The sequence below is a fragment of the Sneathiella sp. D3-11 genome (genome assembly GCF_055809395.1).
This window is the reverse complement of the sequence record NZ_CM147911.1, coordinates 745,281-798,973: the sequence shown is the minus strand read 5'-3', so window position 1 is coordinate 798,973 and position 53,693 is coordinate 745,281. Positions and strand designations below refer to the sequence as shown.

Sequence of the window (53,693 nt, the reverse complement as noted above, 5' to 3'; positions counted from 1 at the left end):
GGCATTTCGACGGCGCGAAAGGCATCCGTGCGGTGCTTTATCCGGGGCTTGAATCTCATCCCGGCCATGACATCGCGGCGAAGCAGATGAGCGGCGGCTTTAGCGGGATGCTCAGTCTTTGTATCAATGGCGGAGAGGAGGCCGCGATGGCGGTCGCGGCTCGGCTCAATATATTCAAGCGGGCAACGTCCCTCGGCGGGATCGAAAGCCTGGTCGAGCATCGCGCCAGCATTGAGGGAGAGGGCACGCCCTGCCCGAAGGATTTATTGCGACTTTCTGTCGGGATTGAGAATGTCGACGATCTGATTGCGGATATCGAACAGGCACTGGAGGGGAGGAACAGCTAATGGAAAAATCAATCATTGTGACCGGCAGCAGCCGGGGAATCGGCCGCGCCATCGCTCTCGGTGCGGCGACGGAAGGCTATCAGGTCTGCGTCAATTATGCCCACAACGCAGAGGCGGCGGAGGAGGTTATTTCCCTGATCGAGGCGGCAGGTGGCACGGCGATTCCGGTGCAGGCCGATATGACGAAAGAAGCTGATATCCTCCGGATGTTCGAAACTGTCGATCAGGAATTGGCGCCGCTCGGCGCGCTGGTGAATAACGCTGGGATTGTCGATAAAGCGGCGAAGGTCTCGGAGATGAGCCTTGAGCGGCTGGAACGCATGTTCACCACTAATATCACCGGTCCATTTCTCTGCGCGGGGGAAGCGGTGAAACGCATGTCAACAGTCCACGGCGGGAAGGGGGGCGGGATCGTCAATATTTCCTCCGTCGCGGCCAAGCTGGGCAGTCCCGGCGAATATGTGGATTACGCCGCATCCAAGGCGGCAATTGATACTATGACGATAGGTCTTGCGAAGGAAGTCGCCGCAGAGGGTATACGCGTAAATGCCGTGCGCCCTGGCGTTGTCTACACCGATATCCATGCAAGCGGCGGGGAGCCGGGTCGGGTCGATCGGGTGAAATCCATGGTGCCGATGCAGCGCGGCGGGACGGCGGAGGAAATTGCCGACGCAACCCTCTGGTTATTGTCTGATAAATCGAGCTATGTCACCGGTTCCCTAATCGACGTGTCCGGCGGGCGATAAGCCTAACCCTGCAGGTTCTTCGCAGCCTCGATCGCGAAATAGGTGAGGATGCCGTCGCAGCCCGCGCGCTTGAAGCAGAGCAGGCTCTCCATCACGACTTTTTCACGGTCCAGCCAGCCGTTCAGCCCCGCGCCTGCGAGCATCGCATACTCGCCTGACACCTGATAGGCATAGGTCGGGACGCCGAATTCGTCCTTCACCCGGCGACAGATATCAAGATAGGGCATGCCCGGCTTGACCATGACCATATCCGCGCCCTCATTGATATCAAGGGCCACTTCGCGGATCGCCTCGTCGCTGTTGGCCGCATTCATCTGATAGGTGCGCTTGTCCCCTGTACCAAGATTACCGGTTGATCCCACCGCATCACGGAAGGGCCCGTAAAAGCCGGAGGCATATTTCGCCGCGTAAGACATAATCAGCGTATCGCGATGGCCTTCCTGTTCCAGCGCATCCCGGATAGCGCCGATGCGTCCGTCCATCATGTCAGACGGTGCGATAATGTCGCAACCGGCTTCCACCTGATTGAGCGCCTGGCCGACCAGCACATCAAGGGTCGGGTCATTGACGACATACCCATCCTGTACAAGCCCGTCTTGCCCATGGGTCGTGAAGGGATCGAGGGCAACGTCGCAAAGCACGCCCATCTCCGGCACCGCGTCCTTGATCGCCTTGATCGCTTTGCAGATAATATTGTCCTTGTTCAGAGCCTCCCGCCCGTCGTCGGTTTTCAGGTCATGTTCAATCGCCGGGAAAAGCGCGATTGCCGGGATGCCAAGGTCATGGGCTTCCTTCGCGGCGACTTTCAGAAGATCAAGGCTGAGCCGCTTTACCCCCGGCATCGACGGGATATCGATGGCAAGATCCTCACCTTCATGCACGAAGACCGGCCAGATCAGATCATTGGGGGTCAGGGCGTTTTCCGCCACTAGACGACGGGACCAATCGGTTCTGCGGACCCGGCGCATGCGGGTGCGGGGAAAATGGGGCGCAAGGGTTTTCATGAAAGGATTCCTGCTTCTGTCGCATAGATGATAGTATTTCGCGGCATAATATCCTTATGCGCGTCGGGTCGCAAACGTTTAGGGCTTCAATCCTAAACCTAACGGTCGTTTGGTAATTTATTGACAGCCATCGCGCAAGATCGTATCAACATGGCAAAGCAGAAAAAGAGGTCGATACCCATGGACTTTAATTTATCTGAAGATCAGGTGGCTTTTCGTGATATGGCGCGAAGTTTTGTTGCCGAGGTTTTTGCGCCCAACGCCGAAAAGTGGGACGAGGAAAGAACATTCCCTGTCATGGAAATGCGTAAAGCCGCCGAACTTGGCTTCGCGGGTATCTATGTGGGGGAGGAGCATGGCGGCTCTGCCTTGACCCGCCTTGATGCAGCGATCATTTTTGAGGAACTGGCATCTGGCTGTGCCTCGACCGCAGCCTTCATCTCCATCCATAATATGGCGAGCTGGATGATCGACCGTTTTGGCTCTGATGTGGTGCGGGCCAAGTATCTTCCGAAACTCACCACCATGGAAGAATTCGCGAGCTATTGCCTGACCGAGCCGGGCTCGGGTTCCGATGCGGCAGCACTTCGCACGAAAGCGGTGCGCGATGGCGATCATTATGTCATCAACGGCGGCAAGGCCTTTATCTCCGGCGGAGGTAAGGCGGATCTCTATGTCACGATGGTTCGCACCGGTGATGATGGCCCGAAAGGGATCAGCTGTATTGCGGTGCCCGCGGATGCGCCGGGTATCAGCTTTGGCGCACAGGAACGCAAGATGGGCTGGAACTCCCAGCCGACGGCGCAGGTCCTGTTCGATGACTGCCGCGTACCGGTTGAAAATTTGATCGGCAACGAAGGAGACGGCTTCAAAATTGCGATGATGGGTCTCGATGGCGGGCGGCTTAATATAGGGGCGTGCTCCATTGGTGCGGCGCGGGCCTGTCTTGAGCTTGCGCAAAGCTACACCGCCGATCGCAAGCAGTTCGGCAAACCCGTCGGCAGTTTTCAAGCTGTGCAGTTCAAGCTTGCGGATATGGCAACAGAGCTGGAGGCGGCGCGCCTTATGATCCGGCAGGCGGCAGCGAAACTTGATGCGAAAGACCCGGAAGCAACGCTCTATTGCGCCATGGCCAAGAGATCTGCGACTGATGTTGGGTTTAATGTCTGTAACGAGGCGCTGCAGCTTCATGGCGGCTACGGCTATTTACGCGATTTCCCGCTGGAACGCTTCGTGCGCGATACCCGCGTGCACCAGATCCTGGAGGGCACGAACGAGATCATGCGCGTTGTCATCTCGCGCAAGCTGAGCGAAGGGCAGGGGAGAAGTTAGGGTATGAGTTCGGAAGAAGAAATCCTGTTTGCACGTGAAGGCGCGCTCGGCCTTGTCACGCTGAACCGGCCAAAGGCGCTGAACGCGCTCACCCACGAAATGTGCCTCGCATTGGATGCGAAGTTGAAGGTGTGGGAAACGGACGACAGCGTGCGTGCCGTGTTGATCGAAGGGGCAGGCGAGAGAGCCTTCTGCGCCGGCGGTGATATCGTCAAGCTTTATAATGAGGGACGCGCTGGCGGTGATTATCCGCTTCATTTCTACCGCGATGAATATCTTCTCAACGCCCGGATCAAGCATTTCACGAAGCCCTATATTGCGCTGATCGACGGGATCGTCATGGGCGGCGGGGTAGGTGTTTCGGTCCATGGCAGCCATCGCATTGCGACAGAGCGGACCCTGTTCGCCATGCCCGAAAGCGGCATCGGCCTCTTCCCCGATGTGGGCGGGACGTATTTCCTGCCGCGTCTGGAGGGGGAGCTGGGCATGTATCTCGGCCTGACCGGCGCGCGGCTTAAAACAGCGGATTCCGTCTTTGCCGGGATCGCCCAGAGTTATATCCCGTCCGAGAAGCTGCCTGCGTTGAAAGACGCCCTCGCGGCGCATGAGTTTGCGGGCGATGCCAGCGCGGAGGTGGGCAAGCTTTTGGCTGGGTTCGCCGCCGATCCCGGCGATGCACCGATTGCGGAGACATTGCCCGCGATCAACCGGCATTTCGCGAAAAGCTCGGTCCCGGCCATTATCGAGAGCCTGCAGCCCGACGGCGATGCGTTCGCGGCGAAGACGGCGGACAGCCTGCTCACCAAGTCACCAACCAGCATGAAGCTCACCTTTGAACAGCTTCGCCGCGGTAAAACGCTCGACTTCGATGACTGCATGCGACAGGAGTTCCGCATGGTCAATCGCGTGATCAAGGGTGTTGATTTCTACGAGGGGACCCGCGCCGCCGTCATCGACAAGGATCAGTCCCCGAAATGGACCCCGGCGACGCTGGACGAGGTGAGCGACGCGGACATCGCGGCCTATTTCGAGCCGTTGCCGGACGGGGAACTGTTCTAGCCGCCTACCAAAGCGGTTTGTCGAGCCCTTCGAGGATGACAAACTGCCCCTTGGCGGCATCCTTTCGGGCGTCGCGCGCTTTCTTGTATTCGGGGCTGTCATAGAAGGCCTTGACGGCCGCCATATCCGGATATTCGACGATCACTACCCGCCGGGTTTCCTCCGGCCCTTCCAGCGTTTCCATCGCCCCGCCGCGCGTTAAATAGCGCCCGCCGTATTTTTTGATGGCGATTGGCGCGAGGGATTTATAGACTTCATACTGCTCCGGGTCGGTGACATCGATCCGGGCGATCATATAAGCGGGCATTTTACGGTCCTTTTCTGCGATCCAATTAATAAAAACAATAAGGGGGAATGGCATGAGCTACAAGTATGTAACAGTCACACGGGAGGGACGCATCGCCACCGTCCGGTTCGATCGCGGCAATGACGTCAACCCGCTCTCCATCGACGCGATGAAGGAACTGACCGATGTCGCTCATTCATTCGAGGGGGATACGGAGACAAGCGCGATCATCCTTACCGGGAACGGGAAAAACTTCACCGTCGGGTTCGATCTGAAAGACCCCGCCGTGAAAGCGCGGATCGACGCCGGCGTGATGGAGCGGCGGGAGATGCTGAAAGTCGGCCCGCGGATGAGCAAGGCGTGGGAGGATCTGGAGCCCATGACCATCGTCGCCGTGGATGGCTATTGCATCGGCGGGGGCGTCGCCCTCTCTGTCGCCTGCGACATGCGCGTTGCGTCAAAGGGCGCGACCTTCTGGGTGCCGGAAATCCGCAACGGCATGAATATGAGCTGGCAGTCCGTGCCGCGCATGGTCAACCTGATGGGCCCGGCCCGCACCAAGCAGCTCTGCATCATTGCCGACAAGATCAGCGCCGATAAAGCCATGCAATGGGGCCTCATTGAGGAAGTGGCGGAAGAGGGCGGCGCCTATGAGCTCGCGCTGGAATTCGCAAAGAAAATCGCCGCCATGCCGCCGCTCCCCGTGCGCATGATCAAGCAGGGCGCCTCTGTCGCTGCCAACGCCCTCAACCACGCCGTGAGCTATATGGACATGGACCAATACACCGTCGCCATCACCTCCGAAGACCACGCCGAGGGGATACAGGCGTTTCTGGACAAACGCGACCCGGTGTTTAAGGGGAGGTAGTTGAAGGGAATTTGTTTTAGTATAGGTTGTGTGTGTTTGTCTTTGTGATAAAGTTATTAGGTAGGGAGCGTTAATTAAAAAGTTTTACATAATACCTAGGAAAATGTGATGTCTTTGAAATTGCTCGGACTAAACAATAATCCGCAACAGCAACTGGAGCTATTTGGAGGTGTCTTTGTTTTACTTCGCAAAAAGAATGCGGTTGACGCTTTTAATCTCGCTTTTTCAAGAGACTATTTGTCGTATGCGTATGAAAATTTTGTTGGAGTGAAACAAAGAGGTCGTGGCAAAGACGGTGTTACGAGTTCTGTTTTTGAAAGTAAAAAAGAAGAAGAATATGCTTTGATTGAGAGGAAGGTTAAAGACGGTACTTATAAATTCACTACTTACCTCGAGGTCTTAAAATCTAAAGGAAGAGGAAAACCTCCGAGAATTCTATCAACCCCCACAATTAGAGATAAACTTACACTGTTTTGCTTAAAGGATTTTCTGCAATATTTATTTGATAGAGAATTGACCAAGGTGCATGCAAGTGAGCATGTCGCTCATTTATATAAGTTTCTGAAAAATAATAGTTCCGTAAAAGAATATTATCGTGGTGACCTAAAAGACTTTTACCCTTCGATTCCTAGGGAAAAATTAATAAAAAAGTTAAAACAAAAATTTGACCACCAACCGTTTTTAAAAATTGTTAATAGTGCTCTTATAACTCCAACAACGCCAATATCCGGAGGAACTAGCGTACAACAAGAAGGTGTTCCTCAAGGGCTATCAATTTCTAATATTCTCGCCGATATTTATTTAATTGAGTTGGACAATAGACTCGAAAAGCCCGATCTTTTTTATGCACGCTTTGTAGACGATGTGATTTTGGCGGGTAAAAAAGTCCAAATATATAAGGCAAGATTTTTTCTAGGATGCTGGCTGTGGAGCCATAGATTAAAACTGAATAGTGGAAAATCGCATGCCGGGCACTTCGATGAAGGCTTGGACTATTTGGGCTATAATATGAAAACTAGTCCGTCAGATGCCGCGATTCAAGTAGGTGTCAGGAAGAGTTCGCAACAAAAATTAATTGAAAGTGTTTGCGGATTAATAACCTCATATAAGTTTTCCCAAAACTTAAAACATCTTGATCGTCTAAACAGAAGAATTTCTGGTGTAATATGGAGGGGGAAACGGTATGGTTGGCTGTTCTACTTTTCTGGTTTAAATGACCATACGATGTTGAAACGATTTGATAGTATAGTTCTCGGACTAATTGAGAAAAATAATATTGAAACAAAAGACATTAAAAAATTTACGAATAGTTATTGGAGAATAAAAAAAGGTAAGTGGGGAGAATATATAACGAATTTTGATAGATACAACGAAGAAGAAAAGAGATCATATCTGATGAGAGCATTAGATATGAATTTGGATGATGTAAATAGGTTGTCAGAATCTGAATTGGAGCGCATTTTCTCTTTAGAGGTGCAGAAAGAAGTTGACAAAATGGAACAAGATATAGGAGACACGTCTTGAGGGCTAGGCTTATGCCTTTGGAATTTATGATTCTAAGGGATTTCTTAATTTTTGTCCGTCAAAGGACCGTTAGCAAAATATTTGCGTTAAATGCTTATCAAAGTTGTGTCTAGCTCTCACCCGCATAATCAAGAGTAGTAATGGCAAAACAAGATATGAAATATGATCAATTTGTCTCAAAAACGTGGCAGACAAAGAGTGTCAGGTTTACAGCCGAGCAGCGTCTGAGGAAAAAACATCAATTGTCGATATTTTCGTTGGCGATGCTCTCGATCTATCTGATTTCAATATCAATTACAGATATGATTGGATTATCACTATTTAACATCTTCGACAGAAATTTTTCATTTGTAATAGTTACCTTATTGTCGGTTTTTGTTCTTGTAATTTCGCTAATTGAAAATTCTAGGAATTATCTTTTAGACGCCGAGAAAATGCATTTGTGTGCGTTAGAAATTCAAACTATATATCATGAATTAACGCGTGTAATTGGCACTGAGAACGACACGGACGAATTAAGAAAATCATTACTCGAAAAATATGACGAAGTGCTGCGAAAATACCCAAACCATGAAGAACGTTCGTATTATATCTTTAAAGCGAGAAAATACGCGGAACCAGAATTTGAGTTTTTTGGTGTCTCCAACTTGTTGCTGAAATTATTAATCACAAGAATTTTACTTATTTGGTACTGGGTCGCGGATTTCTGGCTATATTTGGTATTTTTAATAGCGCCGCCGGTAATTGCGGCAGTTGTATATATCTATGGCTAAACGTCGTAAAATATCCCTCTGGCTTGTTGCCCTTGTCCTGCTCTTTGGTGTGTTCCCCTTTGTGGGGATTTATTTTGTGCAAGGGGCGTTTGTGTTTCCGGTGCCGGAGGGGAGGCGGCGGTTAATCCGGCCAGCGGGTTCGACCCGGTCGTGATCGCAACGCCGGATGGAGAGAAACTCCGTGCCTTCTATCATCCGCCCGGAGAGCGTGCGGCCAGCATCCTCGTCTTTCATGGTAATGCGGAGACGGCCGCCAACCAGATCGGCCGCGGCGCGGCGCTGGCGCAAGCGGGCTTTGGTGTGTTGCTCGTGGAGTACCGCGGCTATGGCGGCAGCACGGGCGAACCCTCAGAGGCGGGGGTGATCACCGATGGCCTTGCGTCCTATGATTTTCTCGAAAGTGAGAAGGATGGCCCCATCGGTATCCTCGCCCATTCGCTCGGCACCGGGGCGGCGATCCCGGTCGCGGCGGCGCGGCCCGTCTTCGCGGTGGTGCTGGAAAGCCCGTTTACGTCGCTGCTCGATATCGCGCGCTACCGCGTGAGCGTGATGCCGCCGTTTCATTTTATGCTGAAATACCCGTTCCGGAATGACGAACGGATTGGCGGGGTAACCGCCCCGATCCTGATCATTCATGGCACAGAGGACAAGGTGATCCCGTTTGAGGAGGGGAAGAAGCTCGCCGCCCTTGCGCCCGCAGGCACCGAGTTTATCAAGATTGAGGGCGCGGGGCATAACAACCTCGGCCGTTATGGCGATATGAAAATGGCGACCAGCTTTTTCGACAAAGCGCTGGCCGCCGATCAATAGCGCGGGGCGCTGTTTTACTTCACATAGGCGTCGCGGAGTTTGCGCATGCCTTTCAGCCAGCGGTCATAGTCAGTGGCCTTGCGCAGCATATATTCACGCACCTGCGCATGGGGGAGGATGAGGAATTCTTCCTTGTCCATCGTCTCGACCACGCAATCGGCGAGTTCCTCGGGTTCCATCGTCCCATCGACGGAGGCAACCCCGTCGAGGCGGTTTTCCGTCATCGCGGTGCGGACCTGCTGCGGGCAGAGAACGGAAACCCGCACGCCCTTGTCACCGTAGCGGATTGACATGGTCTCCGCGAAGGCGATGGCCGCATGTTTCGTGGTGGCGTAGGTCGCGCTGTCGACTTGAGAGAGGAGGCCGGCGGCAGAGGCGGTGTTCACCAGATAGCCGCCGCCATTGGCGATCATCTTATCGACCACCGCGCGGGCCGCATAAACATGGGCCATCACATGGACATCCCAGTTAAGCTGCCAGTTTTCGTCCGACGTTTCTTCCCAGCCATAGCGGGCGAGCCCGGCGTTGGAGACAAAGATATCGATGGGGCCATAAGCCTCCTCCGCCTTCGCCACCAGATTCTGGATATCGGATTCCTTGCCCACATTGCAGGGAACCGCAAGACCGTTGACAGAGGCCGCAACCTCTTTCAGCGGTCCTTCCTGCAGGTCGGCAACGGTGATACCCTTCGCCCCCTCCGCATGGAAGCGTTCCGCAAGCGCCTTTCCGATGCCGCTTGCCCCGCCTGTGATGACAACATTTTTGCCCGCTATTTTCATGTTCTTCCTCCCGCAGCTTTATGCTGTTTTATTGGTTTATAGGGCTGATTGTGGAGTTATTTCACGCGCCGGTAAAGGACTGAATGCCCGTCTGGGCCCGACCCAAAATCAGCGCATGGACGTCATGGGTGCCCTCATATGTATTGACGGCCTCCAGATTCATGACATGGCGGATGACGTGATATTCATCCGAGATGCCGTTACCGCCATGCATGTCGCGGGCCATGCGCGCAATATCGAGTGCCTTGCCGCAGCTGTTGCGCTTGATCAGCGAGATCATTTCCGGTGCGGCGCGGTTTTCATCGCGCAGGCGTCCAACGCGCAGGCAGCTTTGCAGGCCGAGGGAGATTTCTGTCTGCATATCGGCGAGCTTTTTCTGGATCAGCTGATTGGCGGCAAGGGGGCGGCCAAACTGCTTGCGCTCCAACGTGTAATTAAGCGCGGCTTGCCAGCAGAATTCCGCAGCGCCAAGCGCGCCCCAGGCGATGCCGAACCGGGCGCTGTTGAGGCAGCCGAACGGACCGCCGAGGCCCTGGACGCCCGGCAGCAGATTTTCTTCCGGGACGAAAACATTGTCCATGACAATCTCCCCGGTGATGGAAGCGCGAAGGGAGAATTTCCCTTCGATCTTCGGCGCGGAAAGCCCTTCCATGCCTTTTTCAAGAACAAAGCCGCGGATCACGCCATCGTCAGTTTTTGCCCAGACGACAAAGACATCGGCGACCGGGGCGTTGGTGATCCACATCTTCGCGCCGTTCAGGTGGTAACCGCCATCGACGGATTTCGCCCGCGTTACCATGGAGCCGGGGTCGGAGCCATGGTCGGGTTCGGTCAGGCCGAAGCAGCCAATCCATTCACCGGTCGCAAGTTTCGGCAGGTATTTCTGTTTCTGCTCTTCTGTGCCATAGGCGTTGATCGGATGCATGACGAGGCTGGACTGCACGCTCATCATCGAGCGGTAGCCGCTGTCGACCCGCTCAACCTCGCGCGCGACAAGACCGTAGGAGACATAGCCGAGGCCGGCGCAGCCATAACCTTCGATCGTGGAGCCGAGGAGGCCCAGTTCGCCCATCTCGGTGAAGATCGCCCGATCGAATGTTTCGTGGCGGTTCGCTTCCAGCACCCGGCTCATCAGTTTTTCCTGACAGTAATCGCGGGCTGTATCGCGGACCAGCCGTTCTTCTTCGGTCAGCTGATCATCCAGCAAGAAAGGGTCGACAGGATCAAAGACGGGTTTGGAAGAGGCGCTGCTCATAGGGATATCTCCGTTTATATAATTATATTATTTGGCCGGGCAGGCGGCATATAGTCGATTGTTTAGCCGTTTTGCGATGCAACATCAATATGCTTCATAGTCTTTAAAACAATATATGATATGCTTAACGCAGTAGCTTTCAAATATTCAGGCAAATGGGTATGGCACCTGACAATGTAAAAGGCGAGTATATCGTTGAGTTCCAGCAGCATGGCGCTTCCGTCAAGGTTTCTGCGATTGATCCGGTAACGATGACAGAGGTTTCCATCGTTGGGCCGAGTTCCATCGGGCAGGAGGAACTTAAACGCACCGCGCTTCAAAAACTGCACTATGTAATGAACAAGAAGGACGGACGCGTTGTCACGGAAAACAGTTCCGCGCCGGATATACCAAAGAAGCCGGGGATTATTGTTTAACCCGGCGGCTTACTGGTGGTAACTCTCTGGTTTCATGGGCAGGATGCCCGACCCGTTGGCGATCTTGTTCTCATCCACAATAATTTCGAACATCTCGAGAAGTAGCTTGCTGAAATCATCATGGGTCATGGGATCATTGAGGCGGGCTTGAAGCTGATTCTTGTCGATATCCGATGTGTCACTGGCCCAGATGACAAAGGGCACATGTGTCTGGGTTTCCGGGGCAACAAAATAGGGCATTCCATGCAGATAAACGCCCATCTCACCCAGAGATTCTCCGTGATCGCTTAAATAGATCAGTGATGTTTCGTATCGACCCTGCTTGCTTTCGAGAAAGTTAATGGCGGCATCCAGGAAGTTGTCGGTATATAAAATAGTATTGTCATAGGCGTTGATGATTTCGGCTTCGGTGCAGGAGCCAAGCTCTTTTGACTGACAATCCGGTTCAAAGACAGCGTAGTCATCGGGATAGCGTTTGAAATAGGCGGGACCATGACTTCCCAACTGATGCAGGACGATCAGGATATCGCCATCCTGCTGCGCGACATAGTCTTCCAACCCATCCAGCATTCCGATGTCGCGGCATTCTTCGGCGTCACACTGACGGTTTATGTCCGGGTCCTGGAAGTATTCGTAGGTGACCCGGCTCGCCACCCCTTGCGAACCTGTGTTGTTATCTCGCCAGAGAACGGACACGCCAGCCTTTACCAGAACATCGAGTGTATTTTCCGTGAAGCTCGCCTGATTGATGGCAAAATCTGATCGGTTATCAAGAGAAAACATGCAGGGCAGGGAAACTGCGGTCGATGTGCCGCAAGATCGCATATCAGTGAAGGAGAGAATATTTTCTCGCTTGGCAAGCTTCGGGGTTGTTTGCCGTGTGTATCCATTCAGCCCGAAATGGTCGGCGCGGGCCGTCTCGCCAACGACAACAATCACTAGTTCATGCTCCGCATCATCAGACGGGATGATCGCTGTTTTGATACGAGGTCGGAACGTTGTATCAACAGTACCGCCGCCGATATCGATGGCCAGCTTGATCGCGGAATAGATTGGATGAACGGGATTCTGTGAAATACCTAAGTGGTTTATGTTCGCGAAAAAGGCTGGCGTAGGAATTACCGAAAGGTGCCATGGAAACCGCCGCGACCAGAACAGAGATGACTGCGGCTCCGGCAAGGCGCCTTTGTCGCGTAAACAAGGAGGCTGGTTTAATGGGGATCAGGAACAGGAGGATGGAGGGAAGAAGACCAAGAAAGCCAACTCGAAGAACCAATCCCCAGTTCAGTAGATCACCGGCTTCATTTATATCCGTCGCGAAAACATTGCGGATCATATCCTGATCGATAGGGATTCCGAGATTGTCACTGAAAAAGCCAACCACCGCGCCAATCATCAGGAAAAGCACGGCAACAATCCGAACGGGCAGAAAGAATGAAAAAACTGTCGCTACCAGCATGATCGCACAGAGGAGAACGACCCCTGGGAGATCAGAAAGGGAAGGTATTGATCAATCCCGTAGACGGCAATGGTTTGTTCGAAATACTGCAGGTTTGCCGTTGCCAGCAGGAACAAGGATATGATCCATAGCAAAATGCCAGGGCTAAGAGCAAAACGTGGTTTCATTAATCTGAGACATCCGCGATATAGATACATTGCCAAAAAGGCCGAGTCAGGTCCGCAGCCGATTGGCTACGAACCCTGAAGTATCTACTAACCGGATATATGGGGGCTATACAAGAACTGCGTTAGCGGCATTATGACGCGTCTGCCAGAAACCATGTAGGTTTTTGGCATTGTCTTTCCGAAAAATGTGGCGGTTATGTCCTCAGCTATGCCGTCTTTTTCTTACGCCCGAGACCGAATTCCTTCGCAAATTGCGAACGCCGTTTTGCATAAGCTGGCGCGACCATGGGATAATCTGGCGGGAGGTTCCATTTGGCGCGGTACTCTTCCGGTGTCATATCATAATTGGACCGTAGATAGCGCTTCAGCATTTTTAACTGTTTGCCATCTTCCAGACAGATTAGATAGTCGTTCTGGATAGAGCGTTTGATGGGAACTGCGGGTTTCAGCTCTGCCTGTTCTGACTCTGTATCCATGTCAAGCGACGACAGTGAGCCATAAATTGACTTGATCACTTCGATCAATTCGGAGTTTTCAATCTGGTTATTGCTGACATATGCTGCGGTGATGTCCGCCGTCATGCGGAGCAATTCTTCACGTTCAGATTGAGTTTGGGGGTTACCCTCTTTCGAAAAAGATTGTGTCATTTGCTTTTATTTCATTCGTTTTAAGGGGACTGTAATATTTCTCTACTTGTTACGAAGTGTCTAAGAATGTCAATACATCGTGAGGCGATTAACAGACAAAGCCGTGACTAAGTACCAGCAAACTATAAATAATGCAAATGCCTGATCTAAAAATTGTGTCAAATCATTGCTTTTTTTTGATTTCTAATTCTACGGCTCTATTCGAATATTCGAAATTACAAAAAATCGCATATAAAAGTAGTTTAATTACGTCAAATTTTGAGTAATGACTTATATATATCATAATGCCGAAATGTCTTGTTAAGCGATCTGGAGCCAGATCTAGAAAATTCGCATTAGTAATCATTATTAAATACTGTAAATGTGAGCATTAGATATCATATACCATCTATATGATTAGATATCTATGAAGATAAGTCCTTTTAATTATTTTCAATACTGAGTTGTTCGTATTAATTTTGTCAGTCTTTTCTTGGGCGGCGCGAAGACTATTTGCATGCGAAAAAAAAGAACGATAACGGCAGAGTTTTTCTAGGAACTCCCTGTCACCTGTGCTATCCATCCGGCGCAGTATTTGCGCGTGCGCGGGATACGCATATTCAACTACCCTTCCGTCGGTCAATTTCGGCCGTTCAGGATAAGCGCTGGGCTCCATTGAATGGGTCCTGCAAGGTCAGGCGGAGAGGTGTTTTATCTGTCTTAAACGGTTCACCCGGGGTAGGCTGGGCCGGTCCGAAAAGGAGTTCAATAGATGACGATTCAAAGTGCTGATCTGGCTAATTTTTTCAAAGCCGATCTTGAGCGGAATGATCCTGATGTTTTTCGCGCGGTTGGATTGGAACTCGGTCGGCAACGGGATCAGATCGAACTGATCGCATCTGAAAATATCGTCAGCCCGGCTGTCATGGCGGCTCAAGGCTCCGTGCTCACTAATAAATATGCGGAAGGTTACCCCGGCCGCCGCTATTACGGCGGTTGTGAGTATGTCGATATTGTTGAGGAACTGGCGATTGACCGCGCAAAGGAACTTTTTGGCTGCGGTTTCGCTAATGTCCAGCCCAACTCCGGATCACAGGCGAACCAGGGCGCTTTCATGGCGCTGATCAAGCCCGGCGACACTATTCTCGGCCTGTCACTGGCCGCTGGTGGTCATCTCACTCATGGTGCCGCGCCGAACCAATCCGGTAAATGGTTTAACGCCGTTCACTATGGCGTGGACAAGGAAACGCACCAGATTGATTTTGATGAAGTCCGCGCCCTTGCGAAGGAACATCAGCCCAAGTTGATTATTGCCGGTGGCTCGGCCTATCCGCGGCATATCGATTTCGCCACCTTCCGCCAGATCGCCGATGAAGTCGGGGCCTTTCTGATGGTCGACATGGCGCATTTCGCCGGCCTTGTCGCGGCGGGCGTGCACCCGAGCCCGTTCCCGCATGCGCATATCGCAACCACCACCACCCACAAGACTCTCCGCGGTCCGCGCGGCGGCATGATCCTGACAAATGACGAGGCGATCGCCAAGAAAGTGAACTCGGCGATCTTCCCGGGGATGCAGGGCGGCCCGCTGATGCATGTAATCGCGGCGAAGGCCGTGGCCTTTGGCGAAGCGCTCACCCCGGCGTTCAAGACTTACGCGGCGCAGGTCGTCAAGAATGCGGAAGTTCTGGCGGCGACGCTTGTCGGGCATGGCTTTGATATCGTCTCCGGTGGCACCGATACCCATGTCATGCTGGTCGATCTCCGGCCGAAAAAGCTGACCGGCAATATTGCCGAGCGGGCGCTCGAGAATGCCAATATCACCTGCAACAAGAACGGTATCCCGTTTGACCCGGAAAAACCGATGGTCACGTCGGGCGTGCGTTTGGGAACTCCGGCAGCGACAACGCGCGGCTTCGGCACGGCAGAATTCACGAAAGTCGGCGACCTGATTGCCGAAGTCCTTGACGGACTGGCTGCAAATCCGGAGGATAACGGTGCTGTAGAGGAAAAGGTCCGCGCAGATGTGAAGAAACTCTGCGACGCTTTCCCTCTTTACCCGGAAATGTAGGCAGAATGACCAACAAAGGGGCAGCGGGAGAAGATATGACAGGAAGGGAACGATCGGATGCGCTGTCCATTTTGTAGCAGTGACGAAACGCAGGTTAAGGATAGTCGGCCGACAGAGGATAATACCGCAATCCGGCGACGGCGGGCCTGTGCTACCTGCGGCGCCCGCTTCACCACCTTTGAGCGAGTGCAGCTGCGCGAATTGACAGTGGTCAAGAAAGACGGACAGCGGACGCCGTTCGAGCGCGAGAAGCTGGAACGGTCCGTCAGCATCGCCACCCGCAAGCGCCCTGTGGATCCGGACCGGATCGATCGCATGATAAATGGCATTGTCCGTCAGCTTGAGAGCAGCGGTGATCAGGAAATTCCGTCCGACAAGATCGGCGAATTGGTGATGGAGGGGCTGGCCGCGCTCGACAGCGTGTCCTATGTGCGCTTCGCCTCCGTCTACAAGGATTTCCGGGAAGCCAAGGATTTTGAAGAATTCATCGGCGAGCTCAGCACCAACGTCACGAGCTGAGTGCTGAAACCCGCCCCCAGATATACCGGTACCCATGACTGCCTCTGATACTCAACGGGACGAATTCCATATGCAGGCCGCCTTGCGCCTTGCCGCGCGCGGTCTCGGCCGGGTGGCGCCCAACCCGGCGGTTGGCTGCGTAATCGTGCAGAATGGGAATGTCATCGGGCGCGGCTGGACGCAGGACGGCGGACGGCCCCATGCGGAGACCATGGCGCTCGAGATGGCAGGCCCGCGGGCAGAGGGCGCGACTGTTTATGTCACACTTGAGCCGTGCGCCCATCACGGTAAGACACCGCCCTGTGCGGAGGCCCTCGTCGCGGCCGGGGTTGCCCGTGTCGTGGTTGCGTTGCGCGATCCGGATGAACGGGTCAATGGCGCCGGTATCGAGATTTTGCAAAAGGCCGGGATCGAGGTTGTCGAGGGTCTGCTTGCCAACGAGGCATCGGAGCTGAACGCGGGCTTTATCACCACCCGGCTGCACGGACGGCCGCTGGTCACCCTTAAAATGGCGACTAGTCTCGACGGACGGATCGCGACGGCGACCGGCGACAGCAAATGGATCACAGGCGTTGCTGCTAGACGTTATGGACATATGCTGCGGGCACAGAATGACGCGATCATGATCGGTGTCGGCACGGCGTTGGTCGATAACCCGGACCTGACCTGCCGCATTGACGGCCTCGAACAGTATTCCCCGATCCGCATCGTTGCGGATCCGCGGTTGCGCCTGCCGCTAACATCGAACCTAGTGGCGAAGGCGCGGGAGGTGCCGCTCTGGATTGTCACCGTGCTTGGCAACGATAAGGACCGGTTGCAGGCTCTGGAAGATCTGGGAGCCCAGGTGATCGAGGTGCCGGCCAATGAATCGGGGCTGCCCGACATGGGGCTCGGTCTCGAGGCTCTCGCGAAACGCGGAATAACGCGAATACTTGTCGAGGGTGGTTCCCATCTTCTGGCAACGCTGATAAAAGATGAGTTGGCGGATCGCCTGATGTGGTTTCGCGCCGGTCGGATTATCGGCGGGGACGGCATTCCGGCCCTTGAGTCCATCGGGCTGGAACGGATAAGCGAGGCGCCAGAACTTCACCTGATCGAGGAACGTCGGTTGGGTGATGATTTATTGGAAAGTTATTTTCTTCGGAATTGAGTGGAATGTTTACAGGCATAATTACTGATGTCGGACGGGTTCGCGCCATTGAGAAAACCGGCGATACCCGATATGAGATTGAAACCTCCTACGACACCGACACGATCGATATCGGCGCCTCCATCGCCTGTTCCGGCCCGTGCCTCACCGTGATCGAGAAAGGGGAGGGGTGGTTTGCTGTCGATGCGTCGGATGAAACCCTTTCCTGCACCAACCTTGGCGACTGGATAGAGGGCACGAAGATTAACCTCGAACGGGCGCTTAAAATCGGTGATGAACTTGGCGGCCATGTTGTCACCGGCCATGTCGATGCGGTGGTCTCGCTGCTGCTTATGGAAACTGTGGGAGATTCAACGAAGCTTGTCTTCTCCCTGCCGGAAAAGTTTGCGGGGCTGGTCGCGGCAAAGGGCTCCATCTGTCTCGACGGCGTATCCTTGACAGTGAATGAGGTCGGTGACGATCATTTCACCGTCAATATTATTCCGCATACGCAGGAACATACCACCTTTGGAACGCTGACCGTCGGGCGGCGTATCAATTTCGAAATCGATGTACTGGCGCGCTATGTTGCCCGCATGACAGAGGTAAATAAGAAAAAATGAGCTATAAAGAGTACCTCGCCTCAACAGAGGAAATCATTGAGGATGCCCGCAATGGCAAGATGTTCGTGCTTGTCGATGCGGAGGACCGGGAAAATGAAGGCGATCTGGTAATCCCGGCGCAGATGGCGACCCCGGATGTGATCAATTTCATGGCGAAATTTGGTCGCGGGCTGATTTGTCTGTCAATGTCGGAGGATAGGATCAACCATCTTGGTTTACCGCTTATGGCGCAGGATAACGCCTCCCGCCTGACAACCAACTTCACCGTCTCGATCGAGGCGCGCGAAGGCGTCACCACAGGCATTTCCGCCGCGGACCGCGCCCGTACGATTGCTGTTGCCATTGATCCGACCAAGAATGCGCAGGATATCGTTTCGCCGGGGCATGTCTTTCCACTGGTCGCGCGCGAAGGCGGGGTCTTGCGCCGCGCGGGCCATACGGAGGCGGCGGTTGATATCTCTCGTCTTGCCGGGTTAATGCCGGCGGGTGTGATCTGCGAGATCATGAATGATGACGGGACTATGGCACGCCTTCCCGATCTGGTGAAATTTGCTCAGTTCCATGGCCTGAAAGTCGGCACCATTGCCGATCTAATCGCCTATCGCCGTCGTCATGACAGCCTGATCACACGGGAGGTCGAGGCCGACATTTCCAGCAAATACGGCGGCGACTGGAAAATGATCGTCTTCTCCAACCGCCCGGAATATGCGGAGCATGTGGCGCTGGTGAAGGGCGAAGTTTCCGGCGACGATCCGGTGATGGTGCGTATGCATGCGCTGAATCTGCTCGGCGATGTCCTTGGCGAATTGGATGAGAATCCTGATACGCTGCACAGTGCGATGGAACAGATTAATGCGGCGGGCAAGGGCGTTGTTGTTCTTATTCGCGAGCCGCGCGCCATGGCGCTCTCCGATCGGGTGCGGCGCAAGCTTGGCGAGCCGCTGAAAGAGCAGCATGAACTGCGCGACTACGGTATCGGTGCGCAAATCCTCATTGATCTCGGAATCAAGAACATGATCCTGCTCTCCAATCATACGCGGACGGTTGTCGGACTCGATGGCTATGGTCTTGCGATCACGGAAACGCGCCTGATCGAGCAAAAGGGGTAAGCCATGACCAATGATATACATGTGCTGATCGTCGAAGCGGATTTTTACCGCGATATTTCCGATGCCTTGCTTGACGGCGCAAAAGAGACGCTGGACGCGGCGGGCGCAACCTATGAAATCGTGCAGGTGCCGGGTTGTCTTGAAATTCCGGCCGCGATCCGCTTTGCCATCAAGTCGATGGAGTTCATGGGCGGCCGCAGGCGTTATGATGCTTATGTTGCGCTCGGCTGCGTGGTCCGCGGCGAAACCTCTCACTATGACACGGTGTCGGAGGAAAGCGCGCGGGCGCTGATGGATATCTCGACAGATTATTGTATTGCTATAGGCAATGGCATTATCACTTGCGAAAATGATGAGCAGGCTTGGGCACGTGCCCGCAAAAACGAAAAGAACAAGGGCGGCGGCGCGGCGGAAGCGGCGCTTCAAATGCTTAAACTCAAGGAAAAATTTGGAATGTTCCCTCGATGAACGCCCGCAGTGAAAAACGGGGCGACAAGCACAGTCGCCGCACCCTTGCGCGGCTGAACGCGGTGCAGGCTCTTTACCAGTTGGCGCATGATGACAACAAGTCTGCGCAAGAGGTGGTGGAAGAATTTCTTCAGCATCGTGTTGGTGCGGAATTGGATGGCGATCAATTCAAGGATAGCGACAAGCCGCTGTTTGAGGATATCGTGCTCAACACAGATGCGCGGCAGGAAGAGATCGACAAGCTGATCGGTGATCGTCTAGAGAAAGACCGGACGACGGACAGGTTGGAAGTCGTGTTGCTTTGCTTGCTTCGCGCTGCGACCTATGAATTTCTTGCCCGCGTCGATATGCCCGCGAAAGTACTGATCAAGGAGTATATCGGCATTGCGCGGACCTTCTTTACGGGGAAGGAGCCAGCGCTGGTCAATGGTGTTCTGGACAAGATCGCAAAAGAGCTGCGCGCTGGCGAATTTGACTGATATGTCAGACGATACGCGAGATACCGAGGAAGGTGAATTCGCACTGATCGAGAGGGTGTTGAAACCTCTCGCTGCCAATACACCCGCGTCGCTCGGTCTGACAGACGATGCAGCGGTTCTTAGTCCGACCAAGGGGAAAGACCTCGTGTTGACCAAAGATGCGATGGTTGCTGGTGTGCATTTTCGCGAGTCCGATCTGCCGGGTGATGTGGCGCGCAAGCTGCTGCGGGTTAACCTTTCTGATCTCGCGGCAATGGGGGCGGCGCCGGTCGGCTATCTTCTCGCAACTTTTTGGCCGGAGGATCTCCCGCATATCTGGATTGAGCGCTTTGCCGAGGGGCTGTCTCTCGATCAGGACGAATTCCAAGTCGGGCTGCTGGGCGGCGATACGGTGCGCACAGCGGGGCCGCTGTCGCTCTCCCTCACGGCAATCGGTGAGGTAGAAGAGGGGAAGGCCCTCCGTCGCAATGGCGCCGCGGCAGGCGATCTGATCGTTGTCTCCGGTACGATTGGGGATGGCGCACTCGGTCTTCTTGCTGCAGGGGACAGGCTCCCCGATCTGGATACTACGCATCAGGAATATCTCATGGATCGCTATCATCTGCCGGATCCGCGATTGGCACTCGGGCAGGCGCTGGTCGAACGGGCGACAAGTTGCATCGATATTTCCGATGGTCTTATCGCCGATATTGGGCATATCACGAAGGAATCCGGCGTGGGCGCCGTCATTGAATGGGCGAAGGTTCCTCTTTCCGACGCCGCAGAGTCGGCGGTGCAATCTGATAAATCCTTGATCGAGAAGGTGCTTACAGGCGGTGACGATTATGAACTTGCCTTTACTTTTCCGGTTGAGCGGCGGAATGATCTGGTAAAAATCGCAAAAAAGGGCGGCGTCCCGCTGACCATCATCGGGGAGACGGTAGAGGGTGAAAAAGGGGTCCGTGTGACTAAGGAAGATGGGACAGAGATGTCGCTTTCCGCCCGTGGATGGCAGCATTTTTGAACTGCTTTAGCGATAATGCATAATAGCTATGCGTTTGTGTGGGTTGTGCTTTTGTCTTAATCTTGACATATTTCACGAGATTTTTATGTACATTCGGGAGACATGTATGCTGGCGATGCAATACACGGTGCGCTTGCCGGAAGATTTTGACGATAAGCAAATACAAGAGCATGTCGCGGCCAGAAGTCAACTGTTCGAGGGATGCCCCGGGCTGCGTCATAAATTTTATCTGTATGATGCCGAAGAGCATGTTTATGCGCCTTTCTATATTTGGGAGAACGCCCAGTTCGCCCAGGACTTCCTTCTCAACAACCTGTTTAATGGCGTGACTGAAACTTTCGGTCGCCCGCGCGTTCGAAGCTGGCAAGTGATTGCATTTGATTATGGTCCGGCCAAGGGCGACCCCAAATATATGTGTAGTGCTGTGGACAAGGTGCCTTCCGGCAGTCCTGTCGGTGCGCTGATGCAGGCAGAGAAGGAGCATCACCAAAGTCTTCTGAAGACACCGGGGCTCTTTGCACATATGGTTCTGCTGGATCCGGATCGCTGGGAGAAGGGGCTCTACAGTCTTTGGCAATCGAGGGAGCAGGCCGTGCCCGTCAAGGCGGATTGCGTCAGTGACTATGCGGTTTTGGAAAGCTATCGGAAAATGCAGGGCGCTGCATAATTAGCGCGCGTATTTTATAAGCAAACGAGAAGGACGGGAAATGATGGACCGCCGGACGAAGTTAAGTATTTTATTGATGTCCGGGTGTCAGGCGCTGATGAACAGCACCACCTCCATCATGATTTCCTCGGCGGCGCTCGCAAGTCTTGTTTTGCTCGGCGATGACAAATCTCTTGCGACCGTGCCGGTAACGGCCGTTGTGACGGGAACGGCGATTGCAACCATTCCGGCCTCTTTCTTTATGCGGAAGGTCGGGCGCAAGCCCGGATTTCTCTTCGGCGTGATGATCGGCATCACAGGCGCGGCGATCTGCAGCTATGCCATTTGGATCAGCAGCTTCTGGCTGTTCGCATTCGGGGCCATATTTGTCGGCATGTCGACGGCATTCGGAAACTACTATCGTTTCGCCGCGATCGACATTGCTGGCAACAAGAACCGTAGCAAGGCCGTCTCTTATGTCTTGGCGGGCGGGGTGATCGCCGGTTTTCTCGGGCCGCAGATCGCAAGCCACAGCAAAGACCTGTTCGCGCCATTTATGTATCTCGGCTCTTATCTCTCAATCATAATTTTGGGGGCTATCTCCCTCATATTACTGAGCTTTGTCAGGATACCGAAAATGGTTATTCCTGATCATGAAACGAGCCAGCGTCCACTTTCGGAGATTGTCAAGCAGCCGACCTTCATCGTTGCGGTCTTAAGCGCCATGATTGGTTATGGTGTAATGAGCCTGATAATGACGGCGACGCCGCTCGCTATGGTCGGTTGCGGTCACGCGCCGAGTGATTCCTTCAATGTCATTAGTTGGCATGTGGTCGCCATGTTCGGCCCCAGCTTTTTCACGGGATCCCTGATTTCGCGCTATGGGGAATACAGGATCATTATTCTGGGCGCCCTGCTGGGTCTGGGAAGCGTAATCGTTTCTTTGATCGGACTGGAACTTGCGAACTTCTATATTGCTCTGGTCCTGCTCGGCCTCTCGTGGAACTTCATGTTTATCGGAGGCACGACACTGGTCGCCACAACATATCGGCCGTCAGAGACTGCGAAAGTCCAGGGGCTGAATGATTTTATGGTGTTTGGTACGGTGGCGACCGCATCCTTGATGAGCGGTCAGCTGCAGGAGCGGTTCGGCTGGGAAGTCGTCAATCTGGGGGCGTTGCCATTGCTCGGCTTCGTAATCCTGCTCGCACTCTGGAGCATGCGCGGACAGCGGCGGCGCGTCGCCGCTAAGTAGTAGTTGGGCAGGCGGGCCTGAGCCCGCCTCATACCTCAGTTGGTTAATTCAGACGAGGGACTTGCGGATCATTTCTCCGGCTTCCTCGGCATCGCCCCAGCGCTTGATCCGGACCCATTTATTTTCTTCCAGATCTTTATAATGCTCAAAGAAGTGGGAGATCTGGTCGAGCAGGATGCCGCGCAGATCGGAATAGTTGGCGATGTTGGAATAATAGGGGTGCAACTCATCGACCGGTACGCTCAGGATTTTCTCGTCCTGACCAGCCTCATCCTCCATGATTAATACGCCAACGGGACGTGCGCGGATGATGGCACCGGGCATGACCGGGATGGGGCCCGCCACCAGAACGTCGACCGGATCGCCATCATCGGCGAGGGTTTGGGGAATGAAGCCGTAGTTGCAGGGATAGAACATCGCCGTATGCAGGAACCGGTCGACAAACATCGCGCCGCTTTCCTTATCCACCTCATATTTGACGGGGACACCGCCAAGAGGGATTTCGATCACGACATTGACGTCCCGCGGTACATCTTTGCCCGCCGGAATTTTTGAAAGATCCATGACTCATTGTCTCCTGGGAAATACTGGCGCTGCGATAGCATGTTCCGGAAGATTTTGCCACCGGCTAATCAAAAAAAATCAAGTAAAAAGCATATGACAAAATGCTTGGAAAGGGCTGGCTAAATTAGGTATTTCCAATCCTTGCGCAAAATAAGGTAATCTGGCATTCTACTATTCGACCGGTACTTGAGAGAGCCCGGTTTCACATTTATGGGGGAATACTTCGCACAATAATCAACAAAAAACGTATGGCCATGTAACGGCCAGCTTGTAACTTTGATGGGGATGAAAGAATGTCAGTAGAATTATGGATTCCGATTGTCTGCGGACTGATAGCCTTGGGCTACGGTGTGTATGCAGGTAAGTCGGTTCTTTCGCGTGATGCCGGAACGGAAAAAATGCAGCAGATTTCGGCGGCAATTCAGGAAGGGGCATCTGCCTATCTGAACCGCCAGTATATGACCATCGGTCTCGTTGGGATCGTCATATTTGTTATTCTGTTCTTTATATTTGGTCTCAAGGTCGCCATTGGCTTCCTCATCGGCGCGGTTCTGTCCGGCGCGGCGGGCTTTATTGGCATGCATGTGTCTGTCCGCGCTAATGTGCGCACAGCCGCCGCAGCCTCCAAGAGCCTGAGCGACGGTCTTGACGTTTCATTCAAGGCGGGCGCGATCACGGGTATGTTGGTTGTCGGCCTCGCCTTGCTGGCGGTTGCCGGCTATTACGCTTATCTGACAAGCGCGGGCGTTGATGGCCGGGATATGGTCAACAGCCTTGTCGCTCTCAGCATGGGCGCGTCCCTTATTTCCATCTTCGCCCGTCTTGGCGGCGGTATCTTCACCAAAGGTGCTGATGTTGGCGCTGACCTCGTCGGTAAGGTCGAAGCCGGTATTCCTGAGGATGATCCTCGGAACCCTGCGGTTATCGCCGATAACGTGGGCGACAATGTCGGTGACTGCGCCGGTATGGCCGCTGACTTGTTCGAAACCTATGCAGTGACAGTTGTTGCGACCATGGTTCTGGGCTCCATCTATTTCGCGAATGATGCCGCCTTGATGAGCTATCCGCTGATGATCGGCGCAGTTTGTATCCTGACCTCCATTGTCGGTACGTTTTTCGTCAAACTTGGCGCCAATAACAGCATCATGGGCGCTCTTTATAAGGGCTTCCTCGTGACAACAGTCCTCTCTGCGATCGCGCTTTGGCCGGTCACTTCCTTTACCATCGGCATGGACACGGTCTATACGATTGGCGATAAGGAATTCACGGGGATGAGCCTGTTCTTCTGTGGTCTTGTTGGTCTCGTGGTGACGGGCCTGCTGATCTGGATCACGGAATATTATACCTCGACTGAATATCGTCCGGTACGCAGCATTGCCGCGGCCTCGGAAACGGGTCACGGCACCAATGTTATTCAGGGCCTTGCGGTCTCGATGGAAGCGACAGCCGTTCCGGCAATTATTATCTGTGCCGGTATTATCGTGTCCTATAATCTGGCGGCATTGTTCGGCATCGCGATTGCGGTGACAACGATGTTGGCGCTGGCCGGTATGATCGTCGCCCTCGATGCCTATGGTCCGGTAACGGATAACGCAGGTGGTATCGCGGAAATGGCAGAGATGGATGAGGATGTGCGTAAAACCACGGATGCGCTCGATGCCGTTGGGAATACAACGAAAGCCGTCACCAAGGGATATGCTATTGGTTCTGCCGGGCTGGGGGCATTGGTGCTGTTTGCCGCCTATACGGAGGATCTCAAGCATTTTATCAGTCTGGCGAGCCCGACCAAATTTCCGTTCTTCCAGGGCGTCACCCTCGATTTCAGCCTGCAAAATCCGTATATCGTTGTTGGCCTGATTTTGGGTGGATTATTGCCTTATTTGTTCGGGGCCATGGGCATGATGGCCGTGGGCCGGGCGGCGGGTTCCGTTGTGCGTGAGGTGCGTCGGCAGTTCAAGGAAATCCCCGGCATCATGGAAGGCACTGGCAAGCCTGATTATGGGCGTGCGGTGGATTTGCTGACCAAAGCGGCGATCAAGGAAATGATCATACCGTCCTTGCTGCCTTTGTTGGCGCCGATTGTCGTCTTCTTCGTGATATTGCTTATTGCGGATAAATCAGCCGCCTTCGCGACCCTTGGTGCCATGCTTCTGGGTGTGATTATCACCGGTCTCTTCGTCGCTGTCTCCATGACGGCGGGCGGCGGTGCCTGGGATAATGCCAAGAAGTATATCGAGGATGGGAACCACGGCGGCAAGGGCACAGATGCTCATGCGGCGGCGGTGACCGGTGATACGGTTGGCGATCCTTACAAGGATACAGCTGGTCCAGCCGTGAACCCGATGATCAAGATCACGAACATCATCGCACTCCTCTTATTGGCGGCGATGGCGCATTAAGCCAAAGCAGTCAAAGCCTAAAAGAAAACCCCCGGTTTTGGCCGGGGGTTTTTTTCTTGCGTGAAAACAATGGGGAGGAATTATTGCCCTTCTCCTGCGCTGTTAAACCGGCCAAGGTTTCCGAACAGCTGCTCCAGCAGGCCAAGCTTGCGTCCGCCGGTCGGGGTTTCCCGCTCGACAACCTCAATCTCCTGACCGTCTTCCTTCTTGAGGTCCCGGATCTCGGCCACTGTGTCATTGATGTCAAACTTGACAATGACAATATCGCGCTCGGTCACTTCCTTTGCGAAGAAGGCCAGATGTTCCGTCTTGCTGCTGATATAGTACCAGGTGTCGCCTTCGGTCTGGAAGGTCGCAATGCTGGAAGGAGAGCCCATGATTGCCTGCACCGAATCCTTATTGGTGACGCCCGCCTCGATCTGGGCAAGCTGCTCAGGGTCCAGGCGATAACCCTGGTTCGTCTTGATCGGATCACACGCGGTGAGCGCGAGGCCAAGAACGGCAATAGAAATCCCGGTCTTCAATCGTTTCATGGTTCCTTGCTCCGGCGTGTCTTTCGGTTGACTAACCGCCGCGAAATGCGTAACTCAAGGGTACTAAATGACTTGCCTATTGGCAATTGTCAAATTTTCTTGGAAACAGGACGCCGATGTTGATGAAAAACCGCATAGATGCCGGATTTACGGGGAAATCGCGTGGGAATAGCTGATTTATTTCGCCGCAACCCGCTGGAACGCCCAGCGGCCGACCTTTATGCGGAAATCGTCCGTCAGTCGCGCATTCCGGCTTTTTACGAGGACGCGGCGGTCCCCGACACAGTCGATGGCCGGTTCGAAATGATTTCGCTGCATGCCTTCCTGATTATGCGGCAGTTGAAAGGCGGCGGGGACAAGGCACAAAAACTTTCACAGGCCCTGTTCGATGAGATGTTCGCTGATATGGACCAATCCTTACGCGAAATTGGTATTGGCGACCTCAGCATTGGCAAGCACATCAAGAAAATGGCCAAGGCCTTTTATGGCCGCGTCGCGGCCTATGATTCTGCCCTTGATGGGGAGGGCGAGGAATCTCTCGCAGAAGCGCTGCGGCGGAACCATTACGGTACGGTCGATGAGGTTCCGGAAGAGGCCGTCGCGTCACTCGCGCGTTATCTGCGGGCGGCGGATCAGCGGCTTGCGGGGCAGGGGGTCGATATGCTGATGAAGGGAAATGCAGATTTCGGCGGGTTTGGCGCATGCTGACAGGCAGCGAAATTGCTAAATTTCACCCTTGTTTGACGGGGTGGGGGATGCCATTTGCGGGAAATGACAAAATCCGTTGACCGCAGGCATCTAAAACAGTATTTTCGCGCCTTCGAATCGCGTGCCCGACGGAATGACGCCGGCAGGTTATGCTTGTGCTGAATTTAGAAGGAACTATCGCCATGAAAGATACCGGGGGTGATGTCGCTCGGTTGATCAATGTCGAGCGTCTTGGGCGAGAGCCCCTGAAGTTCAATATTCAGGCGACGACAGAGGAATGTGAGGCTCTGGCGAAGTCGCTGGATATCCTTGGTCTTTCCGATGTAACGGCGCGCGGATCGTTGGTTCGTCAGGGAGCAAACGGTCAGGTGTTGCTGACGGGGCGCTTGCAGGCTGCGGCGGTTCAGGCCTGTGTCGTGTCGCTGGACCCGGTGGCACAAGCGATTGACGAAGAATTTACGGTGTTATACACCTTTGATCCGGAAGATCTCGTTGTCGAGGATATGGACAAGGTGGTGGGGCTGGAAGAGCCGGATCCGCCGGAGTTGATCGTAAATAACCGGATCGACCTGCTGACCATGGTGATGGAGCAGATCGCGCTGGCGCTGGAGCCTTATCCGCGACGGGCGGACCTGCCGGAGCCGGTGGAAGAAGAAGATTTAGACCTGGATCAGGTCAAGAAGGAGCAGGGGACACACCAACCCTTTGCAAATTTGAAGGACTTGATGAGCAAGAAGTGATATGAAGGCATAACGCTATCTCATATCAATGTAATTTATATTGTCGCCCTGGCGAAGGGCATCTGAAGTGAGAGACTGGAAAAATGGCAGTACCAAAGAGAAAGACCACCAAATCCAAACGCAACATGCGCCGGTCGCATGACGCGCTTGTCGGCACCCAGACGCAGGAATGCCCGAATTGCGGCGAAATGAAGCGCGCCCACCATATTTGCGGTTCATGTGGCCATTATGGCGACCGCGAAATCCTGGAAACGAGCGACATCCTCTAATCGGCGATTGCTGATTAGGATGGCCGGAACCGGACAGAAATATGCCTGAGAATATTGTCATTGCTCTTGATGCGATGGGAGGAGATGATGCTCCTGACATCGTGATTAAGGGCATCGACATTGTCCGTGTGCAATTTCCAAAGGCCCGTTTCCTATTGTTCGGCGATGAGGCGCGATTGGAGCCGCTCTTGAAAGCGTATCCCGGGGTGCGCGATGCTTGTGAGCTGCGCCACACGGATGAGGCCGTTAAATCAGAAGATAAGCCCAGCCAGGCGCTGCGGAAGGGGCGTAAGAGCAGTATGCGTCTTGCGATCGATTCTGTGCGTTCAGGAGAGGCCGGGGCGATTGTGTCTGCCGGTAATACCGGAGCTCTGATGGCGATGGCGAAAGTCTCGCTCCGAATGATGGCGGGGATTGACCGGCCGGCGATTGCCTCAGTCCTACCCTCCCCAAGGGGAGAGACGGTGATGCTTGATCTCGGCGCCAATGTCGAGTGTGATGCCGATAACCTCGTGCAGTTTGCCTTTATGGGCGCCGAATTTGCGCGCGCAGTGTTGGGCCGTGTTCCGCCTCGCGTCGCACTTCTCAATGTCGGGATTGAGGAACTCAAGGGCAACGATACGATCAAGGAGGCGGGAGAGCGCCTTAAATCGATCGAGCACCCGCCCTTTGAATATCAGGGTTTTGTTGAGGGCGATGATATCACCCGCGGCGTTGTTGACGTCATCGTTACCGATGGCTTTACCGGTAATGTCGCGCTGAAAACCGCAGAAGGAGTGGTGCGGCTCTTTACCGATTTCCTCCGCGCCGGTTTCAAAAGCTCGATTTTCGCTAAAATAGGCTATGTCTTCTCTCGGGGGGCTTGAACATCCTGAAAGAGCGGCTCGATCCGCGTATGTATAATGGCGGCGTTCTTCTCGGTCTCAATGGTCTCTGCGTGAAAAGCCATGGCGGGACCGATGAGATGGGTTTCGCCAATGCCATCGGGGTTGCCATCGAGATGGTTTCCGATGACATGATCGATAAAATGCGGAATAATTTCGAGACCTTTGATATGGCCGCGAAAATGAGTAATAATGCTGTCACGCCTGACGAAGACGCGGAAGAACAGCAATCTGCCGCTTCGGCATCCCGGCCCATCAAAAACACAAATAAAGCTTCCAGCACCGTAGAAGATGCCGGATAGAACAGGAAGTACATGCGTCGCTCAGTTATTACCGCCACCGGATCCTACCTTCCCAAACGTATTGTCACGAATGACGAGTTGTCCAAGAGAGTCGATACGACGGACGAATGGATTGTCGCCCGTTCCGGCATCAAGCAGCGACATATCGCAGCGGATGACGAGCTAACCTCCGATCTGGCAACCCATGCGGCGAAAGCGGCGCTGGAGATGGCGGGGCTGACGCCCGATGACATCGACCTGGTAATCCTTGCCACCGCGACGCCTGATGAGACATTCCCCGCGTCTGCAACGGTGGTGCAGAAGAACCTCGGCATGACGCGCGGTTTTGCTTTCGACGTTCAGGCTGTCTGTACAGGTTTTCTCTTCGCGCTGGCGACGGCGGATAATTTCGTCAAATCCGGTCAGGTTAATCGCGCTCTGGTTATAGGGGCGGAGACATTCTCGCGCATTCTCGATTGGGAAGACCGCACGACCTGCGTTCTCTTTGCGGATGGCGCGGGCGCGGTTATTCTGGAGGCGGAGGACGGCGCAGGCACATCGGATGACCGCGGCATTCTCACCAGCCATCTGCATTCAGACGGCGACAAGCATGATCTTCTCTATGTCGATGGCGGCCCGTCCTCGACCCAGACGACCGGTTTCCTCCGGATGGAGGGGCGGGAGGTTTTCCGACATGCAGTGAATAACCTTGCCAGCGTCGTCCATGAGGCGATGGAGGCAACGGGCCTGACCACCGAGGATATCGACTGGCTGGTGCCGCATCAGGCGAACAAGCGGATCATCGACGGGACCGGTCGAAAACTTAAACTTGATCCTAAGAAAGTTGTTTTAACTGTCGATAAACACGGTAATACTTCCGCCGCATCTGTGCCGCTTGCCTTGGATGAGGCGGTGCGGGATGGGCGCATCAAGCGCGGCGATTTGCTGCTGCTGGAGGCTATGGGCGGGGGCTTTACTTGGGGCTCTGCGCTGGTCCGCTGGTAGTCGCGTCTCGCGAATCTCTTTTTCGGCAACTTCTATAGGCCGTCAAATCCGCGATCAATTTCAATCAGTTATCGTGTCTTTTTGCCAAAAACAGGGCTTTTCGGCGGGTAACAGCCGATAATTACACCTTTATGATTGACGAGGCCCGTCGCATTGATAATCCTGTAAAGTCTAATGGGGTGATAACATGACGAAAAATACTTTAACCAGAGCAAATTTGGCAGAGGCTGTTTATCAGCAGGTCGGCCTGTCCCGCAATGAATCCGCGGATCATGTCGAGGCTATTCTGTCAGAAATTTCGGACCGGCTTGTCGCTGGCGAGACTGTAAAGATTTCTTCCTTCGGCAGCCTGCAGGTGCGGCAGAAAACCGGACGGATCGGCCGTAACCCGAAAACGGGGGAGGAAGTGCCGATTAACCCGCGCCGGGTACTCGTCTTTCGCGCGTCGCATGTCCTGAAGGACAAGATCAATAAGGGCAACGGTGGCGCATAAGGTGGCGAGAGAAGCACAGAAACTGCAAAAATCGCCTGATGCCTTCCGCACCATCAGTGAAGTCTCGGCGGAGCTGGAAGTTCCGCAGCATGTCCTGCGTTTTTGGGAAACCAAGTTCAAGGTCGTCAAGCCGCTGAAACGCGGTGGCGGTCGGCGGTACTACCGCCCCTCCGATGTGGAGCTGATCCGCGGCATTCGCGACCTTCTCTATAAACATGGCTTTACGATTCGCGGGGCGCAGAAGCTCCTGAAAGAGCAGGGGGGCGCATCGATAATGTCGATGCCATGGTCTCCGCCGCGCGGGCGGAGGGGAACCCGGCGCTCAGCCAGTCGGCCGGTGACGGCGGCGGTGATCCTCTTTCCGGTGATGCGAAGGCGCAGCTCCGCGGTGTGTTGAGTGATCTGAAAGAGCTGAAAGAGATGCTCGCCTAGGCGCTCTTGCGGGAGATTTTTGCAGGATAAAAAAGTGGGTTTGGTGCCATAACGGGCGTTGCCATCGCGCGCGGGCGTCAGTATAGTGCGCCAGCCTTGGGCCGGTAACACACGGCCCGGTCGCCAGGATCTGGCGGGCAGTAGCGCAGCCTGGTAGCGCACTTCGCTGGGGGCGAAGGGGTCGGAGGTTCGAATCCTCTCTGCCCGACCAAATTGAAAGCCTCGAAACCTCACGGTTTCGGGGCTTTTTTAGTGGGTATTTTATAATCCAACCAACATAAGCAGGAATTTTTCTATTAGTTCCCAAGATTGATTTATCAGTGCCACTACAGCCGCATATTTTTCAATTCTTATACCTGCGAAATAGCTTGCTATGGACTTTAAATAGGCGACAAGCTCTCTAAGAGTGTTGACGATTTCGGGAGGAAAATTTGGAAGTTTTTGGAGGGTTATTGAGACGTTGACTGCTTGCTTTAGTACTTCCAGATCGTCTTGCGAAAGAGGCATTTCTTCCGTATTTGGGATCGATTTGAATTCTTCATTATTCCCATGAAATTTTTCGAGTTCGTCACGGAGCTTTTCGAGTTTTAAAAGGCTTTCGTTCTTGATCGTTTTTGCTCCGCCAGTCGGGGTCTTTCCTACAGGAATGCTTATTCGATCTTCTGGGTTGGCCCTGAGCGATGATGCAGGATTGGTTGTATTATCAGTCGCTTTTTCAAACTTGGATTTTTCAGTGTCTAGGAGCTTGTTTCTTTCTTCGGCTTTTAAATCTTCAGGTGTTTCACTCGATGCGACGTGTGGACGATCTACGCGACGTATAATATCAACAAGAATTTCAAAATTTTCAGGTAAATCTATATTAGTTTGATCATCAACTTCAGCCCAATTTAAGTCACATCCTTCCAAATTGGCATTTCGAAAGTCTGCACCCCGGAGGATAGAAGATCTTAAATCTGCACCCTTTAAAACAGTGTTATGAAGTTTAGAGCCTTGTAGATTGCATTTCTCCATTAATGCGTCATGTAATGTCGCACCGTTCAAGTTGGCGCTTTGCAAGTTAGCAGTTTCTAAGGTAGCTGATCTAATATCAGCGCCCTGTAATGCGGCGCTTTGCAAATTAGCTCGGGTTAATTTTGCTCTCCGCATACCGGCATTCTGCAAATTGGCGCTTTTCAAATTAGCCCCTTGCAAGTTGGTTCCTCGCATTTTGGCGTCTTGGAGATCTGCACTCAGCAAATCGGCGCCTTGGAGATCCATGTTTTGTAAGTCAGCATGAGATAGGTCTGCACCTTGTAATTCTGGGTTTCTCCAAGTTCCATCCCGAATTTTTTTACAAGCTCTTGATTAGCCATCGCCTTTCCCCCTCAATTGATCACAAAGCACGTATTAAGAGAAGTTTAGACTGTTAGTTTCTCCAGTCAATCAATCCCGCAGGCGGCCGGGCCGCCCCCTGCGGCGGGGTGTCGCAATACCCTTTTCGCTATATTGCTTTTGCCGGCGATTGGGCTATGTTGCGGGCCATGACGATGGACGTACATACAGGCGCAGGCGCGCCCGCGGCGGATGGTCGCAAACTGGTGATTGGCTGGCTGGCGCTGGTGGCGGTGCTGGTGTTTGCGATGATCGTGCTGGGCGGGGTGACGCGGCTGACCAATTCGGGCCTGTCGATGACCGACTGGAAGCCGGTGACGGGCTGGCTGCCGCCCTTGAGCCATGAGGCCTGGATGGCGGAGTTCGAACGCTACAAGGCGTTCCCCGAATACCAGAAAATCAACAAGGGCATGAGCCTTTCCGAGTTTCAGGGCATCTACGCTTTCGAGTTTGCGCATCGGGTGTTGGGCCGGGTGATCGGCCTCGCGTTTTTTGTGCCGTTCGTCCTGCTATTGTTGTTCCGAAAAATTCCGAGACAAATGGCGCCCCGGCTCGCGCTGCTCTTTCTGCTCGGCGCGGCGCAGGGCGGCATGGGCTGGTTTATGGTCAAGAGCGGCCTGGTCGATCAACCGGACGTCAGCCATTACCGCCTGACTGCGCATCTCGCGCTCGCCAGCCTGATATTCTCCGTGCTGCTGTGGACGATTTTCGACCTCACCCGGCCCGTGATTGAAAGGGCCGTGCCCGCGAGCGCTATGGTTCGGCAGACCGGGTATTTCCTGCTGTTCCTGATCGCGCTTCAGATATTGATCGGCGGGTTCGTCGCCGGGCTCAGTGCGGGCTTTGTCTATACGGACTGGCCGCTGATGGGCGGCAGCTTCATCCCCGAGGATTTCCTTTATATGCAGCCGCTCTATCACAACTTCCTCGAAAATCCGGGGACGGTCCAGTTTGTCCACCGTATGATTGCCTATATTATCGCGCTCGTCGCCATCTGGCTCTATCTCACGAGCCGGAGCGGAAGCATTAGCGCACGGCTGCGCCTTGGTGTGTCGCTGCTGGTCAGCCTGGTTTTCGCGCAGGTGTTCCTCGGGATCGTGACGCTGCTTCATGTGGTGCCGGTCGCCCTTGGCGCGGCGCATCAGGCGGGCGGGATGCTGGTGCTCGCCGCCGCGCTCTTCGTGGTGCATGAAATCCGGGCGGAGCGGGCACAATAAAACCGGCCAGCGGATGCTGACCGGTCGGAGGACATGGTATAAAGCTTTCCCTTACGGGAAATCGCATAGGGTGCGGAGCCAATATACTGCCGTGTTATTCGCCGTCATCAGAGTTAAGTTGGATTTCCATCTTCATCTAACCCGCCTGGCGTGCCAATAGTATCTTCGCCGCCTACTCCGTCGTCGGGCGTGTCATTGGTAACGTCACCGCCATCTCTCCGGTCATCGTTCTGTGGATCTCCTGACGGTCCATCGAAGCTACAGCCGGCCAGCATAAGGCCGGAAAGAAGCGAAAATACTATTAATAAGTTAAATATATTATTCATAATAAACTCCAGATAGAAAATTAGGATAAAAAAATCGTTGGACGCCGTATTGGCGCAATCAAAAACAGCCCCAGGGACCCCAGGGCTGGCTAGTTATCTCTGTGAGGTCGTTACGTCGCTCTGTAACGAGCTTTGATTAATCATCTACCAGGGATTCGAGCAGGTTTATCAGGCCGTCCTCATATTGCAGCGCTTCAAAACGTACAGCTTTAGATTCATAGTAGGTATTGGCACCGATTGTGGCGCCGCTGACAGTTGTATAGCTAAAGCCGCCTTTGCCGGTATTAATTTTTGACGGGAAAGTCGGGGCCATCAGTTTGGCATTATTGATATTGACCGTTCCAGCGATGCTGCCGGTGTTAGAAGACCCAAAGAAAGCGGCATAGTTCCCGTTATTTACGATGTTTCCAGTCGCGCCAGTGACGCTGATATCCAGAGCGCTGTTGCCATATGTGCCGATTTGCCCGTCACTGCCACTGCTAACGGGCGGAGTTACGCCAGTAATACTCCCTGCGATAGCGGGACTGGCAAAGAGTGAAAGAGTAAAAGCCGCAATAATAAGTTTTTTCATAATAAATTCCTTTCGCGAAAATAAATTAAAAATGACGCTAACCTGTTGGATGAAATATTTTTAAGGTTTCGGTGGTTGTATCCTCGACCCCCTCAACAGAGTCGACGATTTGCTGACAGCTATCCCGTAATTCGGGGCTCCGCTCAGACAGCATCTCATAGAGCCCGAACTGCAGCATGGAGCGAAGAGAGAGCTGCAATGGCTCACGGTTCTGGACATTGACATCAAGATCGACCAGCGTGTCGCCAAAGAAGCGTCCGATCCCGAATCCAGCCTCGTCGGCAAAAATCTGCTTGGATATATTGACCGCCGCCAATACCTTTGATGTGCGCGCATCAGTCAGATGCAAATCCAGCCCGATAATTGCGCGGTTCTGCCGATAGCGCGGGCCGATCCCTGCAATGGTCACCTCCGCTGCGGCACCTGGGATAAAGTCCAGCGTGTTGATCGATCCGGTAATATAATAATCCATCCGGACGAACTGTTTCGTATCCCGGATCCCAAGCTGGATTTCCGAAATGATGGGCCGCGGGTCGCGCCGGTTCACGACAGTTTCCGCCTTCGCCTGCATCAGTGAGGTTTGCATCATGTCGCCTGCGCCCTGGCTGACATACTTACCCGTGCCTGCATATTCGGAGCTGAATTTTCCGGTCGCGTCTATGATTTCGCCGACTGCCCAGACGCCAGGCATTACGTTCTTTTCTGCGATGCAGGCTATCAGACGATCATAAGGTGTGATCAGCGATTGAACCGGCGGCCCTTTTTCCTGACTAATATTTTTGTCACCGAAGCCAATGCAACCGGTCAAGAGAAGAGAGATCAATAATGTGGCACTAATGCTGTGTTGCATTGGAATTTTCAACTTGGCAAGGGGCGCCATCAATTGTGTTGCCGGTTTTTCCGGGAGACTCAACATTGGTCAACCCGCCGACCGCCCCACAATTTCCGGTACTGATCTGCACGTTTTCAAGTGAGCTTTCTGAGAAAACAGTCTGGGCACCGATGGTAACATTCGAAACATAGAGATTGTTTTGCGACCACTGGTCGTAATATCCACCATTTTGTCGTTCAATGGCTTCAGCTGTGGTCAGCTTGACCAGCTTGTCATAAGATGATTGAAAACCGGCACTGTTATTCCAGCCTTCTGCGGCGGAAATGCTGCCGTCTTTGGCCGCGACTATTGTCGGACAAATAGATAGGAATATTGTCGAAATGATGAATAAATATTTCATGGTTATTTTGTTTTATCTATGGATATTTATTTAAATGATAGTAAATAAATATTTTTCAATAATAATATGTAATTAAAATGATTAAAAATATAGATCATATTGTTTTAACTGTTTCGAATGTTGAGAGAACCAAGTATTTTTATTGTGAATTATTGGAAATGACTTATGAAGAGTTCGGGGAAGGGAGGCGCGCGCTGAAGTTTGGGACGTCGAAAATAAACCTGCATTTGGTCGGGCAGGAGTTCGAACCAAAGGCGCATCTGGCGAAACCCGGCACGGCGGATCTCTGCTTTATTATCGAGGGGGAGCTGGAGGAGATGCAGGCCCGGCTGGTTGCGGCCGGGATTGCCATTCTCGAAGGGCCGGTGGCCCGGACAGGGGCGAGGGGGTCGATCACGTCAATTTACGTGCGCGACCCCGATCTCAACCTGATAGAGCTATCCGTCTATGACGGACAGGGTTAGCTGGCGCTGATCGCCTGTTCCAGATCGGCGATGATGTCATCGACATTCTCGATCCCGATGGAAAGACGGACGACATCCGGCCCGGCACCCGCCGCGACCTGCTGTTCCTCGGTCAGCTGGCGATGGGTGGTGGAGCTTGGGTGAATGATCAGGCTCCGGGTATCGCCGATATTGGCAAGATGGGAGAACAGCTCCACCGATTCCACGACCTTCACGCCTGCGTCATAGCCGCCCTTGATCCCGAAGGTGAGGACGGCGCCCGCGCCGCCGTTCAGATATTTCTGGCCAAGCTCAAAATAAGGATCGCCTTTCAGACCGGCATAGGAAACCCAGCTGACCTTGTCATGGTTCTTTAGATACTCGGCAACCTTGAGGGCATTCTCGCTGTGCCGTTCCATGCGAAGGGGCAGGGTCTCGATCCCGGTCAGGATCATGAAGGCGTTGAACGGGGAGAGGGCGGGGCCCAAATCGCGCAGGCCCAGGGCGCGGCAAGCGATGCCGAAACCAAGCTGGCCGAAAGTCTCATGGAATTTGAGGCCGTGATAGGACTCGTTCGGCTGACTCAGGGTCGGGAACTTGTCGGACGCGCTCCAGTCGAACTTGCCGCTATCGACGATTATGCCGCCCATGGAATTGCCGTGGCCGCAGAGGAATTTCGTCGCTGAATGAACGACGATATCGGCACCCCATTCAATCGGGCGGCAATGGTACGGCGTGGCGAGCGTATTATCGACAATAAGTGGGATGCCCGCGTCATGGGCGATCTTGGCAATCGCGTCGATATCGGTCATCACGCCGCCGGGGTTGGCGAGGCTCTCGATAAAGATGGCCTTGCATTTTGGAGTCAGGGCCTTCTTGAAATCTTCCGGGTCTTTCGGGTCTACGAAGATGGCGTTCCAGTCGAATTTCTTGAACGACTGGCCGAACTGGGTGATGGAGCCGCCATATAAACGGGTGGAGGCGAGGAATTCATCGCCCGGCTGCATTAATGTATGAAAGACGATCAGCTGCGCGGCATGACCGGAGGAGACCGCAAGGCCGGTCGCGCCGCCTTCCAGAGTCGCCACCCGTTCCTCCAGCACTGCATTGGTCGGATTGGTCAGGCGGGAATAGATATTGCCGAAGGCCTGAAGGTTGAACAGTTCCGCCGCGTGATCCGCATCGTCAAACACAAAGCCGGAGGTCTGATAGATCGGGGTGACGCGGGCGCCAGTGGTCGGGTCCGGCGTCGCGCCGGCATGGATGGAGAGAGTCTCGAATTTTGGGGTGCTCATGTTATTTTTTCCCTACTAGTTTTGATCTTTTTGATGAAATAACGCCGGATCGACCACCCATAAAGGCAATTTCCCCGGACAGTCGTCCGAATTCGATTTTGGGACAGCGGTTCATGACGACTTTCAGGCCTGCGGCCTCCGCCACCTTCGCCGCTTCGTCATGGCGAACACCAAGTTGCATCCAGATGACCTTCGCGCCGATCTTGATGGCCTCGTCCACGATCGGCGGAATGGCGTCGGAGCTGCGAAAACAATCAACCATATCGATCGGGTCAGGGATATCGGACAGCGACGCATAGGCCATCTCGCCTAAGAGTTCCTGTCCCGCGAGGCCCGGATTGACCGGAATACAGCGATATCCCTTGCGCTTCATATATTTCATGACGTAGTAGCTCGGTCGCGAGGGGTTACTGCTCGCGCCGACCACGGCAACAGTCTTCACCTCGTTGAGGATCCCGCCGATATAATCATCGGCGTATGCGTCGTGATCCATGGAGCCTATTTTCCCCGCCAGACAGGTGCGCGCTTCTCCTTGAAAGCGGTCATGCCTTCCTGCCCATCCTCGGAGGCGATGTTTTCCTGCATAACACCGGACGTGAATTTGTAGGCTTCATCAAGGGGCATATTAAGCTGCTTGTAAAAGGCCGATTTGCCGAGTTTCAGGACCAGCGGCGATTTCGATGCGATATTCTTCGCCATTGCCTGTAGATGATCGTCCAGTTCGCCTTCGGGCAGGGCGGCATTGATCAGGCCAATTTCCATCGCGCGCCCGGCGTCAATAAAGTCACCACTGACCAGCATTTCCATCGCCTGTTTTGGCGCGACATTGCGGCTGAGGGCGACCATGGGGGTGGAGCAGAACAGCCCGAAATTAACGCCCGAGGTGGCGAATTTCGAATTTGCCGACGCGTAAGCCAAATCGCAGGACGCAACAAGCTGCGTTCCCGCCGCCGTCACCGCGCCATCGATGCGGGCGATCACCGGCTGCGGCAGGGTGACGACACCCTGCATCATGGTACAGCATTGTTTTAAGAGATCGCCGTCCGTCCCCTCCTCATGGGAGGCGATGACTTCCTTGAGATTATGCCCGGAACTGAAAACCGGACCCGTCGCCTCGATGATCACGACATGAATGTCTGTTGATGCCGCAATCTCATCGAGCAACTCCTGCATCCGCCCCATCATCTTGCGCGAGAGGGAGTTGCGGCTTGTCGGATCGTTGAGCGTTATTGTGGCGATGTGATCAGCCACGTTGAACCGGATGATGTCCTCGTTGTCCTTGTTCGTTATTTCTCTGCTAGACATTCGGGTATTCCTCGTAAATTCGTCTTTTGACAGATACCATAATCCTTTCTGGCGGCGGATCAATGCTATAGCGGTAATTTTCTGCTCGTTGCGCGAAGGGCTTGCCGCGGCGGGGGAGGGCGATTATCTTGCCCGCATCACAAAGAGGAGAAACCGCCCATGCCCATGATGACCGCCAAGGACCTTGAAGCCTTCAATCGGGAGCACTTCCCCCAAGTCGATCATCTCGGACTGAAGGTGGATCATGTGGACGATCACTCCATTACCGTCACCATGAAAACCGGGGAGCGGCATTTGCGTCCCGGTGGGACGGTTTCGGGGCCGACGATGATGGAACTGGCCGATGCCGCGATGTATCTTCTTCTGCTCGCACAGATAGGCGCTGTCGCGCTTGCGGTGACGACCAGTCTTAATATCAATTTCCTGCGCAAACCGGAGCCGGGGGAGCTAATCGCGAAGGGGCGTCTTCTAAAACTCGGGAAAACCCTCGCCACCGGGGAGTTCAGCCTTTTTGCCGGTGATCCGGATGAACCGGTTGCCCATGTCACTGCGACCTATGCGATCCCGCCGAAAAGGTGATATCTTTTCGGTTCTGCATATATCCGGCTGATTTTGCGGTATTATAATACCACAAACGTAAATTAATGAAAATAAACCGCTATTTCGGTTGACTTGGATTTGAAGTGAGATTATACCCGCCACCAGATCGGGGGGCCAATTGCTCCCTTTATTTTGTTGTGGCACGCTTTACGCGAAGGCTTGAGTTAAATGAAAACCTATTCTGCGAAACCATCCGAGGTGGAGAAGAAATGGCTGCTGATCGATGCTGAAGGGCTCGTTCTCGGTCGTCTTGCCTCGATTATTGCGACCCGCCTGCGCGGCAAGCATAAACCCATGTTCACACCCCATATCGATTGCGGCGACAACGTCATTGTCATCAATGCGGAAAAAGTCGCCCTGACCGGCAAGAAGCTGACAGACAAGGTGTTCTACTGGCACACCGGACATCCGGGCGGTATCAAGAGCCGGACGGCGGAAAAAACGCTCTCCAGCGCGCATCCGGAACGGCTGATCCTGAAGGCAGTTGAGCGGATGATCCCGCGCGGCGCCCTTGGTCGCGAACAGTTCAGCAACCTGCGCGTCTATGCGGGTTCCGAACATCCGCATGCGGCGCAGAACCCCGAAGTGGTCGATGTTGCGTCGATGAATGCTAAGAACGTAAGGAGCGCCTGAGTATGGCCGATGAAGCAAACTCCCTTGAGGATCTGAAAGACCTGACCGAAGGCGCCGCCAAGGATGCCCCGGCTGCTGAAGAAGGCACTGAAGTAATTGAGGCCGCCGAGGTTATCGAAGTTGTCCATGTCGATCCAGTGATTGACAGCCTCGGTCGTTCCTACGCGACCGGCAAGCGGAAAAACGCCATTGCCCGCGTCTGGATCAAGCCCGGTTCGGGCAAGTTCACCGTCAATGGCCGTGATCAGGAAGTCTATTTTGCGCGTCCTGTGCTCCGCATGATCCTGCTGCAGCCGTTCGAAGTGACCGACCGCGTTGACCAGTTCGATGTGATCTGCACAGTAAAGGGCGGGGGACTCTCCGGCCATGGCCGGTGCGGTACGCCACGGTATCTCGAAAGCGTTGACCTATTACGAACCGGCCCTGCGCCCGGCGTTGAAGGCCGAAGGCTTCCTCACCCGCGACAGCCGCGTTGTGGAACGGAAAAAATACGGCCGCGCGAAAGCCCGCCGGAGCTTCCAGTTCTCCAAGCGTTAATCGCGAGAGCTATATACGACAAAGAAAAGGGCTTGCTTCGGCGGGCCCTTTTTTTGTGTTTAATTCTTTGCAGCCAGAGCCGCATCGCCCCGGGCGCGAAGCTCCTCAACATGCGCCAGCACTTTCGTCACAATTTCTTTCCACCGCGGCAGCTCTGACGGCAAAAATCGAATTTCTAATGTATACTTGTCTCGATCTATATTTGCTTCGCACCTTAAGCCGGGATGTCGAGAAACCAAATCTGGCTTTGGGCAATTTAATATGAGAGGCTCCCCAAAAGATTGTGTGGGCACATAGTAAGCGGTGTCATATGTTGGACTCTCATATTTTCGGAGGCTAAGTTCTTCGACATTTACGGGTGCTTGATTTGGGAAAACTTCCGCTACAGTCCGTTGTTTTATATTGTTTACAACTGCATTCCCATTTGACAGTGGGGGACGGATTAAAATCTGAACATAGTTGGGATCTAATGTATTGCGAACAAGTTTGTACTCTTCCCTCCACGTATTGAAGTCCGGAAGAATACCATATGTAAAAATGAATGCGACAGGACCCTTTGCATCGTAAGGCGCATAAGAAACCGACCACGGCGGCAGGAGAAATGGCACGCCATTTATCGTTATAAGATGCTCACGTTCCTGCCTGAAAATCTGATCATATGTGAATAAGCTGCCAAAAATTGCTGCTGCAGCAAGTACACGCCAAAGCGTTTTAAATTCAACGCCGAACCAAGACTTCTTGATCAAAATCAGAAGAAGAACTATTACAAACGCCAGAAAAATACCAACTTTGTAAAAAAATATACTGCCATCGCCGGCATCATCTGATCTTAGCCTTTCAGCGTGGTCTTAAGGTGCAATTTACATACGAACGAGCAAACGAATTTATGGACTCAAATTTTGATAGATCACTGATCAATATCCTGTAAGTGATCATTAAGCCCTCTTCGGCATAAGTTATTATGCGGCAAGCCTTCGATCTGTTATTGCAGTCAATCAGCGAGGAGGTTTTCCGCCTTTTCTTTGTCGCCAGAAAAAAGCCGTTTTCGTCTCCCTGAAAATCATGGCCGATGTAAGCGTCATATTCTCCATCAAGGTTACGAATTCTCACGTTGTCAACGGGGTCGAAATCCCGCCCTGAGAAATAACTCTTTTGATATTGCTCCAAAGTCCTTGGAAACGAGGCGTTAAGGTAAAAGCGCGCAGAAATCAGTGAAGAAATTTCAGGACGATGCTTCTCGTTTTGAAAACCATTTATGTCCGGTAAAATTTGTATATAGCCGAGTCGCTTTTCACCACTATCGGTCGGAAAGCCGCTATTTATAAATTCCTTTATGCTACCCATCGGCGACACAAAGATAAATCTTCTTTCTCTGGTTGCGATGTCATGACCATCCCAAAATTCAGGTTCCCCAACATACCCCATATCGGCAAGGCATTGCTGGATTTGCGGAATGACATTCCTGTATTTAATCGTCGGCCAAATGTTTACGTACAATTTGATAAAACCGTAAGTTCCAGCAAAAGTACACATAAAAATCAACGCACTGATCAACTTTACACGACGGTTTTTTTGAGCCAAATGTAGATCAACACGCAACAAATCGAGACGCATACGATCAAAATCGGGGGAAAGAAAAGCAAAGAAATAATAAAATTATAAATCAATGCAGTTCACCGTCTATCACCGGCCCGATGAAAGTCATCCATAAACAGAACACATTTACACTCCATGCAGCTATCGTCTTGCCGACACTCGGCAGACGGGAAAATAAGTACAAAGTGAACTTGTCAAGCTATAGCATATACCGGAGCGTCGGCAAATAAATGTAGACTATTTGGGTGTGGAGGCAGTTAAGTCTCCGCCAGCACCCAAAATGCCGCATTTCAATGCGGAAAAAACTCCCGTAAACTCCGCTCATGGAAAGTCGTGACTTTATTAAATCCCTGACCCGGGGGCAGCGGGAGATGTTGACGCGCCGCTCGGATGTGAAGGGGCTGCTGCATCTCGCCGGGCATGTGGGGCTGATCCTGCTGATCGGGGCGTTGATCGCGCTGAGAGGGCCGGGCTGGCCTTTGTTGATGCTGCCGCAGGGGATACTCATTGTCTTTCTGTTCCCTGCGCTACATGAAACCTCCCACCGCACGGCGTTCAGAAGCCTCTGGCTCAACAAGCTGGTGAGTTCGGTCTGCGGTGTTATCACGGTTCTGCCGGCGGAGTGGTTCCGCTATTTCCATATAGAGCATCACCGTTTCACGCAGGACCCGACGCGCGACCCGGAGCTGCACGCGCCGAAAATCACGACACTTTCGCAATATCTCTGGCATGTGTCCGGCATCCCGATCTGGATCTCGCATGTGAAAACTATCCTCAAGAACGCGACGGGCCGCATCGATGACGCCTTTGTGCCCGCCCATGGCCGGGCGGCAATACAGCGGGAGGCGCTAGGGATGCTCCTGATTTACGCGGTGTTGTTCGTTGGATCGATCGCCGCAGGGTCCACGCTTCTGCTTTATGTCTGGATAATCCCGGCGGTTCTGGGTCAGCCTTTCCTGCGGCTTTTTCTGCTGGCCGAGCATGGGCTCTGCCCGGAGGCGGGAACAAACATTTTTGAGAATACCCGCACGACGCTCACCAATCCTGTCATCCGCAAACTCGCCTGGAACATGCCCTTTCATGCGGAGCATCATGCCTTTCCGGCGGTGCCGTTTCATTTGCTTGAGAATTTCCACATGTTGACCCGGCCGCATTTGAAGGTGACCGAGACGGGCTATATCGCCTTTCACCGCAAATATATAAAGCGCCTCACACCCTGACGTCGCACGGCGCTGCATTGTGATCCTGTTTCCTGATTTATTGATCTGGATCATTCGCGCCCTTGCCGGTATTGTGGTAATCGAAACCCGGGTGAACGCCAAAACAGATGAATAAAAAGCGGTGGTCATTGTCGGGGAGATATTTCCGCAGAAGACGGACAGGACGACAAGAGCAGGCCTTCATGTCACGCTTGATAAAAAAAGAACGGGAGACGAAAATTGACAAAACTCGACGAATATTATGATTGGGACTCAATCCTCGACGGTCTGAATAAATACCTCCGTATCCGCGCGACGCCGATCGGCATGAAGCTGTTCGAAACGAAAGAGGAGATGGAGGCGGTGGAAAAAATTCGCCGCCCGGATTCAATTCACACGGCGGATCAGATCGTCGGGCAGGCCGCTCGTCTAGGCTGGACTGTTGGCGTGACGGCGGACGACTTTGTCGGCGCGCAATGCGGCGCGGTGATGGGGCTGCATCCGCAGGATGAGGAATGGCAAAAGGGCGAACGCTACGCCGGTGTCTGGTATGAAACGCCAGAGGATGCGCGCAACCATCAGTCGGCCATGACCGTTGTGCCGTCGGGTCAGTTTACGGCGATGGCGGTCTCTCCGCTTAGCTCAAAACGGCTCAACCCGCCGGATATCTGCCTGATTTATGCGACGCCGGCGCAGATGATCATCTTCATCAATGGCTTGCAATGGGCGGGCTATAAGAAGCTTGATTTCTCGGTTGTGGGCGAATCCTCCTGCGCCGATAGTTGGGGCCGGGCTCTCTCTACGGGGGAGCCGAGCCTGTCGCTGCCCTGCTTCGCCGAGCGGCGCTACGGCGGTGTGCTTGAAGATGAACTGCTGATGGCCATTCCACCCGCCTATCTGCCCAAGGTGATAGAAGGGCTGGCCGCTCTGTCAAAGAACGGTTTGCGCTATCCGATCGCGCAATATGGCATCCAGAATGATGTCCGTGCGGGTATGGGAGTAAGCTACAGCAGTAAATCTAAATAATCACGACAAATATAGATGGTTATACTTGTGATTGTTATTAGTGCTTTATAAAGATCGCTGTGCGCGAAAAATGCGTATTGGCATGCACTAAATAAATGAGTATATTTCACGCCGCCGATAATAAAGGTATATACAATAAGATGGTTCGTTCTGTCGGAACCGGGCTCAATCAATAATCGGGGATACGGGAACCAAGAAAGTATGGCCTATGAAAAGTTCGATAATATTGACTGGGTGACACCGGACGTAAAAGAATTTGCATATTACTGGCGAAGCCTAGACAGGGATCGCGTTATTCCGAGGCGGCAAAGTTTTGATCCGAGCCGGATTTCGCCATTACTGCACGGTATTGCGATCTATGAGGTCAAGTCACGGGACGAGATTCTCTACCGTCTGGCCGGAACCACACTGGTCGACCGGATCGGCATGGAAGTGACGGGAAAGAATTTTCTGGATTTCTTCGAAGGTGAGCGGCGCGCAAAGGCGGCGGATGCGATGTATGAATGCGTCTCCAGACCCTGCGGGATGTTTTCCAGACTAACCGGCGTCTCGTATAAGGGGCGGGTGGAAACAAGCGTGGCCGTTGGGTTTCCCCTGCTAGATCAGGACGATACTTGTAATCGCCTGGTGTTTTATTCCTCTGGATTTGATGAAGATAGCTTCCGAGTGCCGGAAGAAGATCGTATTAAGTCCCTCGAGGCTGAGCAAACCATTTTCATTCAGCTCGACAATTAGAACACGTCGATATTTTTCTGTAATTCTTCAAAAAAACGGGCCGCATGCAGGCCGTCCATGATGGCGTGATGCGCCTGTAGATTGACGGAAACGCGCGCGGGGCCCACTTCTTCGACGATTTTCCCCCAGGCGATGCGGGGGATACAGTCATCCTTATCCTGAAGCGGATGGGTCATGGATGTAAAATCGAGCCAGGGGAGACAGCTTAGGTAAATCCACTGATCCTCTCCCTCGGTCTCGCTATCAAGCGTGGCCTGTTTTGATGCCGTCTCAATCGCTGCGCGGCAAGTGGCGTCGAATGTAAGCCAGTCCTCATGATAGCCCGCGTGACAAAAAGCGAAGCGTTCGCCCTCTATCGGCACCGTGAAGGATGGATGGATGATGTCATGCATGACCACTGTCTGGCCGCGAAATCGAGTGCGAAACTCCGGAATCGCGTTGGCGGCCTGCATGACGCAGAACAGCATCGCATTAAAGAGGGAGAGTTTCCTATCCCGTGCGGCACCAAGCAGGCGGGTGACGGTGAGGGAGGCGGTGAGGCTGAAATGTGGTAACTCACTCGCACGGTACATCTCGTAATGCGTCCGCCGATCCCACGACGCGAGGTCGATCTCCGTCTCGCTCATATTTATTCCTCATCCTCGTCATCCGGCCCGGGCAACATTTTAGGCGTAACGAAATGGGCCAACTTGCCGCGTTCGCCAAGATTGCGCCAGTCATCAATATCAAATTTTATCTGCGTGAGCGCGGCAGAGGGGTATTTCCGCTCGATCCGGTCATAGCCATTATCGGGTGTCCGCTCCGCAAGATCGAGGGCCATCTGCTGCATTGTCGGGTTATGGCCAATGATCATGACATGCACCTCCTCAATAGCCGAGCTTTTGAGATAGGCGATCAGACCGGAACCTGTACCGGCAGAATAGATGGACTTCTCAATTTTCACCTCGGTTCCATCGGGCAGGAATGGGTCGATCTGGGCGAGAGTCTCACGGGTGCGCCGGGAAGGGGAGCAGAGGATGAGATCGGGAAAAATTTTGTTCTTTTCGATGTAAGTGCCAATTTTCAGCGCCCCGCGACGGCCGCGAAAAGAGAGGGGGCGGTCAATATCGGCCTTGGTCCGGTCGGACCAACTTGATTTGGCATGGCGAAGCAAGGTCAGTTTACGCATGAATCTGTCTTTCCCATTTCCCTGAAGATCCGCGATGTATCAGTCTCGCATGGACATAGTATGACAAGAAAGTGGGTCTAGGGGCCTTATTTTTCAACACCAAGTCTCCGGTGCCAGTCGGCGATGGATTCGTCCGGATATTCCTCGAAAACCTTGTCATTCGGTCCGGGCTCCAGCGGCACCCATGCCTTCTTCGATCCGACCATGAGATAGGTCCGCTCTGGTGCGGCGGGAAGCTCGCTATCGATGGCGGAGGCAAAGGGGTGAAGCAGTTCGGGCCAGCGTGGATCATAGACCCAAAGCGCGCTCCCGCAGGATTTACAGAAATGTCGCCGGGCAGGGCTTAATCCGTCTTCGCCTTCAAGTTTCGCTTGATAAACGGAAATATTCTCTTCGCCTTCGACTTTCAGGCTGTTGGCGTCCCCCCCAAGATTAATCGCGAAGCCGCCACCGCCCTGCGTCTTGCGACAGATCGAACAGAAGCAGTAATTATAGGGGTAGGGATGGGTGGAGTTGAGTGAGAAAGTCACCGCGCCGCAATGACAGGACCCATCTAGTTTCATATGCTCTTCCTCTGCAAAATTTCTGGTCGGTTACGCTTAACCGTTTTTCAGTTCTTCCGGATAGGTATCATATTGGGGCACGCCGTCGGTAATTTCGTAATAATCCTTCTTGTCGGCGACATAAATATGATGGCTGGTTTTAAGGCCGGTTTCCCCATCGAGGCTGCCGGCGAGAATGCTTTGATGGCTTTCGTCTTTCAGCCGCCAAAAGAGGGTGCTGCCGCATTCCGCGCAGAAGCCTCGCTCGCCCCAGTCAGATGAGCTGTACCATTTAAGGCCGTCATCCTTGACCAGATGGAAATTTTCCTTTGGCGTGGCAGTGGCCGCGAAATAATGGCCGCTGGTCTTTTGGCACTGACCGCAATGGCAGGAAATAATATCGCGCAAAGGCCCGTCGATTTCATACCGAACGGCGCCGCAAAGGCATCCACCCGTTTTAATGGCTTTATTCTCCATATTTGAGCCTTTCCTCGATTCATCTGAATTATGCCGCGAAAGAATAGCCCGGCTTATGTGTTGCGTCAGCCTTTAAAAAGGCTCGTCGGAGTGGTTGGATGAAATACCCGTAAAATTCGCGGCAAACGGCGCTTTGCCTGGATTCTGCCTAGAAAATATGCGCTTTGCCTAACTCTGTTGCATTGTTCCATATGGAGAGTCACAAAAATTTGATTTTACTGAAATCTTTCTTGCAAAAACTCTCATTATCAATTACGCGAGTCGTCGGGAGTCCTTGTTTTTCGGTTAATTTGCTGCTGGCGACATTGCTTCCAAGGTTGATCTGTCGCTGCTATTTGGGCACTTCGACAGCGCTATCGACCTGATATATAGAATGAGTGTCCAGGAGACTAAACATGGCAAAAGGTACAGTAAAGTGGTTTAACCCAACCAAGGGATATGGTTTCATTGCTCCAGAGGATGGCGGGTCAGACGCTTTCGTGCATATTTCGGCTGTTGAACGAGCCGGTTTGACGACCCTTCAGGAAAACGCAAAAGTTCAGTTTGAGCTTGTTGAAGGGCGTAACGGCAAAGCATCCGCTGAAGAACTCGTGCTGCTGGACTGAGATAAAGGTTCCGATACGATAGAGAAAAGGCGGCGTTTGCCGCCTTTTTTTGTGGCTAAAAAACAAAGGTTTCGATGAGAAACCGTTGCAAATAACGGATTTTCATGCAAAAAACGCCGCTGATACGCGCCACTGCTGGCGACAAGGTTTAAGCGAATGAACTATCCGATTAAAAACGCGGACGATATCGATATTGAAACGCTCGGCATCCCTCTCGATGCAGAGGGCGCTTTTGCGATTAAGGTGAAGGACCATGTCCAGCGTCTGACCGGCGAGGAACTCGTGGCGGAAATGCGCGACCAACTCGATGTTCGGAGTTCAGTGCGTGGCGCTCTCCTGAGAAAAGCGAATAAGGATATTCTCGCAGGCCTGAAAAAAGGCCGGCTCCGATTAGGCGAGGAAGCCCAAGAGGCTTTTGATCTGAATATTTTGATCTGGTTTGCGGATAAGGCCCTGAAGGGCGAGCACCAGAGCTATTTGACAAAATAACGCTTTTAGGAGTCCGGCGCGATCCCGCCCGGAATAAGAACATGACGAACACAACACATAAAATCAACGCCGGTATTCTCGGCGCCAGCGGCTATACGGGGGCGGAGGCCATGCGGCTCCTTCTTCGGCATCCGAATGTCGAGATCAAACTCTTGACCGCTGACCGTAAGGCGGGCCAGCCGGTAGAGGACGTCTATCCCCATCTCGGTGGCTATGGTCTGCCCGATATGATCGCAGTGGAGGAGGCTGACTGGAACGATGTCGACGTCGTTTTCTGTGGGCTGCCGCATGGCACAACGCAGGAAATTATCGCCACCCTGCCCGCAAACGTGAAGGTGGTCGATCTTTCCGCCGACTTCCGGATTGAGGACCCCGATACCTACGCCGAATGGTACGGCCATGAGCATCGGGCGCTGGACCTGCAGAAAAAAGCGGCTTACGGCCTGACGGAACTGAACCGGGAAAAGATCAGTTCTTCCCGGCTGGTTGCCTGTCCGGGCTGTTACCCGACGGCGGTGCTTCTCGCGTTGGTCCCACTGGCTGCGGCAGGCTTGGTCGATACAGATGATCTGGTGATCGATGCGAAATCGGGCGTGACCGGTGCGGGCCGGGGGTTGAAGCAGAACACCCTGTTCAGCGAAGCAGGGGAGGGTCTTAGCCCCTACAGTATTTCGAAACATCGGCACGCGCCGGAGATTGAACAGGAAATCGCCAAGGCCATCGGCCGGCCGGCGGCGGATATGCGGGTCAATTTTGTACCGCATCTTGTCCCTATGAGCCGGGGCGAGTTGATCACCGCCCATGTGCGGCTGAGTGAGGGCAAGACGGTCGATGACCTCCGGGACGAATTTGCAAAAGCCTACAAGGATGAGCCTTTTGTCCGGCTGCTGAAAGAGGGCGCAATCCCGCAGACTCAAATGGTCCGGGGCTCTAACAACTGTGTGATCAATGTGTTCGAGGACCGGATTCCCGGCCGGGCCACTGTGATCGCGGCGATCGACAATCTGGTTAAGGGATCGAGCGGGCAGGCGGTTCAGAATATGAACCTGATGTTCGGATTTGAAGAAACCCTCGGTCTGGAGCAGGCGCCCCTGTTCCCTTAAATACAACAAGAAGAAGAGATACAAACCATGCTCAGAAATATTATTCCCTTCAAGGGGACCTCTCCTACCATTGCCAAGGACGCCTTTATCGCGCCCTCCGCCTTTGTCATTGGGGACACGGTGATCGGGGAGGGATCCAGCATTTGGTTTAATTGCGTGGTGCGCGGTGATGTCCATTCAATCCGTATCGGCAAGCGCACCAATATCCAGGACGGCACGGTGATCCATGTTTCGGGCGGCACTCATTCGACGACAATCGGTGATGATGTGCTGGTCGGCCATAACTGCCTGATCCATGGTTGCACGCTGGAAAACGGCAACTTCGTCGGGATGGGCGCGATTGTACTGGATGGCGCCGTGGTGGAGACAGGCGCGATGGTCGCGGCTGGCGCGCTGGTCACACCGGGCAAGCGCGTGCCCAGCGGTGAACTTTGGGGTGGCTCGCCTGCGAAATGCCTGCGGAAGCTGACTGATGAGCAAAAAGCGGACCTCACGAGCGGGGCGCACCATTACGCGGAACTGGCGCAAGTCTATCGCGCGGAGCAGGGTTAGAGACGGGTGGTCGAGGTCATGGGGTTTTCGCGAAAACTTTCCTTATTTCCGACGCTGATTGGCGCTCTGGTTCTTCTCTTTTCCTTACACGGCATGGCACGTGCGGGTACGGACATAGCCTGCCATCCCGCGCTCGAGCCGGACAAGGCGCAGTACGTTCTCGGCTATGGTAGCCTGATGGAGACTGCATCCCGGCTTCGGGCTTGGCCAAATGCGAACACAAGTGTGCCGGTGCGGGTTGAGGGATATGCTCATGGCTGGAAAGCACGCGGCCTCGACATTGGTTTCAGCACGACTTTTCTTGGTGTGACTCCGTCGGCGGGGGCAGAGATGATGGCCGCGCTGTTCAGGGTGGAAGATCTCAATGACTTCAAGACAGGCGATGCGCGTGAATCCATCTATTGTCGGGTGCCTGTTCCCTCGGAACGGATACATCCGCTCGATAATTCCGCTGCGCCTAAGGACGGCACCATATGGATTTATGTGCTCGAGGCGGAGCATATACGGCCGCCAGACGAGAAATTTCCCATAATTCAGTCCTATGTCGATATTTTCCTGAGCGGTTGTATTGAGTTGTCCAATCAATCTGCTGCGGAGGATGACGATTTTCTGACGCAATGTATCGACATGACCAGTGGCTGGTCGAGTTACTGGGTGAATGATCGTATTTATCCACGTCGTCCTTTTTACCAACCGAACGCAGGCCGTATCGACCGGTTATTGAAGAAAATGCTGCCCGAACAGTTTTCGGCGATTCGGATCGAGTAACCCTCGTGCGCCGGGTGGTTCCTCCGCGCAATATTCACTCCATCGTGATGAGAGTTGAGATTATTTCTCGCTGACACCGACATATGCTCCTCCCAAAGCATTCAAAAAACCAGGAGAAAGTATATGTCCGCACTAAATTCGAAACTTCTGTCATCCACCTTCGTGGCAGCCCTGATCGGTGTGGGCGGCGTTGTCGCTGTCGCTACGGTGGCGGTGCCGATCACCGCCATAACCGTCAAGCCAGCGGCTGCAGCCTGTAATCCGTGCGCCGCGAAGAAGCCCGCTAACGCCTGCAACCCGTGCAATCCATGCGCGGCCAAGAAAAACCCCTGCGCTGCGAGCAATCCTTGCGCGGCAAAAAAGGCGTGTAACCCCTGTAATCCTTGCGCGGCGGCCAAGGCAACTGCCTCCGGCTGTGTTGTGCCCTCGGTTCAAAAAGCGGCGGCCTGTAATCCTTGTGCGGCGAAGAAGCCTGCCAATGCCTGCAACCCTTGTAATCCATGCGCTGCGAAAAAGGCCTGTAACCCTTGTAATCCTTGCGCCGCAAAGAAAAATCCATGTGCGGCGAGTAATCCCTGCAATCCCTGTAACCCGTGCAATCCTTGCAGTGCCGGAGGCGTTGCGGAAGTTGAACTGGAGCCCGCCGAAGCCACCGCCGCCTATGAGTGCCTGAACGCAGATATGAAGGCGGCCTATGCCGGATCTGGCGTGCCCGAGGCCGCGCATTATCTTGACTGGAAAGCCTTTTCAAGTGCGCCTTACGCTTCCGCCACCCATGGCGGGCGGCATGTCATGAACTACGCCAATGACGTGGCCAAGGAAGCCTATGGCAAATATGAGGAGGTCGGCAAGATGCCGGTCGGTTCGATCCTAGCGAAAGACAGCTTCGTTGTTCAAACTGACGGGCATGCCGCTGTCGGGCCGCTCTTCCTGATGGAGAAAATGGCGGCTGGCTTTAACGAGGCGAGCGGAGACTGGAAATATTCCATGATCCTGCCGAACGGCGCCGTCGCCGGGGTCACCAACGGCAAGGGCTCAGAGAATATGGTCTTCTGTTACGAATGCCACATGGTCATGGAGGATACGGACAGCCTGTTCTTCCTCCCAGAAGAGCTTCGCGTAAAATAATTTCTCCTGAGGAGCAGCGGCGGTTGGCTATTCGCCGCCGCCGCCGTCTCCCGTGTAAGGCTTGGCCTTGACCTTCACATAGCTTCCGGGCGCATCCTCGATCGGTTTTAGTTTGCCTTTCGCCGGATCGCGCGCCGGGACCTTGGGGCCAGATTTCTTGGATAGCCATTTGTCCCAATAGGGCCACCAGGAGCCGGGATGCTCTTTCGCATCGGCAAACCATTCCTCGGCCGTCTCGTATTTCTTTTTCTTCTTCGTGTTGGTCCAGTACTGATATTTATTTGCGTCCGGATGGTTGATCACCCCGGCGATATGGCCTGAACCCGCCAGCATCAATTCCGTCGGGCCGCTGAACAGCTGGGTATTCTTGAAGACCGACTTGAACGGTGCGATATGGTCTTCCTTACTCGCCTGGATAAAGATTGGCGTTTTCACCTTCGAAAGATCAATGGGCTGCCCACCGAAAGTGAGTGCGCCCGGCTGCCGAAGGAGGTTTTTCTGATACATATTACGCAAATAGAAGCTGTGCATCAGATGCGGCATGTTTGTCGCATCGGTATTCCAGTAGAGCAGGTCGAACGGAAAGGGTGACTTGCCCATCATGTAGTTATTAATCACGAAGGACCAGATCAGGTCGTTGGAACGGAGAAGGTTGAAGGTGTTCGCCATTTCCTTGCCTTCAAGATAACCTCCCTTCATCTTGCTTTCGACCAGCTGTATATGATCCTCGTCGGTGAAGACAAGGAGGTCGCCCGCGTCCTCAAAATCGAGTTGGGCGGCGAAGAAGGTGGTGGCCTTGATCCGGTCTTCCTCTCCAATCGCGGCGAGATAGGCCAGCGTCGTCGCCATCAGGGTGCCGCCGATGCAATAGCCGATGGTAGTGACTTCCCTTTCCCCGGTGGAGGTTTCGATCGCGTCGAGCGCGGCAAGAATACCTTCCGCCATATAGCTTTCGAACGTCTTCTCCACATGCCGCTCGTCGGGGTTGACCCAGGAGATCACAAAAACGGTGTAGCCCTGCTCGGTGCACCATTTGATGAAGGAATTTTCCGATTTCAGGTCGAGAATATAAAACTTGTTGATCCAGGGCGGGGTGATCAGCAGCGGGCGCTTATACACCTCTTTCGTTGCCGGCGCATACTGAATGAGCTGCATCAGGTCATTTTCATAAATCACCTTGCCGGGCGTCACCGCGATATTGCGTCCGACCTCGAACGCATCTTCATCCGTCATCTTCGGGATAAGTTGCCCTTTGGTCCGCTTGAGATCATCGAGCATATTTTCAAGGCCATGAACGAGGTTTTCGCCCTTGCTCTCTATGGTCTTTTTCAGGACGTCCGGGTTGGACCAGAAGAAATTCGACGGCGACATGGCGTCGGTATAGAGCTTGGTGTAGAAATCTGCTTTTGTCTTGGTTTGCTTGTCCAACCCCTCAACTTCGGAGACGGTCTCCTGAATCCAGTTGGCGGTCATCAGGTAGGATTGCTTGATATAGTCGAAGATCTGGTTCTCGCTCCATTCGTCGGACTTGAAGCGCTTGTCGCCCGCTTGCGGCGTCACCAGCGGCGGCGTTTCCTCTCCGCTCGCGCGCATCGCAGCGTTCTGCCAGAGGTTCATGTAATTCTTCCAGAGCGCGGCCTGTGCCTCGACGATTTTGGCCGGGTCCGCCATCATCTTATTCATCAGTTCCATAAAGGTCTTGCTGACGGTCGCCGGG

Annotated in this window: 64 protein-coding genes, 1 tRNA gene and 3 pseudogenes (2 of these 68 cut by a window edge); 43 read left to right on the top strand and 25 right to left on the bottom strand. The window is 53.6% G+C overall.

The annotated features are described in order from the left end of the window. Together AC0L73_RS04265 and AC0L73_RS04260 are read left to right on the top strand one after the other, a co-directional pair. On the top strand, window positions 1–347 hold the final stretch of the coding sequence (locus AC0L73_RS04265; RefSeq protein ID WP_473654966.1) for a trans-sulfuration enzyme family protein. Its footprint begins 565 nt before the window's first position; 347 of the gene's 912 nt are visible here — the last part of the coding sequence; its start codon lies beyond the left edge, outside the window; the stop codon is at window positions 345–347. After that, window positions 347–1,093, top strand: coding sequence for an SDR family oxidoreductase (locus AC0L73_RS04260; RefSeq protein ID WP_227950001.1), 747 nt, complete (start codon window positions 347–349; stop codon window positions 1,091–1,093). Before AC0L73_RS04265 ends, AC0L73_RS04260 begins: the two co-directional genes overlap by 1 nt. 2 nt (window positions 1,094–1,095) lie before the next feature. Here AC0L73_RS04260 and hemB read toward each other — a convergent pair whose 3' ends face one another. After that, on the bottom strand, window positions 1,096–2,097 hold the full coding sequence (gene hemB, locus AC0L73_RS04255) for a porphobilinogen synthase (RefSeq protein ID WP_473654965.1): 1,002 nt from the start codon (window positions 2,095–2,097) through the stop codon (window positions 1,096–1,098). A gap of 180 nt (window positions 2,098–2,277) precedes the next feature. Here hemB and AC0L73_RS04250 point away from each other — a divergent pair, with 180 nt between their 5' ends. Both AC0L73_RS04250 and AC0L73_RS04245 read left to right on the top strand, forming a co-directional pair. Next, on the top strand, window positions 2,278–3,429 hold the full coding sequence (locus AC0L73_RS04250) for an acyl-CoA dehydrogenase family protein (protein ID WP_473654964.1): 1,152 nt from the start codon (window positions 2,278–2,280) through the stop codon (window positions 3,427–3,429). A gap of 3 nt (window positions 3,430–3,432) precedes the next feature. Then, a complete protein-coding gene (locus tag AC0L73_RS04245) occupies window positions 3,433–4,488 on the top strand; it encodes an enoyl-CoA hydratase/isomerase family protein (protein WP_473654963.1) in 1,056 nt (351 codons plus the stop codon). A 4-nt stretch (window positions 4,489–4,492) separates the two neighbouring features. Here AC0L73_RS04245 and AC0L73_RS04240 read toward each other — a convergent pair whose 3' ends face one another. After that, on the bottom strand, window positions 4,493–4,795 hold the full coding sequence (locus AC0L73_RS04240; RefSeq protein WP_473654962.1) for a DUF1330 domain-containing protein: 303 nt from the start codon (window positions 4,793–4,795) through the stop codon (window positions 4,493–4,495). Window positions 4,796–4,847: 52 nt separating this feature from the next. Between AC0L73_RS04240 and AC0L73_RS04235 the strand changes: the two genes are divergently transcribed. The 5 genes from AC0L73_RS04235 to AC0L73_RS04215 all read left to right on the top strand — a co-directional run bounded on the left by AC0L73_RS04235 (window position 4,848) and on the right by AC0L73_RS04215 (window position 8,749). Next, complete coding sequence (locus AC0L73_RS04235) at window positions 4,848–5,642, top strand: enoyl-CoA hydratase/isomerase family protein (RefSeq protein WP_473654961.1); 795 nt, start codon at window positions 4,848–4,850, stop codon at window positions 5,640–5,642. Window positions 5,643–5,750: 108 nt separating this feature from the next. Beyond that, window positions 5,751–7,166 carry a reverse transcriptase domain-containing protein gene (locus AC0L73_RS04230; protein WP_473654960.1) on the top strand — a complete coding sequence of 472 codons (1,416 nt, stop codon included), beginning with the start codon at window positions 5,751–5,753 and terminating at the stop codon, window positions 7,164–7,166. 140 nt (window positions 7,167–7,306) lie between these two features. Continuing rightward, window positions 7,307–7,939: an SLATT domain-containing protein gene (locus AC0L73_RS04225; protein WP_473654959.1), complete on the top strand. Its 633-nt coding sequence runs from the start codon at window positions 7,307–7,309 to the stop codon at window positions 7,937–7,939. Beyond that, on the top strand, window positions 7,932–8,093 hold the full coding sequence (locus AC0L73_RS04220; RefSeq protein ID WP_473654958.1) for a hypothetical protein: 162 nt from the start codon (window positions 7,932–7,934) through the stop codon (window positions 8,091–8,093). Before AC0L73_RS04225 ends, AC0L73_RS04220 begins: the two co-directional genes overlap by 8 nt. Next, the gene (locus AC0L73_RS04215; protein ID WP_473654957.1) at window positions 8,090–8,749 is read left to right on the top strand and encodes an alpha/beta hydrolase; all 660 of its coding nucleotides are present in this window, start codon (window positions 8,090–8,092) and stop codon (window positions 8,747–8,749) included. The genes AC0L73_RS04220 and AC0L73_RS04215 overlap by 4 nt, the downstream gene beginning before the upstream one ends. A 14-nt stretch (window positions 8,750–8,763) precedes the next feature. On the opposite strand, the gene AC0L73_RS04210 is transcribed toward AC0L73_RS04215, so the two are convergent. Together AC0L73_RS04210 and AC0L73_RS04205 are read right to left on the bottom strand one after the other, a co-directional pair. Next, on the bottom strand, window positions 8,764–9,528 hold the full coding sequence (locus AC0L73_RS04210; protein ID WP_473654956.1) for an SDR family oxidoreductase: 765 nt from the start codon (window positions 9,526–9,528) through the stop codon (window positions 8,764–8,766). 61 nt (window positions 9,529–9,589) lie between these two features. Continuing rightward, on the bottom strand, window positions 9,590–10,783 hold the full coding sequence (locus AC0L73_RS04205) for an acyl-CoA dehydrogenase (RefSeq protein WP_473654955.1): 1,194 nt from the start codon (window positions 10,781–10,783) through the stop codon (window positions 9,590–9,592). A gap of 161 nt (window positions 10,784–10,944) precedes the next feature. On the opposite strand from AC0L73_RS04205, the gene AC0L73_RS04200 reads away from it, so the two are divergent. After that, window positions 10,945–11,199: a DUF6898 family protein gene (locus AC0L73_RS04200; RefSeq protein ID WP_227950017.1), complete on the top strand. Its 255-nt coding sequence runs from the start codon at window positions 10,945–10,947 to the stop codon at window positions 11,197–11,199. A gap of 9 nt (window positions 11,200–11,208) precedes the next feature. On the opposite strand, the gene AC0L73_RS04195 is transcribed toward AC0L73_RS04200, so the two are convergent. From AC0L73_RS04195 to AC0L73_RS04185, 3 genes are all read right to left on the bottom strand, one after another. After that, window positions 11,209–12,138: a phosphoethanolamine transferase gene (locus tag AC0L73_RS04195; RefSeq protein ID WP_473654954.1), complete on the bottom strand. Its 930-nt coding sequence runs from the start codon at window positions 12,136–12,138 to the stop codon at window positions 11,209–11,211. Between the two features lie 64 nt (window positions 12,139–12,202). Further along, window positions 12,203–12,661, bottom strand: coding sequence for a phosphoethanolamine transferase domain-containing protein (locus tag AC0L73_RS04190; RefSeq protein ID WP_473655413.1), 459 nt, complete (start codon window positions 12,659–12,661; stop codon window positions 12,203–12,205). Window positions 12,662–13,031: 370 nt separating this feature from the next. Further along, window positions 13,032–13,472 (bottom strand): Ros/MucR family transcriptional regulator, encoded by a 441-nt coding sequence (locus AC0L73_RS04185; protein WP_227950022.1) that lies wholly within the window; start codon window positions 13,470–13,472, stop codon window positions 13,032–13,034. 751 nt (window positions 13,473–14,223) lie between these two features. On the opposite strand from AC0L73_RS04185, the gene glyA reads away from it, so the two are divergent. The 10 genes from glyA (at window position 14,224) to AC0L73_RS04135 (ending at window position 22,750) form a co-directional block, all read left to right on the top strand. Then, complete coding sequence (gene glyA / locus AC0L73_RS04180; protein ID WP_473654953.1) at window positions 14,224–15,519, top strand: serine hydroxymethyltransferase; 1,296 nt, start codon at window positions 14,224–14,226, stop codon at window positions 15,517–15,519. A gap of 57 nt (window positions 15,520–15,576) precedes the next feature. Then, window positions 15,577–16,038 (top strand): transcriptional regulator NrdR, encoded by a 462-nt coding sequence (gene nrdR / locus AC0L73_RS04175; protein ID WP_207046204.1) that lies wholly within the window; start codon window positions 15,577–15,579, stop codon window positions 16,036–16,038. A gap of 34 nt (window positions 16,039–16,072) precedes the next feature. Next, the gene (ribD, locus tag AC0L73_RS04170; protein WP_473654952.1) at window positions 16,073–17,188 is read left to right on the top strand and encodes a bifunctional diaminohydroxyphosphoribosylaminopyrimidine deaminase/5-amino-6-(5-phosphoribosylamino)uracil reductase RibD; all 1,116 of its coding nucleotides are present in this window, start codon (window positions 16,073–16,075) and stop codon (window positions 17,186–17,188) included. A gap of 5 nt (window positions 17,189–17,193) precedes the next feature. Further along, the gene (locus tag AC0L73_RS04165; RefSeq protein ID WP_473654951.1) at window positions 17,194–17,790 is read left to right on the top strand and encodes a riboflavin synthase; all 597 of its coding nucleotides are present in this window, start codon (window positions 17,194–17,196) and stop codon (window positions 17,788–17,790) included. Then, window positions 17,787–18,899 (top strand): 3,4-dihydroxy-2-butanone-4-phosphate synthase, encoded by a 1,113-nt coding sequence (gene ribB / locus AC0L73_RS04160; protein WP_473654950.1) that lies wholly within the window; start codon window positions 17,787–17,789, stop codon window positions 18,897–18,899. Before AC0L73_RS04165 ends, ribB begins: the two co-directional genes overlap by 4 nt. A 3-nt stretch (window positions 18,900–18,902) precedes the next feature. After that, a complete protein-coding gene (locus AC0L73_RS04155; RefSeq protein WP_227950035.1) occupies window positions 18,903–19,367 on the top strand; it encodes a 6,7-dimethyl-8-ribityllumazine synthase in 465 nt (154 codons plus the stop codon). Further along, window positions 19,364–19,846 carry a transcription antitermination factor NusB gene (gene nusB / locus AC0L73_RS04150; RefSeq protein WP_227950037.1) on the top strand — a complete coding sequence of 161 codons (483 nt, stop codon included), beginning with the start codon at window positions 19,364–19,366 and terminating at the stop codon, window positions 19,844–19,846. Before AC0L73_RS04155 ends, nusB begins: the two co-directional genes overlap by 4 nt. Window position 19,847: 1 nt before the next feature. After that, window positions 19,848–20,849: a thiamine-phosphate kinase gene (gene thiL / locus AC0L73_RS04145; RefSeq protein WP_473654949.1), complete on the top strand. Its 1,002-nt coding sequence runs from the start codon at window positions 19,848–19,850 to the stop codon at window positions 20,847–20,849. Window positions 20,850–20,955: 106 nt separating this feature from the next. Continuing rightward, complete coding sequence (locus tag AC0L73_RS04140; RefSeq protein ID WP_227950041.1) at window positions 20,956–21,516, top strand: DUF4865 family protein; 561 nt, start codon at window positions 20,956–20,958, stop codon at window positions 21,514–21,516. A 40-nt stretch (window positions 21,517–21,556) separates the two neighbouring features. Next, on the top strand, window positions 21,557–22,750 hold the full coding sequence (locus AC0L73_RS04135; protein WP_265334818.1) for an MFS transporter: 1,194 nt from the start codon (window positions 21,557–21,559) through the stop codon (window positions 22,748–22,750). A 48-nt stretch (window positions 22,751–22,798) separates the two neighbouring features. Here AC0L73_RS04135 and ppa read toward each other — a convergent pair whose 3' ends face one another. Further along, window positions 22,799–23,314, bottom strand: coding sequence for an inorganic diphosphatase (gene ppa / locus AC0L73_RS04130; protein ID WP_227950043.1), 516 nt, complete (start codon window positions 23,312–23,314; stop codon window positions 22,799–22,801). Between the two features lie 293 nt (window positions 23,315–23,607). Here ppa and AC0L73_RS04125 point away from each other — a divergent pair, with 293 nt between their 5' ends. Then, entirely contained in the window at window positions 23,608–25,713 is a 2,106-nt protein-coding gene (locus AC0L73_RS04125; protein ID WP_473654948.1) for a sodium-translocating pyrophosphatase, read from the top strand. Between the two features lie 80 nt (window positions 25,714–25,793). Here AC0L73_RS04125 and AC0L73_RS04120 read toward each other — a convergent pair whose 3' ends face one another. Further along, entirely contained in the window at window positions 25,794–26,246 is a 453-nt protein-coding gene (locus AC0L73_RS04120) for an outer membrane protein assembly factor BamE (RefSeq protein ID WP_473654947.1), read from the bottom strand. Window positions 26,247–26,408: 162 nt separating this feature from the next. Between AC0L73_RS04120 and AC0L73_RS04115 the strand changes: the two genes are divergently transcribed. From AC0L73_RS04115 to AC0L73_RS04080, 8 genes and pseudogenes are all read left to right on the top strand, one after another. Further along, entirely contained in the window at window positions 26,409–26,954 is a 546-nt protein-coding gene (locus tag AC0L73_RS04115; protein WP_227950049.1) for a ubiquinol-cytochrome C chaperone family protein, read from the top strand. 182 nt (window positions 26,955–27,136) lie between these two features. After that, window positions 27,137–27,694: a YceD family protein gene (locus tag AC0L73_RS04110; RefSeq protein WP_227950051.1), complete on the top strand. Its 558-nt coding sequence runs from the start codon at window positions 27,137–27,139 to the stop codon at window positions 27,692–27,694. Between the two features lie 83 nt (window positions 27,695–27,777). Next, window positions 27,778–27,963 (top strand): 50S ribosomal protein L32, encoded by a 186-nt coding sequence (gene rpmF / locus AC0L73_RS04105; protein WP_227950053.1) that lies wholly within the window; start codon window positions 27,778–27,780, stop codon window positions 27,961–27,963. A gap of 41 nt (window positions 27,964–28,004) precedes the next feature. Next, window positions 28,005–29,149 (top strand): annotated as a pseudogene (gene plsX / locus AC0L73_RS04100) (phosphate acyltransferase PlsX). A gap of 12 nt (window positions 29,150–29,161) precedes the next feature. Then, window positions 29,162–30,133 carry a beta-ketoacyl-ACP synthase III gene (locus tag AC0L73_RS04095; RefSeq protein WP_473654946.1) on the top strand — a complete coding sequence of 324 codons (972 nt, stop codon included), beginning with the start codon at window positions 29,162–29,164 and terminating at the stop codon, window positions 30,131–30,133. Window positions 30,134–30,320: 187 nt separating this feature from the next. Then, window positions 30,321–30,626, top strand: a complete 306-nt coding sequence (locus tag AC0L73_RS04090) for an integration host factor subunit alpha (protein ID WP_227950059.1) — start codon at window positions 30,321–30,323, stop codon at window positions 30,624–30,626. 22 nt (window positions 30,627–30,648) lie between these two features. Further along, a pseudogene (locus AC0L73_RS04085) lies at window positions 30,649–30,909 on the top strand (MerR family transcriptional regulator); the annotation flags it as partial. 283 nt (window positions 30,910–31,192) lie between these two features. Beyond that, window positions 31,193–31,269, top strand: a tRNA-Pro gene (locus tag AC0L73_RS04080). Window positions 31,270–31,319: 50 nt separating this feature from the next. Here the strand turns inward: AC0L73_RS04080 and AC0L73_RS04075 are convergent. Both AC0L73_RS04075 and AC0L73_RS04070 read right to left on the bottom strand, forming a co-directional pair. Next, window positions 31,320–32,315 (bottom strand): pentapeptide repeat-containing protein, encoded by a 996-nt coding sequence (locus tag AC0L73_RS04075; protein WP_473654945.1) that lies wholly within the window; start codon window positions 32,313–32,315, stop codon window positions 31,320–31,322. Then, window positions 32,288–32,410 carry a hypothetical protein gene (locus AC0L73_RS04070; RefSeq protein ID WP_473654944.1) on the bottom strand — a complete coding sequence of 41 codons (123 nt, stop codon included), beginning with the start codon at window positions 32,408–32,410 and terminating at the stop codon, window positions 32,288–32,290. The genes AC0L73_RS04075 and AC0L73_RS04070 overlap by 28 nt, the downstream gene beginning before the upstream one ends. 168 nt (window positions 32,411–32,578) lie before the next feature. Between AC0L73_RS04070 and AC0L73_RS04065 the strand changes: the two genes are divergently transcribed. Next, window positions 32,579–33,646 (top strand): COX15/CtaA family protein, encoded by a 1,068-nt coding sequence (locus AC0L73_RS04065; protein ID WP_473654943.1) that lies wholly within the window; start codon window positions 32,579–32,581, stop codon window positions 33,644–33,646. A gap of 113 nt (window positions 33,647–33,759) precedes the next feature. Here AC0L73_RS04065 and AC0L73_RS04060 read toward each other — a convergent pair whose 3' ends face one another. The 4 genes from AC0L73_RS04060 to AC0L73_RS04045 all read right to left on the bottom strand — a co-directional run bounded on the left by AC0L73_RS04060 (window position 33,760) and on the right by AC0L73_RS04045 (window position 35,775). Next, window positions 33,760–33,972, bottom strand: a complete 213-nt coding sequence (locus AC0L73_RS04060; protein ID WP_473654942.1) for a hypothetical protein — start codon at window positions 33,970–33,972, stop codon at window positions 33,760–33,762. A 136-nt stretch (window positions 33,973–34,108) separates the two neighbouring features. Continuing rightward, window positions 34,109–34,543: a hypothetical protein gene (locus AC0L73_RS04055; protein WP_227950072.1), complete on the bottom strand. Its 435-nt coding sequence runs from the start codon at window positions 34,541–34,543 to the stop codon at window positions 34,109–34,111. A 37-nt stretch (window positions 34,544–34,580) separates the two neighbouring features. Further along, complete coding sequence (locus AC0L73_RS04050) at window positions 34,581–35,393, bottom strand: CsgG/HfaB family protein (RefSeq protein WP_473654941.1); 813 nt, start codon at window positions 35,391–35,393, stop codon at window positions 34,581–34,583. Next, window positions 35,377–35,775, bottom strand: coding sequence for a hypothetical protein (locus AC0L73_RS04045; protein WP_473654940.1), 399 nt, complete (start codon window positions 35,773–35,775; stop codon window positions 35,377–35,379). The genes AC0L73_RS04050 and AC0L73_RS04045 overlap by 17 nt, the downstream gene beginning before the upstream one ends. 77 nt (window positions 35,776–35,852) lie before the next feature. On the opposite strand from AC0L73_RS04045, the gene AC0L73_RS04040 reads away from it, so the two are divergent. Further along, complete coding sequence (locus tag AC0L73_RS04040) at window positions 35,853–36,239, top strand: VOC family protein (protein WP_473654939.1); 387 nt, start codon at window positions 35,853–35,855, stop codon at window positions 36,237–36,239. Here the strand turns inward: AC0L73_RS04040 and AC0L73_RS04035 are convergent. The 3 genes from AC0L73_RS04035 to AC0L73_RS04025 are packed head-to-tail and all read right to left on the bottom strand — an operon-like array spanning window position 36,236 to window position 38,818. Beyond that, on the bottom strand, window positions 36,236–37,513 hold the full coding sequence (locus tag AC0L73_RS04035; RefSeq protein WP_473654938.1) for an O-acetylhomoserine aminocarboxypropyltransferase: 1,278 nt from the start codon (window positions 37,511–37,513) through the stop codon (window positions 36,236–36,238). The genes AC0L73_RS04040 and AC0L73_RS04035 overlap by 4 nt on opposite strands. 1 nt (window position 37,514) lies before the next feature. Then, a complete protein-coding gene (locus AC0L73_RS04030; protein WP_473654937.1) occupies window positions 37,515–38,006 on the bottom strand; it encodes a CoA-binding protein in 492 nt (163 codons plus the stop codon). A gap of 5 nt (window positions 38,007–38,011) precedes the next feature. Then, window positions 38,012–38,818, bottom strand: a complete 807-nt coding sequence (locus AC0L73_RS04025) for an enoyl-CoA hydratase (RefSeq protein ID WP_473654936.1) — start codon at window positions 38,816–38,818, stop codon at window positions 38,012–38,014. Between the two features lie 159 nt (window positions 38,819–38,977). On the opposite strand from AC0L73_RS04025, the gene AC0L73_RS04020 reads away from it, so the two are divergent. The 3 genes and pseudogenes from AC0L73_RS04020 (at window position 38,978) to rpsI (ending at window position 40,588) form a co-directional block, all read left to right on the top strand. Beyond that, a complete protein-coding gene (locus tag AC0L73_RS04020) occupies window positions 38,978–39,397 on the top strand; it encodes a PaaI family thioesterase (RefSeq protein ID WP_473654935.1) in 420 nt (139 codons plus the stop codon). Between the two features lie 189 nt (window positions 39,398–39,586). Then, window positions 39,587–40,051 (top strand): 50S ribosomal protein L13, encoded by a 465-nt coding sequence (gene rplM / locus AC0L73_RS04015; protein WP_227950088.1) that lies wholly within the window; start codon window positions 39,587–39,589, stop codon window positions 40,049–40,051. Window positions 40,052–40,053: 2 nt separating this feature from the next. Further along, window positions 40,054–40,588: pseudogene (gene rpsI, locus AC0L73_RS04010) on the top strand (30S ribosomal protein S9). Window positions 40,589–40,647: 59 nt separating this feature from the next. On the opposite strand, the gene AC0L73_RS04005 reads toward rpsI, so the two are convergent. Both AC0L73_RS04005 and AC0L73_RS04000 read right to left on the bottom strand, forming a co-directional pair. Beyond that, window positions 40,648–41,334, bottom strand: a complete 687-nt coding sequence (locus AC0L73_RS04005; RefSeq protein ID WP_473654934.1) for a hypothetical protein — start codon at window positions 41,332–41,334, stop codon at window positions 40,648–40,650. A gap of 91 nt (window positions 41,335–41,425) precedes the next feature. Further along, entirely contained in the window at window positions 41,426–42,202 is a 777-nt protein-coding gene (locus tag AC0L73_RS04000) for a hypothetical protein (protein WP_473654933.1), read from the bottom strand. A 305-nt stretch (window positions 42,203–42,507) separates the two neighbouring features. On the opposite strand from AC0L73_RS04000, the gene AC0L73_RS03995 reads away from it, so the two are divergent. From AC0L73_RS03995 to AC0L73_RS03985, 3 genes are all read left to right on the top strand, one after another. Beyond that, complete coding sequence (locus AC0L73_RS03995; protein ID WP_473654932.1) at window positions 42,508–43,404, top strand: fatty acid desaturase; 897 nt, start codon at window positions 42,508–42,510, stop codon at window positions 43,402–43,404. Window positions 43,405–43,623: 219 nt separating this feature from the next. After that, on the top strand, window positions 43,624–44,409 hold the full coding sequence (locus AC0L73_RS03990) for a DUF169 domain-containing protein (protein WP_473654931.1): 786 nt from the start codon (window positions 43,624–43,626) through the stop codon (window positions 44,407–44,409). Window positions 44,410–44,610: 201 nt separating this feature from the next. Further along, window positions 44,611–45,144, top strand: coding sequence for a PAS domain-containing protein (locus tag AC0L73_RS03985; protein WP_473654930.1), 534 nt, complete (start codon window positions 44,611–44,613; stop codon window positions 45,142–45,144). On the opposite strand, the gene AC0L73_RS03980 is transcribed toward AC0L73_RS03985, so the two are convergent. The 4 genes from AC0L73_RS03980 to AC0L73_RS03965 form a co-directional block, all read right to left on the bottom strand. Beyond that, complete coding sequence (locus tag AC0L73_RS03980) at window positions 45,141–45,770, bottom strand: CatA-like O-acetyltransferase (protein WP_473654929.1); 630 nt, start codon at window positions 45,768–45,770, stop codon at window positions 45,141–45,143. The genes AC0L73_RS03985 and AC0L73_RS03980 overlap by 4 nt on opposite strands. Window positions 45,771–45,772: 2 nt before the next feature. Continuing rightward, on the bottom strand, window positions 45,773–46,312 hold the full coding sequence (locus tag AC0L73_RS03975; RefSeq protein ID WP_473654928.1) for a SixA phosphatase family protein: 540 nt from the start codon (window positions 46,310–46,312) through the stop codon (window positions 45,773–45,775). A gap of 86 nt (window positions 46,313–46,398) precedes the next feature. After that, complete coding sequence (locus tag AC0L73_RS03970) at window positions 46,399–46,875, bottom strand: GFA family protein (protein WP_473654927.1); 477 nt, start codon at window positions 46,873–46,875, stop codon at window positions 46,399–46,401. 36 nt (window positions 46,876–46,911) lie between these two features. After that, window positions 46,912–47,331 (bottom strand): GFA family protein, encoded by a 420-nt coding sequence (locus AC0L73_RS03965; protein WP_227950106.1) that lies wholly within the window; start codon window positions 47,329–47,331, stop codon window positions 46,912–46,914. Between the two features lie 395 nt (window positions 47,332–47,726). Here AC0L73_RS03965 and AC0L73_RS03960 point away from each other — a divergent pair, with 395 nt between their 5' ends. The 6 genes from AC0L73_RS03960 to AC0L73_RS03935 all read left to right on the top strand — a co-directional run bounded on the left by AC0L73_RS03960 (window position 47,727) and on the right by AC0L73_RS03935 (window position 51,976). Beyond that, window positions 47,727–47,936 (top strand): cold-shock protein, encoded by a 210-nt coding sequence (locus AC0L73_RS03960; protein ID WP_227950108.1) that lies wholly within the window; start codon window positions 47,727–47,729, stop codon window positions 47,934–47,936. A 156-nt stretch (window positions 47,937–48,092) separates the two neighbouring features. Continuing rightward, window positions 48,093–48,425 carry a hypothetical protein gene (locus AC0L73_RS03955; protein ID WP_227950111.1) on the top strand — a complete coding sequence of 111 codons (333 nt, stop codon included), beginning with the start codon at window positions 48,093–48,095 and terminating at the stop codon, window positions 48,423–48,425. A 41-nt stretch (window positions 48,426–48,466) separates the two neighbouring features. Beyond that, window positions 48,467–49,528: an N-acetyl-gamma-glutamyl-phosphate reductase gene (gene argC / locus AC0L73_RS03950; RefSeq protein WP_473654926.1), complete on the top strand. Its 1,062-nt coding sequence runs from the start codon at window positions 48,467–48,469 to the stop codon at window positions 49,526–49,528. A 27-nt stretch (window positions 49,529–49,555) separates the two neighbouring features. Further along, complete coding sequence (locus tag AC0L73_RS03945) at window positions 49,556–50,080, top strand: gamma carbonic anhydrase family protein (RefSeq protein ID WP_473654925.1); 525 nt, start codon at window positions 49,556–49,558, stop codon at window positions 50,078–50,080. An 18-nt stretch (window positions 50,081–50,098) separates the two neighbouring features. Next, window positions 50,099–50,848 carry a gamma-glutamylcyclotransferase family protein gene (locus AC0L73_RS03940; RefSeq protein ID WP_227950117.1) on the top strand — a complete coding sequence of 250 codons (750 nt, stop codon included), beginning with the start codon at window positions 50,099–50,101 and terminating at the stop codon, window positions 50,846–50,848. Between the two features lie 123 nt (window positions 50,849–50,971). Next, window positions 50,972–51,976 carry a cytochrome P460 family protein gene (locus AC0L73_RS03935; RefSeq protein WP_227950119.1) on the top strand — a complete coding sequence of 335 codons (1,005 nt, stop codon included), beginning with the start codon at window positions 50,972–50,974 and terminating at the stop codon, window positions 51,974–51,976. 27 nt (window positions 51,977–52,003) lie between these two features. Here AC0L73_RS03935 and phaC read toward each other — a convergent pair whose 3' ends face one another. Then, window positions 52,004–53,693: the 3' portion of a class I poly(R)-hydroxyalkanoic acid synthase gene (gene phaC / locus AC0L73_RS03930; protein ID WP_227950121.1), read on the bottom strand. Its footprint extends 149 nt past the window's final position; 1,690 of the gene's 1,839 nt are visible here — the last part of the coding sequence; the start codon falls outside the window, past its right edge; it ends in the stop codon at window positions 52,004–52,006.

Excerpts from the sequence above, each read along its gene's own strand:
- AC0L73_RS04200 (WP_227950017.1), top strand. The coding sequence starts at position 10,945 with ATGGCACCTGACAATGTAAAAGGCGAGTATATCGTTGAGTTCCAGCAG.
- AC0L73_RS04235 (WP_473654961.1), top strand. The coding sequence starts at position 4,848 with ATGAGCTACAAGTATGTAACAGTCACACGGGAGGGACGCATCGCCACC.
- AC0L73_RS04135 (WP_265334818.1), top strand. The coding sequence starts at position 21,557 with ATGATGGACCGCCGGACGAAGTTAAGTATTTTATTGATGTCCGGGTGT.
- AC0L73_RS04250 (WP_473654964.1), top strand. The coding sequence starts at position 2,278 with ATGGACTTTAATTTATCTGAAGATCAGGTGGCTTTTCGTGATATGGCG.
- AC0L73_RS04230 (WP_473654960.1), top strand. The coding sequence starts at position 5,751 with ATGTCTTTGAAATTGCTCGGACTAAACAATAATCCGCAACAGCAACTG.
- AC0L73_RS04070 (WP_473654944.1), bottom strand. The coding sequence starts at position 32,410 with ATGGCTAATCAAGAGCTTGTAAAAAAATTCGGGATGGAACTTGGAGAA.
- AC0L73_RS03935 (WP_227950119.1), top strand. The coding sequence starts at position 50,972 with ATGTCCGCACTAAATTCGAAACTTCTGTCATCCACCTTCGTGGCAGCC.
- AC0L73_RS04000 (WP_473654933.1), bottom strand. The coding sequence starts at position 42,202 with ATGCGTCTCGATTTGTTGCGTGTTGATCTACATTTGGCTCAAAAAAAC.
- nrdR (WP_207046204.1), top strand. The coding sequence starts at position 15,577 with ATGCGCTGTCCATTTTGTAGCAGTGACGAAACGCAGGTTAAGGATAGT.
- AC0L73_RS04040 (WP_473654939.1), top strand. The coding sequence starts at position 35,853 with ATGATTAAAAATATAGATCATATTGTTTTAACTGTTTCGAATGTTGAG.
- AC0L73_RS03975 (WP_473654928.1), bottom strand. The coding sequence starts at position 46,312 with ATGCGTAAACTGACCTTGCTTCGCCATGCCAAATCAAGTTGGTCCGAC.
- AC0L73_RS04125 (WP_473654948.1), top strand. The coding sequence starts at position 23,608 with ATGTCAGTAGAATTATGGATTCCGATTGTCTGCGGACTGATAGCCTTG.
- AC0L73_RS04065 (WP_473654943.1), top strand. The coding sequence starts at position 32,579 with ATGACGATGGACGTACATACAGGCGCAGGCGCGCCCGCGGCGGATGGT.
- AC0L73_RS03980 (WP_473654929.1), bottom strand. The coding sequence starts at position 45,770 with ATGAGCGAGACGGAGATCGACCTCGCGTCGTGGGATCGGCGGACGCAT.
- rpmF (WP_227950053.1), top strand. The coding sequence starts at position 27,778 with ATGGCAGTACCAAAGAGAAAGACCACCAAATCCAAACGCAACATGCGC.
- AC0L73_RS04055 (WP_227950072.1), bottom strand. The coding sequence starts at position 34,543 with ATGAAAAAACTTATTATTGCGGCTTTTACTCTTTCACTCTTTGCCAGT.
- AC0L73_RS04035 (WP_473654938.1), bottom strand. The coding sequence starts at position 37,513 with ATGAGCACCCCAAAATTCGAGACTCTCTCCATCCATGCCGGCGCGACG.
- ribB (WP_473654950.1), top strand. The coding sequence starts at position 17,787 with ATGAGCTATAAAGAGTACCTCGCCTCAACAGAGGAAATCATTGAGGAT.
- glyA (WP_473654953.1), top strand. The coding sequence starts at position 14,224 with ATGACGATTCAAAGTGCTGATCTGGCTAATTTTTTCAAAGCCGATCTT.
- AC0L73_RS04050 (WP_473654941.1), bottom strand. The coding sequence starts at position 35,393 with ATGCAACACAGCATTAGTGCCACATTATTGATCTCTCTTCTCTTGACC.
- AC0L73_RS03945 (WP_473654925.1), top strand. The coding sequence starts at position 49,556 with ATGCTCAGAAATATTATTCCCTTCAAGGGGACCTCTCCTACCATTGCC.
- AC0L73_RS03985 (WP_473654930.1), top strand. The coding sequence starts at position 44,611 with ATGGCCTATGAAAAGTTCGATAATATTGACTGGGTGACACCGGACGTA.
- AC0L73_RS04075 (WP_473654945.1), bottom strand. The coding sequence starts at position 32,315 with ATGGATCTCCAAGGCGCCGATTTGCTGAGTGCAGATCTCCAAGACGCC.
- argC (WP_473654926.1), top strand. The coding sequence starts at position 48,467 with ATGACGAACACAACACATAAAATCAACGCCGGTATTCTCGGCGCCAGC.
- thiL (WP_473654949.1), top strand. The coding sequence starts at position 19,848 with ATGTCAGACGATACGCGAGATACCGAGGAAGGTGAATTCGCACTGATC.
- AC0L73_RS04095 (WP_473654946.1), top strand. The coding sequence starts at position 29,162 with ATGCGTCGCTCAGTTATTACCGCCACCGGATCCTACCTTCCCAAACGT.
- AC0L73_RS03940 (WP_227950117.1), top strand. The coding sequence starts at position 50,099 with ATGGGGTTTTCGCGAAAACTTTCCTTATTTCCGACGCTGATTGGCGCT.
- rplM (WP_227950088.1), top strand. The coding sequence starts at position 39,587 with ATGAAAACCTATTCTGCGAAACCATCCGAGGTGGAGAAGAAATGGCTG.
- AC0L73_RS04045 (WP_473654940.1), bottom strand. The coding sequence starts at position 35,775 with ATGAAATATTTATTCATCATTTCGACAATATTCCTATCTATTTGTCCG.
- AC0L73_RS04245 (WP_473654963.1), top strand. The coding sequence starts at position 3,433 with ATGAGTTCGGAAGAAGAAATCCTGTTTGCACGTGAAGGCGCGCTCGGC.
- AC0L73_RS04225 (WP_473654959.1), top strand. The coding sequence starts at position 7,307 with ATGGCAAAACAAGATATGAAATATGATCAATTTGTCTCAAAAACGTGG.
- AC0L73_RS04185 (WP_227950022.1), bottom strand. The coding sequence starts at position 13,472 with ATGACACAATCTTTTTCGAAAGAGGGTAACCCCCAAACTCAATCTGAA.
- AC0L73_RS04030 (WP_473654937.1), bottom strand. The coding sequence starts at position 38,006 with ATGGATCACGACGCATACGCCGATGATTATATCGGCGGGATCCTCAAC.
- AC0L73_RS03995 (WP_473654932.1), top strand. The coding sequence starts at position 42,508 with ATGGAAAGTCGTGACTTTATTAAATCCCTGACCCGGGGGCAGCGGGAG.
- AC0L73_RS04165 (WP_473654951.1), top strand. The coding sequence starts at position 17,194 with ATGTTTACAGGCATAATTACTGATGTCGGACGGGTTCGCGCCATTGAG.
- AC0L73_RS04110 (WP_227950051.1), top strand. The coding sequence starts at position 27,137 with ATGAAAGATACCGGGGGTGATGTCGCTCGGTTGATCAATGTCGAGCGT.
- hemB (WP_473654965.1), bottom strand. The coding sequence starts at position 2,097 with ATGAAAACCCTTGCGCCCCATTTTCCCCGCACCCGCATGCGCCGGGTC.
- ppa (WP_227950043.1), bottom strand. The coding sequence starts at position 23,314 with ATGGATCTTTCAAAAATTCCGGCGGGCAAAGATGTACCGCGGGACGTC.
- AC0L73_RS04060 (WP_473654942.1), bottom strand. The coding sequence starts at position 33,972 with ATGAATAATATATTTAACTTATTAATAGTATTTTCGCTTCTTTCCGGC.
- AC0L73_RS03960 (WP_227950108.1), top strand. The coding sequence starts at position 47,727 with ATGGCAAAAGGTACAGTAAAGTGGTTTAACCCAACCAAGGGATATGGT.
- AC0L73_RS04090 (WP_227950059.1), top strand. The coding sequence starts at position 30,321 with ATGACGAAAAATACTTTAACCAGAGCAAATTTGGCAGAGGCTGTTTAT.
- ribD (WP_473654952.1), top strand. The coding sequence starts at position 16,073 with ATGACTGCCTCTGATACTCAACGGGACGAATTCCATATGCAGGCCGCC.
- AC0L73_RS04205 (WP_473654955.1), bottom strand. The coding sequence starts at position 10,783 with ATGAGCAGCGCCTCTTCCAAACCCGTCTTTGATCCTGTCGACCCTTTC.
- AC0L73_RS03970 (WP_473654927.1), bottom strand. The coding sequence starts at position 46,875 with ATGAAACTAGATGGGTCCTGTCATTGCGGCGCGGTGACTTTCTCACTC.
- AC0L73_RS03965 (WP_227950106.1), bottom strand. The coding sequence starts at position 47,331 with ATGGAGAATAAAGCCATTAAAACGGGTGGATGCCTTTGCGGCGCCGTT.
- AC0L73_RS04260 (WP_227950001.1), top strand. The coding sequence starts at position 347 with ATGGAAAAATCAATCATTGTGACCGGCAGCAGCCGGGGAATCGGCCGC.
- AC0L73_RS04120 (WP_473654947.1), bottom strand. The coding sequence starts at position 26,246 with ATGAAACGATTGAAGACCGGGATTTCTATTGCCGTTCTTGGCCTCGCG.
- AC0L73_RS04140 (WP_227950041.1), top strand. The coding sequence starts at position 20,956 with ATGCTGGCGATGCAATACACGGTGCGCTTGCCGGAAGATTTTGACGAT.
- AC0L73_RS04220 (WP_473654958.1), top strand. The coding sequence starts at position 7,932 with ATGGCTAAACGTCGTAAAATATCCCTCTGGCTTGTTGCCCTTGTCCTG.
- AC0L73_RS03955 (WP_227950111.1), top strand. The coding sequence starts at position 48,093 with ATGAACTATCCGATTAAAAACGCGGACGATATCGATATTGAAACGCTC.
- AC0L73_RS04210 (WP_473654956.1), bottom strand. The coding sequence starts at position 9,528 with ATGAAAATAGCGGGCAAAAATGTTGTCATCACAGGCGGGGCAAGCGGC.
- nusB (WP_227950037.1), top strand. The coding sequence starts at position 19,364 with ATGAACGCCCGCAGTGAAAAACGGGGCGACAAGCACAGTCGCCGCACC.
- AC0L73_RS04025 (WP_473654936.1), bottom strand. The coding sequence starts at position 38,818 with ATGTCTAGCAGAGAAATAACGAACAAGGACAACGAGGACATCATCCGG.
- AC0L73_RS04155 (WP_227950035.1), top strand. The coding sequence starts at position 18,903 with ATGACCAATGATATACATGTGCTGATCGTCGAAGCGGATTTTTACCGC.
- AC0L73_RS04240 (WP_473654962.1), bottom strand. The coding sequence starts at position 4,795 with ATGCCCGCTTATATGATCGCCCGGATCGATGTCACCGACCCGGAGCAG.
- AC0L73_RS04020 (WP_473654935.1), top strand. The coding sequence starts at position 38,978 with ATGCCCATGATGACCGCCAAGGACCTTGAAGCCTTCAATCGGGAGCAC.